The sequence below is a fragment of the Brevundimonas sp. genome, from assembly GCF_035561115.1.
Classification (GTDB): Bacteria; Pseudomonadota; Alphaproteobacteria; order Caulobacterales; family Caulobacteraceae; genus Brevundimonas.
Map to the genome: position 1 here is coordinate 1 of NZ_DATMYH010000003.1, position 50085 is coordinate 50085.

Annotated in this window: 50 protein-coding genes; 15 read left to right on the top strand and 35 right to left on the bottom strand. The window is 68.9% G+C overall.

Annotation, left to right across the window (positions count from 1 at the left end; genetic code table 11):
• The 14 genes from VN378_RS00090 to lipA form a co-directional block, all read right to left on the bottom strand.
• Positions 1–281 (bottom strand): biotin/lipoyl-containing protein (locus tag VN378_RS00090; protein WP_325739771.1); only part of this gene is annotated, 281 nt, incomplete at its 3' end.
• Between the two features lie 37 nt (positions 282–318).
• Positions 319–621: a DUF5076 domain-containing protein gene (locus VN378_RS00095; protein WP_325739773.1), complete on the bottom strand. Its 303-nt coding sequence runs from the start codon at positions 619–621 to the stop codon at positions 319–321.
• Positions 618–2009: a pyruvate dehydrogenase complex E1 component subunit beta gene (locus tag VN378_RS00100; RefSeq protein WP_325739775.1), complete on the bottom strand. Its 1392-nt coding sequence runs from the start codon at positions 2007–2009 to the stop codon at positions 618–620. The genes VN378_RS00095 and VN378_RS00100 overlap by 4 nt, the downstream gene beginning before the upstream one ends.
• On the bottom strand, positions 2006–3031 hold the full coding sequence (gene pdhA / locus VN378_RS00105; RefSeq protein ID WP_325739777.1) for a pyruvate dehydrogenase (acetyl-transferring) E1 component subunit alpha: 1026 nt from the start codon (positions 3029–3031) through the stop codon (positions 2006–2008). The genes VN378_RS00100 and pdhA overlap by 4 nt, the downstream gene beginning before the upstream one ends.
• Before the next feature lie 112 nt (positions 3032–3143).
• Entirely contained in the window at positions 3144–3461 is a 318-nt protein-coding gene (locus tag VN378_RS00110; protein ID WP_414642195.1) for an FtsB family cell division protein, read from the bottom strand.
• Between the two features lie 174 nt (positions 3462–3635).
• Positions 3636–3920 (bottom strand): nuclear transport factor 2 family protein, encoded by a 285-nt coding sequence (locus VN378_RS00115; RefSeq protein WP_325739782.1) that lies wholly within the window; start codon positions 3918–3920, stop codon positions 3636–3638.
• Positions 3921–4081: 161 nt separating this feature from the next.
• The gene (gene eno / locus VN378_RS00120) at positions 4082–5362 is read right to left on the bottom strand and encodes a phosphopyruvate hydratase (protein WP_300466950.1); all 1281 of its coding nucleotides are present in this window, start codon (positions 5360–5362) and stop codon (positions 4082–4084) included.
• An 82-nt stretch (positions 5363–5444) separates the two neighbouring features.
• The gene (locus VN378_RS00125; RefSeq protein ID WP_325739785.1) at positions 5445–6032 is read right to left on the bottom strand and encodes a hypothetical protein; all 588 of its coding nucleotides are present in this window, start codon (positions 6030–6032) and stop codon (positions 5445–5447) included.
• A 109-nt stretch (positions 6033–6141) separates the two neighbouring features.
• Positions 6142–6324: a 50S ribosomal protein L32 gene (rpmF, locus tag VN378_RS00130; protein WP_055830178.1), complete on the bottom strand. Its 183-nt coding sequence runs from the start codon at positions 6322–6324 to the stop codon at positions 6142–6144.
• A 129-nt stretch (positions 6325–6453) separates the two neighbouring features.
• A complete protein-coding gene (locus tag VN378_RS00135; RefSeq protein WP_325739787.1) occupies positions 6454–6984 on the bottom strand; it encodes a GNAT family N-acetyltransferase in 531 nt (176 codons plus the stop codon).
• Complete coding sequence (locus tag VN378_RS00140) at positions 6977–8089, bottom strand: NAD(P)/FAD-dependent oxidoreductase (RefSeq protein ID WP_325739789.1); 1113 nt, start codon at positions 8087–8089, stop codon at positions 6977–6979. Before VN378_RS00140 ends, VN378_RS00135 begins: the two co-directional genes overlap by 8 nt.
• Positions 8086–8541, bottom strand: coding sequence for a type II toxin-antitoxin system RatA family toxin (locus tag VN378_RS00145; protein WP_325739791.1), 456 nt, complete (start codon positions 8539–8541; stop codon positions 8086–8088). Before VN378_RS00145 ends, VN378_RS00140 begins: the two co-directional genes overlap by 4 nt.
• Before the next feature lie 6 nt (positions 8542–8547).
• Complete coding sequence (locus tag VN378_RS00150; protein WP_325739793.1) at positions 8548–8850, bottom strand: hypothetical protein; 303 nt, start codon at positions 8848–8850, stop codon at positions 8548–8550.
• Complete coding sequence (lipA, locus tag VN378_RS00155) at positions 8850–9812, bottom strand: lipoyl synthase (RefSeq protein WP_325739795.1); 963 nt, start codon at positions 9810–9812, stop codon at positions 8850–8852. The genes VN378_RS00150 and lipA overlap by 1 nt, the downstream gene beginning before the upstream one ends.
• A gap of 168 nt (positions 9813–9980) precedes the next feature.
• Between lipA and VN378_RS00160 the strand changes: the two genes are divergently transcribed.
• Positions 9981–11540, top strand: a complete 1560-nt coding sequence (locus tag VN378_RS00160; RefSeq protein ID WP_325739797.1) for an AMP-binding protein — start codon at positions 9981–9983, stop codon at positions 11538–11540.
• Between the two features lie 63 nt (positions 11541–11603).
• Entirely contained in the window at positions 11604–12005 is a 402-nt protein-coding gene (locus VN378_RS00165) for a DoxX family protein (protein WP_325739799.1), read from the top strand.
• Here the strand turns inward: VN378_RS00165 and ygiD are convergent.
• Positions 11996–12757, bottom strand: a complete 762-nt coding sequence (gene ygiD / locus VN378_RS00170; protein ID WP_325739801.1) for a 4,5-DOPA dioxygenase extradiol — start codon at positions 12755–12757, stop codon at positions 11996–11998. The genes VN378_RS00165 and ygiD overlap by 10 nt on opposite strands.
• Positions 12758–12964: 207 nt before the next feature.
• Between ygiD and VN378_RS00175 the strand changes: the two genes are divergently transcribed.
• The gene (locus VN378_RS00175) at positions 12965–13342 is read left to right on the top strand and encodes a VOC family protein (protein WP_325739803.1); all 378 of its coding nucleotides are present in this window, start codon (positions 12965–12967) and stop codon (positions 13340–13342) included.
• Here VN378_RS00175 and VN378_RS00180 read toward each other — a convergent pair.
• On the bottom strand, positions 13332–13796 hold the full coding sequence (locus VN378_RS00180) for a hypothetical protein (protein WP_325739805.1): 465 nt from the start codon (positions 13794–13796) through the stop codon (positions 13332–13334). The genes VN378_RS00175 and VN378_RS00180 overlap by 11 nt on opposite strands.
• On the bottom strand, positions 13793–14668 hold the full coding sequence (locus VN378_RS00185) for a D-alanyl-D-alanine carboxypeptidase family protein (RefSeq protein ID WP_325739807.1): 876 nt from the start codon (positions 14666–14668) through the stop codon (positions 13793–13795). The genes VN378_RS00180 and VN378_RS00185 overlap by 4 nt, the downstream gene beginning before the upstream one ends.
• Before the next feature lie 219 nt (positions 14669–14887).
• On the opposite strand from VN378_RS00185, the gene VN378_RS00190 reads away from it, so the two are divergent.
• The gene (locus VN378_RS00190; protein ID WP_325739809.1) at positions 14888–16273 is read left to right on the top strand and encodes an MFS transporter; all 1386 of its coding nucleotides are present in this window, start codon (positions 14888–14890) and stop codon (positions 16271–16273) included.
• A complete protein-coding gene (gene mazG, locus VN378_RS00195; RefSeq protein ID WP_325739811.1) occupies positions 16270–17067 on the top strand; it encodes a nucleoside triphosphate pyrophosphohydrolase in 798 nt (265 codons plus the stop codon). The genes VN378_RS00190 and mazG overlap by 4 nt, the downstream gene beginning before the upstream one ends.
• A gap of 4 nt (positions 17068–17071) precedes the next feature.
• On the opposite strand, the gene VN378_RS00200 is transcribed toward mazG, so the two are convergent.
• The 7 genes from VN378_RS00200 to dusB form a co-directional block, all read right to left on the bottom strand.
• The gene (locus tag VN378_RS00200) at positions 17072–17620 is read right to left on the bottom strand and encodes a hypothetical protein (RefSeq protein ID WP_325739813.1); all 549 of its coding nucleotides are present in this window, start codon (positions 17618–17620) and stop codon (positions 17072–17074) included.
• A gap of 12 nt (positions 17621–17632) precedes the next feature.
• Entirely contained in the window at positions 17633–18946 is a 1314-nt protein-coding gene (gene hflX, locus VN378_RS00205) for a GTPase HflX (protein ID WP_325739815.1), read from the bottom strand.
• Between the two features lie 172 nt (positions 18947–19118).
• Positions 19119–19364 (bottom strand): RNA chaperone Hfq, encoded by a 246-nt coding sequence (hfq, locus tag VN378_RS00210; RefSeq protein ID WP_055830158.1) that lies wholly within the window; start codon positions 19362–19364, stop codon positions 19119–19121.
• 110 nt (positions 19365–19474) lie between these two features.
• The gene (locus tag VN378_RS00215) at positions 19475–20338 is read right to left on the bottom strand and encodes a D-amino-acid transaminase (protein ID WP_325739818.1); all 864 of its coding nucleotides are present in this window, start codon (positions 20336–20338) and stop codon (positions 19475–19477) included.
• Positions 20335–21750 (bottom strand): sigma-54 dependent transcriptional regulator, encoded by a 1416-nt coding sequence (locus VN378_RS00220; protein WP_325739820.1) that lies wholly within the window; start codon positions 21748–21750, stop codon positions 20335–20337. The genes VN378_RS00215 and VN378_RS00220 overlap by 4 nt, the downstream gene beginning before the upstream one ends.
• A gap of 9 nt (positions 21751–21759) precedes the next feature.
• Positions 21760–24057 carry a PAS domain-containing sensor histidine kinase gene (locus VN378_RS00225; RefSeq protein WP_325739822.1) on the bottom strand — a complete coding sequence of 766 codons (2298 nt, stop codon included), beginning with the start codon at positions 24055–24057 and terminating at the stop codon, positions 21760–21762.
• Positions 24054–25106 (bottom strand): tRNA dihydrouridine synthase DusB, encoded by a 1053-nt coding sequence (gene dusB / locus VN378_RS00230; protein ID WP_325739824.1) that lies wholly within the window; start codon positions 25104–25106, stop codon positions 24054–24056. The genes VN378_RS00225 and dusB overlap by 4 nt, the downstream gene beginning before the upstream one ends.
• Before the next feature lie 64 nt (positions 25107–25170).
• On the opposite strand from dusB, the gene VN378_RS00235 reads away from it, so the two are divergent.
• Positions 25171–26337 carry a bifunctional 2-C-methyl-D-erythritol 4-phosphate cytidylyltransferase/2-C-methyl-D-erythritol 2,4-cyclodiphosphate synthase gene (locus tag VN378_RS00235; RefSeq protein WP_325739825.1) on the top strand — a complete coding sequence of 389 codons (1167 nt, stop codon included), beginning with the start codon at positions 25171–25173 and terminating at the stop codon, positions 26335–26337.
• Here the strand turns inward: VN378_RS00235 and VN378_RS00240 are convergent.
• A complete protein-coding gene (locus VN378_RS00240) occupies positions 26334–28646 on the bottom strand; it encodes a fused MFS/spermidine synthase (RefSeq protein ID WP_325739826.1) in 2313 nt (770 codons plus the stop codon). The two genes, VN378_RS00235 and VN378_RS00240, sit on opposite strands and share 4 nt — an antisense overlap.
• An 84-nt stretch (positions 28647–28730) precedes the next feature.
• On the opposite strand from VN378_RS00240, the gene VN378_RS00245 reads away from it, so the two are divergent.
• Together VN378_RS00245 and VN378_RS00250 are read left to right on the top strand one after the other, a co-directional pair.
• Positions 28731–29222, top strand: coding sequence for a CinA family protein (locus tag VN378_RS00245; protein ID WP_325739827.1), 492 nt, complete (start codon positions 28731–28733; stop codon positions 29220–29222).
• Positions 29219–29449, top strand: a complete 231-nt coding sequence (locus VN378_RS00250; protein ID WP_325739828.1) for a sulfurtransferase TusA family protein — start codon at positions 29219–29221, stop codon at positions 29447–29449. The genes VN378_RS00245 and VN378_RS00250 overlap by 4 nt, the downstream gene beginning before the upstream one ends.
• Here the strand turns inward: VN378_RS00250 and VN378_RS00255 are convergent.
• The gene (locus VN378_RS00255; protein WP_325739830.1) at positions 29412–30371 is read right to left on the bottom strand and encodes a YihY/virulence factor BrkB family protein; all 960 of its coding nucleotides are present in this window, start codon (positions 30369–30371) and stop codon (positions 29412–29414) included. The genes VN378_RS00250 and VN378_RS00255 overlap by 38 nt on opposite strands.
• 169 nt (positions 30372–30540) lie before the next feature.
• Here VN378_RS00255 and VN378_RS00260 point away from each other — a divergent pair, with 169 nt between their 5' ends.
• Genes VN378_RS00260 through VN378_RS00270 form a run of 3 tightly spaced genes read left to right on the top strand, consistent with a single transcriptional unit; the run spans position 30541 to position 33242 of the window.
• Complete coding sequence (locus VN378_RS00260; RefSeq protein WP_325739831.1) at positions 30541–31854, top strand: diguanylate cyclase domain-containing protein; 1314 nt, start codon at positions 30541–30543, stop codon at positions 31852–31854.
• A gap of 27 nt (positions 31855–31881) precedes the next feature.
• Complete coding sequence (locus tag VN378_RS00265) at positions 31882–32493, top strand: winged helix-turn-helix domain-containing protein (protein WP_325739833.1); 612 nt, start codon at positions 31882–31884, stop codon at positions 32491–32493.
• A gap of 5 nt (positions 32494–32498) precedes the next feature.
• Positions 32499–33242, top strand: coding sequence for a hypothetical protein (locus VN378_RS00270; protein ID WP_325739835.1), 744 nt, complete (start codon positions 32499–32501; stop codon positions 33240–33242).
• Positions 33243–33249: 7 nt separating this feature from the next.
• On the opposite strand, the gene VN378_RS00275 is transcribed toward VN378_RS00270, so the two are convergent.
• Genes VN378_RS00275 through VN378_RS00285 form a run of 3 tightly spaced genes read right to left on the bottom strand, consistent with a single transcriptional unit; the run spans position 33250 to position 37527 of the window.
• Positions 33250–33738, bottom strand: a complete 489-nt coding sequence (locus VN378_RS00275; RefSeq protein ID WP_325739837.1) for a GNAT family N-acetyltransferase — start codon at positions 33736–33738, stop codon at positions 33250–33252.
• A gap of 1 nt (position 33739) precedes the next feature.
• Positions 33740–37207 (bottom strand): transcription-repair coupling factor, encoded by a 3468-nt coding sequence (mfd, locus tag VN378_RS00280; protein WP_325739839.1) that lies wholly within the window; start codon positions 37205–37207, stop codon positions 33740–33742.
• The gene (locus VN378_RS00285; protein WP_325739841.1) at positions 37207–37527 is read right to left on the bottom strand and encodes a succinate dehydrogenase assembly factor 2; all 321 of its coding nucleotides are present in this window, start codon (positions 37525–37527) and stop codon (positions 37207–37209) included. The genes mfd and VN378_RS00285 overlap by 1 nt, the downstream gene beginning before the upstream one ends.
• A gap of 83 nt (positions 37528–37610) precedes the next feature.
• On the opposite strand from VN378_RS00285, the gene recG reads away from it, so the two are divergent.
• Positions 37611–39698, top strand: coding sequence for an ATP-dependent DNA helicase RecG (recG, locus tag VN378_RS00290; protein WP_325739843.1), 2088 nt, complete (start codon positions 37611–37613; stop codon positions 39696–39698).
• Here recG and VN378_RS00295 read toward each other — a convergent pair.
• The 4 genes from VN378_RS00295 to kdsA are packed head-to-tail and all read right to left on the bottom strand — an operon-like array spanning position 39695 to position 44132.
• The gene (locus VN378_RS00295; protein ID WP_325739845.1) at positions 39695–40801 is read right to left on the bottom strand and encodes a DUF3089 domain-containing protein; all 1107 of its coding nucleotides are present in this window, start codon (positions 40799–40801) and stop codon (positions 39695–39697) included. The genes recG and VN378_RS00295 overlap by 4 nt on opposite strands.
• Positions 40798–41799, bottom strand: a complete 1002-nt coding sequence (rfaD, locus tag VN378_RS00300) for an ADP-glyceromanno-heptose 6-epimerase (RefSeq protein ID WP_325739847.1) — start codon at positions 41797–41799, stop codon at positions 40798–40800. Before rfaD ends, VN378_RS00295 begins: the two co-directional genes overlap by 4 nt.
• On the bottom strand, positions 41796–43250 hold the full coding sequence (rfaE2, locus tag VN378_RS00305; RefSeq protein ID WP_325739849.1) for a D-glycero-beta-D-manno-heptose 1-phosphate adenylyltransferase: 1455 nt from the start codon (positions 43248–43250) through the stop codon (positions 41796–41798). Before rfaE2 ends, rfaD begins: the two co-directional genes overlap by 4 nt.
• A gap of 18 nt (positions 43251–43268) precedes the next feature.
• The gene (kdsA, locus tag VN378_RS00310; RefSeq protein ID WP_325739851.1) at positions 43269–44132 is read right to left on the bottom strand and encodes a 3-deoxy-8-phosphooctulonate synthase; all 864 of its coding nucleotides are present in this window, start codon (positions 44130–44132) and stop codon (positions 43269–43271) included.
• Between the two features lie 286 nt (positions 44133–44418).
• Between kdsA and VN378_RS00315 the strand changes: the two genes are divergently transcribed.
• The gene (locus VN378_RS00315; protein ID WP_325739853.1) at positions 44419–45639 is read left to right on the top strand and encodes a cyclopropane-fatty-acyl-phospholipid synthase family protein; all 1221 of its coding nucleotides are present in this window, start codon (positions 44419–44421) and stop codon (positions 45637–45639) included.
• Between the two features lie 20 nt (positions 45640–45659).
• Positions 45660–46496, top strand: a complete 837-nt coding sequence (locus VN378_RS00320; protein WP_325739855.1) for a sulfurtransferase — start codon at positions 45660–45662, stop codon at positions 46494–46496.
• A gap of 7 nt (positions 46497–46503) precedes the next feature.
• On the opposite strand, the gene VN378_RS00325 is transcribed toward VN378_RS00320, so the two are convergent.
• Together VN378_RS00325 and VN378_RS00330 are read right to left on the bottom strand one after the other, a co-directional pair.
• On the bottom strand, positions 46504–47814 hold the full coding sequence (locus VN378_RS00325) for a dicarboxylate/amino acid:cation symporter (RefSeq protein ID WP_325739857.1): 1311 nt from the start codon (positions 47812–47814) through the stop codon (positions 46504–46506).
• A gap of 28 nt (positions 47815–47842) precedes the next feature.
• Positions 47843–48922 carry an amino acid ABC transporter substrate-binding protein gene (locus tag VN378_RS00330; RefSeq protein WP_325739859.1) on the bottom strand — a complete coding sequence of 360 codons (1080 nt, stop codon included), beginning with the start codon at positions 48920–48922 and terminating at the stop codon, positions 47843–47845.
• Positions 48923–49046: 124 nt separating this feature from the next.
• On the opposite strand from VN378_RS00330, the gene metC reads away from it, so the two are divergent.
• Positions 49047–50085 (top strand): cystathionine beta-lyase (metC, locus tag VN378_RS00335; RefSeq protein WP_325739861.1); only part of this gene is annotated, 1039 nt, incomplete at its 3' end.

Sequence of the window (50085 nt, forward strand, 5' to 3'; positions counted from 1 at the left end):
GAGGGGGACCGCGAAGCGGTGGAGGGGCTGGCGGCGGCTCCATCATCCCCGGCCAGCCGGGCGATCGGCGTATTGACCTTCACCCCTTCCGTGCCTTCGGCCACGAGGATGTCGGTGACCTCGCCCTCGTCGACGGCTTCGACCTCCATGGTCGCCTTGTCGGTCTCGATCTCGGCGATCACGTCGCCGGCCTTGACCACGTCGCCGACCTTGACGTGCCACTTGGCCAGCACGCCCTCTTCCATGGTGGGCGACAGGGCAGGCATCAGGATGTCGGTCATGGCCTCTATGCCTCGATCGTCTTGGGGGTGGGCGTCGTCATTTTTTCGATGTCTGCGCGGCCTGTTCGGCGGCGAGCGCGTGAGCCGTCGTCCAGCCGTCGCAGACGTCGGCGAACGCCTGGTCGCGGTCCAGGCCCCTGGTCTCGGCATAGGCGTTGGCGAAATTCCAGGCCGCCTCGGCCAGGACCGCTCCCATGTGCCGGGGATCGTGCAGGGCCGGCCGGATGTTCATCTGGGCCGCGTGGCCGCCCCACCAGATCCGCGCCAGCTCGGTCACGCCGTTCTGGTCGAACTGGGCGAGGTTGTCCGGGATCGGCAGGGCCTTGGATTCGACCGTCATGCCATCACCTGCTTCACGGCGGCCACGATCTTGTCCACGCCCGGCAGCGACAGGGCTTCCAGATTGGCGGCGTAGGGCAGTGGCACGTCTTCCTGGTGCACCCGCAGCGGCGGCGCATCCAGATAGTCGAAGGCGTGCTCGATGACCCGGGCCACGACCTCGGCGCCGACGCCCATCGGACCCCAGCCCTCCTCGGCCGAGACCAGGCGGCTGGTCTTCTTCACGCTCTCGACGATGGTTTCGTGGTCGAGGGGGCGCAGGGTTCGCAGGTCGACGACCTCGCAGGATATGCCCTCCCCGGCCAACTGTTCGGCGGCCTGAAGCGCGAAGCCGACCATGCGGCTGTGGGCGGTGATGGTGACGTCAGTCCCCTCGCGGCGAACTTTCGCCTTGCCGATCGGGACCAGCCAGTCCTCGACCTCGGGCACGTCGAACTCCAGCCCGTACATCATCTCATGCTCGAGGAAGACGACAGGGTTGGGATCGCGGATGGCCGACTTCATCAGACCCTTGGCGTCGGCGGCGTCATAGGGCGCGATCACCTTCAGGCCGGGCACCTGGGCGTACCAGGCCGAATAGTCCTGGCTGTGCTGGGCGCCGACCCGGCTGGCGGCGCCGTTGGGGCCGCGGAAGACGATGCTGGCGCGGATCTGGCCGCCCGACATGTACAGCGTCTTGGCCGCCGAATTGATGATGTGATCGATGGCCTGCATGGCGAAGTTGAAGGTCATGAACTCGACGATCGGCTTCAGCCCCGCCATGGCCGCGCCGACGCCGAGGCCGGCGAAGCCGTGCTCGGTGATCGGGGTGTCGACCACCCGCTTGTCGCCGAACTCCTGCAGCAGTTCGCGGCTGACCTTGTAGGCGCCCTGGTATTGGGCGACCTCCTCGCCGATCAGGAAGACCTTCTCGTCGCGGCGCATCTCTTCGGCCATGGCGTCGCGCAGGGCGTCGCGGATGGTGGTCTTGACCAGCTTGGCGCCGGCGGGGATTTCCGGGTCGCGGAGTTCGGCTTTCGGAGCCACCTTGCCCCCCTCTCCGGCTTCGCCGGTACTCCCCCCGGTGGGGGGAGACTGCGCGGAAGATTGTCCCCCCTCCGGGGGGACCGAAGCAGCCGCAGGCTGGTTCGAGGGGGGCGAAGCCGCCCCGCCCTCACCCGCCAACCGCGCGATCGGCGTATTGACCTTCACGTTCTCCGACCCTTCGGCCACAAGAATTTCAGCGACCTCGCCCTCATCGACGGCCTCGACCTCCATGGTCGCCTTGTCGGTCTCGATCTCGGCGATGACATCGCCGGCCTTGACCGTGTCACCGGCCTTGATGTGCCATTTGGTCAGCGTGCCCTCTTCCATCGTGGGGGACAGGGCCGGCATCAGAATGTCGGTCACGCTGAGGCCTCCACATAGACGTCGGTGTAGAGCTCGGACGGGTCCGGCTCCGGGCTTTCCTGGGCGAACTGGACCGCTTCGGCGACGATGGTCTTGATCTCGGCGTCGATGGCCTTGAGGTCGTCCTCGGTGGCGCCGGCCTGATCCAGCAGCATCTTCACATGGTCGATCGGGTCGCGGGTCTTCTTGACCTCGTCGACCTCTTCCTTGGCGCGGTATTTGGCGGGATCGCTCATGGAATGGCCACGATAGCGATAGGTCTTCATCTCAAGGATGAAGGGGCCGCCGCCTTCACGGGCGCGTTTGACCGCCCGGGCCACGGCGTCGCGGACGGCCAGAACGTCCATGCCGTCGACCTGTTCGCCGGGGATGCCGAAGCTGGAGCCGCGCTCGCTCAGCTGGGTCGTCGACGACGAGCGTTCGATGCTCGTGCCCATGGCGTACTGGTTGTTCTCGATGATGTAGATGGCCGGCAGCTTCCACAGCTGGGCCATGTTGAAGCTCTCATAGACCTGGCCCTGGTTGGCCGCGCCGTCGCCGAAATAGATAAAGGCCACGCTGTCGTCGCCGCGATAGCGACCAGCGAAGGCCAGGCCCGTCCCCAGCGCCACCTGCGCGCCCACGATGCCGTGGCCGCCGTAGAAGCCGGTGGCGGTGTCGAACATATGCATCGACCCGCCCTTGCCCTTGGACGAGCCGCCGATGCGGCCGGTCAGCTCGGCCATCACCTCTTTGGGGTCCATGCCGGCGCACAGCATATGGCCGTGATCGCGATAGCCGGTGATGATCTTGTCGTGGCCTTGGCGCACGCTTTCCTGCACGCCGACGGCCACAGCCTCCTGGCCGATATACAGGTGGCAGAAGCCGCCGATCAGACCCATGCCGTACAACTGGCCCGCGCGCTCCTCGAAACGGCGGATCAGGACCATCTCGCGATAGAAGCGAAGCAGGTCCTCCTTTGACGCCGTCGGCGCATTGGGAATCTTTTTGGACGCAGTCTTTGCGGCGGGGGCTTTCGCCATCCGTCATCTCCCGGCTGGGCCCACACGGCAGGGCCTCTTGTCGTTACGGTAAGGGGCTTTAGCAGCCTTCGTTCCCGAAAGGCAAAGCCGCCTCAGACGATGTAACGAAAGTTCACGCCGCCGGCGTGGAGGCCCCGGTCGCGACCGGCGTCGAGACCCGGATGACGTAGTCGCGCGGGTCGGCGAAGCCGAGGACGGCGCGGGCGCGCTCCTCCAGCAGGTCGCGGGACAGGCTGTCGGTGCGCAGGTAGCGGACCCGTACCTCGAGGTCGCGTCGCTGTTCCATGATCCCGGCCAGTTGCGCCTCGCGCCGCACCATCAGGGAATCGCGCTCATGCCCGCTCAGCAGGCCGCGCTGCCCCGTCAGGGCCTGAACGCCCAGATAGACGATCAGCAACAACAGAATGGCGGAAGGGAAATACGGCTTCATCCGTTCGGGCACTGGGAACGCTCCTTCTGAGCGTGGACTCAAGATTGATGGAGTCTGATCGAAAATGCCTAACGAACCGTAGCTTGGCAGTGGGGCTGCGCTGAAAACACGAACATCCCGAAACGGATTCGGCGACGGCAGCCGGGGCCACCGTCGCCGAAACTTGATCAGGCCCTATTGCTCGCCGGAGGTCGACGTCGGCGTCAGGGGCAGCGAAGCCTGGGCGAAGGCGTACCGCCAGCCGGTTTCGGTGCGGATATAGGTGTCGCTGAACCAGAGCGTACGGTCGAACGGCCCGCCCGAATTCACCCCCTTGAGCCAGAGCTTGGCGGTGACGACCGCGGTGTCGCCATACAGCCGGACCATCTGGGTGCCTGGCTCTTCGTCCTGCTGTTCGTAAGTGGTCCGCCGTTCGTTGGCGAACAGCGCCTCGCGGCTGATGGCCCCCTGTTCGCCCATACCGCTCTTGCCAATCCGGTCGCGTGCATCCCCGAAACCTCATCACGGCCAGGACACGCCGTGACGCATGGCCTACCGAATCCGCCGGTTTTCGTCTCGCCTGGATGGCCGTTGGTCGCACACCATCCCGCAAGAAGGCGAAGACAGCGCCCGGAAGCCGCCTACCGGTTCAGCAACATGCCGTCGCCGAAATAGGCGCCCTGGTCGCCCAGCATCTCCTCGATGCGGAGCAACTGGTTGTATTTGGCCGTGCGGTCCGAGCGGGCGAGGGAGCCGGTCTTGATCTGTCCGCAGTTGGTGGCCACGGCCAGGTCGGCGATGGTCGAATCCTCGGTCTCACCCGAGCGGTGGCTCATCACAGCGGTGTAGCCGGCGCGGTGGGCCATATCCACAGCATCAAGAGTTTCTGACAAGGTTCCGATCTGGTTCACTTTCACCAGGATGGAGTTGGCCAGACCCTCGCCGATGCCGGCGGCCAGACGAGCCGGGTTGGTGACGAACAGATCGTCGCCGACGATCTGGCAGCGGTCGCCCAGACGCTCGGTCAGCATCCGCCAGCCGTCGAAATCATCCTCGGCGCAGCCGTCCTCGATCGAGACGATCGGGAAGCGTTCGCACAGGTCGGCCAGATAGTTGACCATGGCGTCGGCCTCGAGGGTCTTGCCCTCCCCGGCCATGACGTATTTGCCGTCCTTGAAGAATTCCGTGGCCGCGACATCGAGCCCGAGATGGAAGTCCTCGCCGGCCAGATAGCCTGCGGCCTGTCCGGCCCGGGTGATGAAGCTCAGGGCCTCCTCGGCCGAGGCGAGGTTGGGAGCGAAGCCGCCCTCGTCGCCGACGTTGGTGTTGTGGCCGGCGTCCTTCAGCTGCTGGCGCAGGGCGTGGAAGATTTCCGAACCCATGCGCAGGGCTTCCGAGAAGCTCTCGGCGCCCGTGGGCAGGATCATGAACTCCTGGATGTCGATCGGATTGTCGGCGTGGGCTCCGCCGTTGATGATGTTCATCATCGGGGTCGGCAGGATGCGGGCCGAGACGCCGCCCAGATAACGGTGCAGCGGCAGGCCCGACGAGATGGCGCTGGCCTTGGCGCAGGCCAGGCTGACGCCGAGGATGGCGTTGGCGCCCAGCCGGCCCTTGTTCTCGGTGCCGTCGAGGGCGATCAAGGCCTCGTCGATGCGGCGCTGGTCCTCGGCGTCCATGCCGGACAGGGCGTCGAAGATCTCGCCGTTGACGTTGTCAACGGCCTTGCCGACGCCCTTGCCGCCCCACAGGTCCTTGTCGCCGTCGCGCAGTTCGACCGCCTCATGGGCGCCCGTGGAAGCGCCCGAGGGCACGGCGGCGCGGCCGAAGCTGCCGTCGTCGAGGATGACATCCACCTCGACCGTCGGATTGCCGCGGCTGTCGAGAATCTGGCGGGCGACGATGTCGGCGATATCGGTCATGGGGGCGCTCTGCTGTCAGGGAGTTCGGCGGGGTTTAACGCAGCCCCCGCCGAATCGCCAACCTGCCAGATTCAAAGGGGGATCAGGCGCAGCCCTCGACGTACTGAATGCTGGGTCCGCCGCCGGCGATGGACGTCACGCTCCCGTCCGCGCCGATCTCGTATTTCAGGCCGCGGGCGGAGGGTCCCTGGTGATCGGCGGTCGACCAGACTGTGACGTACTCCGCCGGGGCGGCCTGGTATTTGTGGGGAACAACCTCAGCGGCGGCGCCGTAGACGCGTTTCACCTCAGCCGCGGGATCGCCGACGTTCAGGGCCCTGTCAGTCTCGATCGCCGCATTCCGGCTGACCCAGACGCTGGTCAGGACCCCGTTCTCGATCATGACCAGAAGCCCCTCGGGCGCCCGCGCCGGCCGGAACATGTCGCAGACCTCGGGCTCGGGCCCGCCCACGGCCTCAGGATTGGCGTCGGGGCCCAGGGCGGCCTCGACCTCGGCGCGCGTCATTCCGATCCGCAGTGGTCCGTATCCCGCCGAGCTCAGCTTGTCCGCGGCGGATACGGGCGTTCCGGGGTCCACCTGCTGCGGCGCGGGCGCGGGCTCTTCGGGCGGGGCGTTGCAGGCGGCGAGCGACAGAAGCGCGACCGAACCGAGGGCGATGAGGCGGATCATGGGGTGTCTCCAGCGTGGGGCGCCGGACAGAACGCACGAAAACGGCGCGCGAGTCATCGCGCGCCGCAATAAATCTCGTCCGGGCCCGAAGGCCGGCCCTTCGAAAGACCTAGTCTTCCTTGGGCGTCAGAACCTGACGGCCGCGATAGGTGCCGGTCTTCAGGTCGATGTGGTGCGAACGGCGCAGCTCGCCCGTGTCCTTGTCCTCGGTATAGGGGTTGGTCCCCAGCGAGTCGTGGGCGCGGCGCATATTGCGACGCGAGGGCGATACTTTGCGCTTCGGAACGGCCATGTCCGTCTCAATCTTCTTAGTCGGCGCTGCAGGAGCGCGAAAACAACAGCGGCGGCCCGAAAGAGCCGCCAGCGAGGGCGGGCTTATGCATGAAGCCGCGGGCGATTTCAAGGCGTGTCGCGGCGCGGCTCAATCCAGGGCGCGTTCCATGACCAGGAAGTACAGATCGTCCCGCAGCGGCAGGCCGAAACGGGGATTGCCATAGGGGAACGGCAGGGTGTCCCCCGTCAGGCGATAGCCCAGCCGCTGATACCATCCGATCAGGGTCTCGCGCTGCGGGAAAACCGAGATTCGCACGCGCCGGGCGCCGAAACGGTCGGCGAGCGCGGCATGGGCGGCCTCGACCAGCCGACGACCCAGACCCCCGCCCTGCAGGGTCGGGCTGACCGACAGCATGCCGAAATAGCCCGTTCCCTCGTCGCGGTCCGCGATCAGGACGCAGCCGACCAGTTCGTCGCCGCGCCAGGCGGACAGCAGGGCCTGTTTCGGATCGGCGAGGATGTCGGCGAGATCCTCTGGATCGGTGCGTTGGCCGTCCAGCAGGTCCGCTTCCGTGGTCCAGCCGGCGCGCGAGGCCTCGCCGCGATAGGCGCTCTCGATCAGGCGGTGCAGGGCCGGAATGTCCGCCAGGGCGGCGTCGCGGATGGCGATCTCAGTCATGACCCAGCATTTCGCTGACGGCCTCGCCGATCGCAAGCGAACTGGTCAGGCCCGGGCTTTCGATGCCGAACAGGGCGACCAGACCGTCGATCCCGTGGTCGTCGCGGCCGCGCAGCTGGAAATCCGGCTGCGGCTCGCCCGGCCCGTGCAGCTTGGGCCGGATGCCCGCGTAGTCCGCCGTCAGGGCGCCGTCCGGCAGGCCCGGCCAGAACCGGCGGACATAGCGCTCGAACTCCGCCGCCTTTGACAGATCGACCGAATAATCCTCGGTCTCGACATAGACCAGGTCGGGCCCGAACACGGCCTGTCCGCCCAGATCCTTGCGGTAGTGGGTGCCCAGCGCGCCTGGAATGGGCGGCGGATAGATCAGCCGCTCGAACGGCGCCTTGCTGGTCAGGCGGAAATAGACGCCCTTGCCGAAATGGCCTGCGGGGATTCGGCCGGCCGGAAAACCGGCGATGCGCCCCGCCGCATCCTGCGCGCCCAGACCCGGCGCAGTGACCAGCAGGCGTGTGGTCAGGGTTGCGCCGCCCTCCCCGCCCGCCGTGATCGTAAAGCCTCCGCCCGCCAGCGCCTCGGCCCGTTCGAACGGCGTCGAGACGACGACCGAGCCGCCCGCGTCCTCGATCTCGCCCTGCAGGGCCAGCATATAGCCGTGGCTGTCGAAGACGCCGCTCTCGGGCGACAGGATGGCGGAATGGGCGTTCAGGCCGGGTTCCAGCGCCCGCGCCCGCGCCCCGGTCAAATGATCCAGTCCCTCGACGCCATTGGCGGTGGCCTGCTCGAAGATAGCCTCGATCCGTCCGACCTCGGCCTCTTCGGTCGCCACGACCAGCTTGCCGCATTTGCGGTAGTCGACCTTGTGGCTTTCGAGGAAGGCGTAGAGCAGCCGGCGGCCCTCGACGCAGAGCCGCGCCTTCAGCGAGCCTGTCGGATAGTAGAGGCCGCCGTGGATGACCTCGGAATTGCGCGACGACACGCCCTGGCCGATGTGCGGTTCCTTCTCCAGGACCAGCACCGACAGGCCCCGTTTCGCCAGCGCCCGGCCGCAGGCGAGGCCGACCGCGCCGGCGCCGACCACGGTGGCGTCGAAATCGAAGCTCACGCCTTCGACCCGTAGAGCGCCGCCGCCCGCTGTTCGAAACAGTGCATCAGCTTGCTGACCGCCCGGTCGAAATTGGCGTGCAGCATGGCGTCGAGAATGCGCGACTTGAATGCGAAGTCGATGAAGAACTCAACGCGCGTGCCGGCCTGATCGGGGAAGAATTCCCAGCGGTTCTTAAGGTGTTTGAACGGCCCACGGATCAGGCCGACCTCGACCATGTCGCGGTTCTGATCATGCCGCACCCAGGTCGAAAACCGCTCCTTGAGGAAGGAGAAGCCCACCGCCGCCTCGGCGTCGACCAGACTGACGCCCGGGACCTCCTCGCGCGGGCTCCAGGTCCGCATGGCGGTCACCCAGGGCACGAACTCGGGATAGACGCGAACATCGGCGACCAGAGCGGCCAGCTGGGCGGGCGTGTAGGGCAGGATTTTGGTGACGCGGTGGACGGCCATCAGGCGTCAAACGTACGCGAGCATGAGCGGGACCAACTGGAGAAGCACTGTCCAACCTGCCGCACGCTTCAAATCCTTTGCCTGGAGAATAATGGTCGCGACCAGGGCAACGACTACGAACCCCATCAGAAGGTAATAGGGCAGCGCGGTGTCGGGCGTGACAACCGGAATGGCCCCGTCCGGCGTCGCGCGGTGCTCGGGTACGCTCGCCCACATCGAGCCAAACCAGAGGATTGGCAAGTTCAGGACCGCGAGTATGAGGGCAAGGGGAACGGTGACGCGGCTTCGGTCGACGGGCCGAGCGCTCATCACCGCCCGGTCTGCGCCAGCCGCGCCGCCCTCAGCCGGGCGAAGTCGTCGCCCGCATGGTGCGAACTGCGGGTCAGGGGCGACGAGGACACCATCAGGAAGCCCTTGGCGCGGGCGATGGCCTCATAGGCCTTGAACTCTTCCGGGGTGACGAACCGGTCGATGGCGGCGTGTTTCCGGGTCGGCTGCAGGTACTGGCCGATGGTGATGAAGTCGACGCCGGCGGACCGCATGTCGTCCATCACCTGCATGACCTCTTCGCGGGTCTCGCCCAGGCCGACCATGATGCCGGACTTGGTGAACTGGTTCGGGTCGCGCTCCTTGACCATCTGCAGCAGACGCAGGCTGTGGAAGTAGCGGGCTCCGGGCCGGATCTTCAGATACAGCCGCGGCACCGTTTCGAGGTTGTGGTTGAACACGTCCGGCGTGGCGTCGATCACCACCTCCGCCGCTCCGTCCTTGCGCAGGAAGTCGGGCGTCAGAATCTCGATCGTGGTGTTCGGGGCCTGGAGGCGGATCTGGCGCACCACCTCGGCGAAATGGGCCGCGCCGCCGTCGGACAGGTCGTCCCGATCCACGCTGGTGATGACGACGTGGTTCAGGCCCATTTCATGGACGGCCAGGCCGACCTTGGCCGGTTCCTGCGGGTCCAGCGGCTGGGGCAGGCCCGTCTTGACGTTGCAGAAGGCGCAGGCCCGCGTGCAGGTGTCGCCCATGATCATCAGGGTGGCGTGCTTCTGGCTCCAGCACTCGCCGATGTTCGGGCAGGCGGCCTCTTCGCAGACCGTGACGAGGCCCTTGTCCTTCACGATGGCCCGGGTCGCATTGTACTGGCCCGATCCGGGCGCCTTGACGCGCAGCCAGTCGGGCTTCTTGAGCACGGCCGTTTCCGGTCGGTTCTGCTTTTCCGGGTGACGCAGTTCGGCCGGCGTCTTCGTCAGGGTGTCGATCAGCGTGACCAAGGCGTCGCGGGCTCCGGGCTGTGCGAAACCGCTATGTCGTCCTTCCGCGCGGCGAAGGCAAGGCGGCCCCGGGGCTCACGCAGGGTAACGTATCTTTTCAACGGAGCTTCGCCGCCCTAGTTTGCGCATTCAGCATAACGGGCCGGGACCAACCGGGCCCCACGGAGGATGGTTTTGCGCGTACCCCTGGATATAAAGGCCGGCGAGCAGACCATTTTCGACGCCCTGATCGCGGCCCGCGAGAAGTACGGCGACAAGGAAATTCTGGAGGACCAGGATCGCAAGCCCCTCACCTACACCGGCCTGATCCGCGCCGCCTTCGTACTGGGCCGCAAGATCGCCGCCATGACCGAACCCGCCGAGCGCGTGGGCATCCTGCTGCCGTCCAGCATGGGGGTGGTGGTCACCTACTACGGCCTGCACGCCCATGGGCGCGTGCCGGTGATGCTGAATTTCACCTCGGGCGAGGCCAACATCAAGGCGGCGATCAGGGCCGCGGGCGTGAAGAAGGTCCTGACCGCCAAACGCTTCATCACCCAGGCCAGGCTGGACGATCTGGTCGAGGACCTGGGCACGGTCGCCGAGATCGTCTGGCTGGACGACGTGCGCAAGACGATCGGCATCCAGGACAAGGTCTACGGCCTGATGGCCGGGATGATGCCCAAACGGTTCCGGACGAAGACCGAGCCGTCGTCGCCGGGCGTGGTTCTGTTCACCTCGGGAAGCTTCGGCGCGCCCAAGGGCGTGGTGCTGAGCCAGTGGAACCTGGTCGCCAACTGCCGCCAGGTGGCCCAGCACATCGACCTGCTGCCCGAATGGGTGATGTTCAATCCCCTGCCGACCTTCCACTGTTTCGGCCTGACCGGCGGCGTCCTGCTGCCGATCCTGCACGGGATGAAGGCGTTCCAGTATCCGTCGCCGCTGCACGCCAAACAGATCGTCGAACTGCTGCCCGAGGTGAAGGCCTCGATCCTGTTCGCCACCGACACCTTCCTGAACCAGTACGCGCGGGTGGCCGCCGCCGATGACTTCGCCACCCTGCAGTTCGTCGTCGCCGGCGCCGAACGCGTCCGCGACGAGACCCACCACCTGTTCAACACCCGCTTCCACGGCCTCAAGCTGCTGGAAGGCTACGGCGCGACCGAAGCGGCGCCGGTCGTGGCGGTGAACCATCCCGACCGCAACCGTCCCGGCACCGTCGGCCAGATGATGCCGGGCCTGGAATGGCGGATCGATCCCGTCGAGGGCATTCCCGAAGGTGGCCGCCTGTATCTGCGCGGCCCCAATGTCATGAAGGGCTATCTGGCGTCTGACGACCCGCTGTCGATCGACCCGCTGCCCGGCGGCTGGCATGATACGGGCGATATCGTCGATATCGACAAGGACGGCTATGTCTCCATCCTCGGCCGGGTGAAGCGGTTCGCCAAGATCGGGGGCGAGATGGTGTCGCTGACCGCGGTCGAGGGGCTGGCCAGCGCGGTCTGGCCCGACGCGCGCCACGCGGTGGTCTCCATTCCCGACAGCCGCAAGGGCGAGAAGCTGGTGCTGGTCACCGACCGCAAGGACGCCGACGTCTCGCGCCTGGCCGAATGGGCCCGCAGCCACGGCGCGCCCGAACTGGCCGTGCCCAAGAAGATCATGCGCGTGGGCGAGGTCCCGGTCCTGGGCACCGGCAAGACCGACTACGTCCGCATCCAGCAGATGGCCGAGGTGGACAAGGCCGCCTGAACTTCGCCGTTGAACTGGAACAGACTCTGTTTCAGTCTGTAGGTATCAGAAGGAGGGTTTCCCATGTTCGATTCTGTCTCGCGTTATCAGCCGCAGCTTCTCAGTGTTCTTCGCATTGTTTCCGGCCTGCTTTTGCTGGAGCACGGCACGGCCAAGGTTCTGGGCTTTCCCGCGGTCGAGGGCCTGCCGCCGCCCGGTCTGAGCCTGGCGGGTCTTTCGGGCCCATTCGAGCTGGCGCTGGGCCTGCTGCTGGCGCTGGGATTGTTCACCCGTCCCGCCGCCTTCCTCGCCGCCGGTTTCTGCGCCGTCGGCTACTGGGTTGTGCACGGAACGCAGAACCTGTTCCCCATCCTGAACGGCGGCGAGACGATCGCGCTCTACTGCTTCGTCTTCCTGTATCTGATGGCCGCCGGTCCGGGGCCCTGGAGCGTCGACGCTGCGATGCGCAAGAAGCCCTACGCCTGACCGATCCACACGCCCGTCATCGAGATGGATCCCCCCTCGATGACATCGTTGAAGAAGCTGACGTCGTCGCCCGGCAGGCGCTGGGCGGCGACGTACAGCAGCGGCAGGTAGTGCTCATCGGTCGGCACGCTCAGTTGCGCGTCCTCCGCCAGACCGACCCAGTCGATCAGCGCCGCGTCGTCACCGCGCATCAAGGCCGACTTCACCGCCTCGTTGAAGCTCGAGGCCCACGGATAGGCGTCGCCGCCGGTCCGTTTCCAGGTCCGCAGATTGTGGACGAAGTCGCCCGAGCCGGCGATCACCACATCCTCATCGCGCAGGACCGAGAGCTTGCGGCCCAGGTCGAAATGCCCCTGCGCGTCGAGCTGGCGGTTGAGGGACAGCTGCACCACCGGCACGTCGGCCCCGGGCCAGACGTGGGTCAGCACCGACCAGGTCCCGTGGTCCAGTCCCCACTGCGTCGTCGGCCTCGCGCCGGTCAACTCGGAAACGCGGGCCGCCAGTTCCGGCGAACCCGGGGCCGGATACTGCATCGCATGCAGTTCATCAGGGAAACCGCCGAAATCATGGATGGTTTCGGGCCGCGCCTGGGCCGTCACGCCCAGCCCGTTGGTCTCCCAGTGGGCGGAGACCATGACCACGGCTTTCGGCTTGCCGATCGCCGCCCCGACTGCTCGCCAGGCGTCCGCACAGGAACCGCCCAGCGCGTTCATCGGCGAGCCGTGACCAAAGAAGATTGCAGGACGGCGCATCAGCCGGTCGTCCCGGGGCGGCTGCGGGTTGGGCGACGGGGAACGGAAATCCGAAGCATGACGCTCTCCATGAACACGCGCACTGTTCCGTAACAGTCTCTGTGCTCAACGTGGTTCTCATACGATGAGCCGCAAGGGCCGCGGCGGAATCTTGCACACGCCCGACCGTCTCCCCAGATGCGGAAAGCTTGGCCGGGAGTTGGAAGCATGTTCGATCATTTGTCCCTGGGCGTTCGCGATCTGGACGCGGCCCGTCGGTTCTACGCCGCCTTCCTGGGGCCGCTGGGCCATGGCGAGACCACGGCGACCGAGGCGGAGCTGGCGTTCGGTCCGGGTGGCGAGACCAGCCAATTCTACCTCTATCCCGTCAGCGGCGACCGAATCTCCGGCCTGGGGAGTCATGTCGCCTTCACCGCCCACAGCCGGGCCGCCGTCGACGCCGCCTGCGCCGCCGCCCTTTCCAATGGCGCGACGGTTCTGCGGCCGGCGGGCGAACATCCGGACATTGCGCCGGACTACTACGGCGCCGTGCTGCTGGATCCCGACGGCAACAAGCTGGAGATCGTCGCCGGCCTTATGATTTAGGCCGGTTGATCGGACAGACGCGATCGTAGAAGGCCAGGTCGGCCGGCGTCTTCTGGCCGCGCATCCGGCGGAATCGGTGCTCGACCACCATCGCCTGCTGCTCGATGTTCAGATCGCCCCAGGCGCAGTCCATGCCGGTCGGGTATTCATACGCCGACGGCTTGTCCCCGGCCCTCAGCTTGCCGGTCAGCAGGTTCACCCCCTGCTGGGCCTGCCAGACATGGGTCAGTTCGTGGATGAAGGTCGCCTGCAGCCCCAACGGCGTCGCGGCGATGTCCGCCGGGAGGGTCCTGCGCGGCCAGACGATCCAGTCCCACCTGAACCACCGTCCTGCGACGAAGGCCCGGTCGAACGGACCGGGCGACTGCAGAAAGCGGATGGGATCGAGGTCCAGGGCGGCGCCGAACGCTTCGCGCGCCAGCCCCCGCTCGCCGGCTGTCAGAAGGCGGATCATTGCCCGGCGTAGCCGCCGGTCGGACTGATCCACTCCCAGTGCCAGGGTTCATAGACATAGGGGGTGAAGCCGAACCGCCTCGCGTTCCGGACCAGCCAGCGGTAGGTCGGAGTCCGCGTCATGTGCAGCCGGCTGGCCGCCGAGGTGTTGTCGACTCCCAGCCCGGCCAGTTGTCCGACATAGAGGTCCACCGCCGTCCCCGTCCGATGCGGGGAACACACCGCCCGCCTCAAACCATCGCAATTGCCCGACGCGGCGCAGCGGGCGGCGTCAGCCTCGGGGTCGCGGAAGCCGGAAAAGATTTGCAGCAGCTCCGGGTTGGTCGCGACCTCCGGCACCTCGGCCCGGGCGGCGGCGACCAGACGGCGATAGGCGTCCAGCACGTCGCGCCGCAACAGCCGGGTCAGGCGGTCGGCGTGTTCTTCCGATTCGACCAGATAGCCCAGCTGGTAAAGCGGCGGCGGATCGGGGCACGGCTCCTCGCGCACCCGCGACATGACGAAGGGCCGCCGCTCCTGCCACAGACCGCGGAAGGTCTGGAAGGTCGCGGCGTCGAACCAGCCGGTCGCCGGCAGGCCGTGCCCGAACTGGAACTCCGCCAGGCGCCGCGCGAACACCGGAGAGCCCGGCGCGCAGCCGGTTCCCAGCTCGTGCTGGACCAGCGGCAGATAGGTCTCCCACCCGTATTCGGTCGGTCCGAACGGCGCCCATTCCATCCGCTGCCAGGACTGGCTGTTGGCGAGGGCCGGCCCCGCCCATTCGACGGACTCCGCGTCGCAGACCTCGGCCTGCTGCGCCATGGCCCGGGCCGGTGCGAGCGCTGCAGCGGCGCCCAGGACGAGCAGGCTCAGGATTACGCGGAACGTGCCCATAGGCCAAGGAAGCCCCAGCTCGCGGGCCACGGCAAGAGGTCACGTCGGAACGGCGATCGGGGACCGATACAATTCGCCGAAGACAACCGTTACAATCGGCGTCGCGATACCTCGACAGGCACGACATCATGCGACTCCCTTCCGGGTCATGCGTCGCGCCTCAAAAACCGGCATGGTGAAGCCGCGGCCGACTCAGGGGCCGACGCCCATGGACTCGTCATGACAGACGTCGCCCCAGCTGCTCCCGCCCGCCGCTCCAACGCCGTTCTGGCGGCCTTCTCGGGCCCCTGCCTTCCGTTGGCGGCCTTCGGGGTGGCGCTGCCCGTGACCCTGCCGGAGTTCTACGCCACCTATGTGGGGCTGGAGCTGGGCGTGGTCGCCGCCGTCTTCATGGCGGTCAGGCTGATCGACATCGTCTTCGACCCCTTCATCGGCTGGGGCATGGACCGCACCAAGACGAAATGGGGCCGCTACCGCCCGTGGATGGCGATCTCGACCCCGATCCTGATGCTGTCGGCGTTGATGATGTTCGTGGTGGTCCAGCCGGGCGCCGGCGCGGCCTACCTCTTCGGCTGGCTGCTGGTGCTCTATCTCGGTTTCTCGATCGGGACCCTCGGCCAGCTCGGCTGGGCCTCGGTGCTGGCGCCGCAATACGACCAGCGCAGCCGCGTCTACGGCTGGTGGCAGGTGTTCAACATCATCGGCGTGATCCTGATCCTGATCCTGCCGACGGTGGTGGTGAAGACCGGCCTCGGCGACTACGCCGCCGGCGTGCGCATCATGGGCTGGGCCATCATGATCGCCCTGCCCGTCACCATCGGCCTGGCCATGTTCGTCGTGCCCGAGCCGGTCAACGCCGGCGCCGCCCCGCACGGCGGGCCGAGGGCCTACCTCGGGCTGTTCGCCAAGAAGACGGTGCGCAAACTGCTGTTCGCCGACCTGCTGCTGGGCGTGGCGCCGGGCATCACCGGCTCGCTGCTGTTCTTCTTCTTCGGCCAGATCAAGGGCTACGACCACACCCAGGCGTCGCTGTTCATGCTGTTCTATTTCGTCGCCGGACTGGTCGGGGCGCCGTTCTGGGCCTGGCTGGCGACCAGGATCGGCAAGGACAGGGCCCTGGCCACCGCCAGCCTGATCTTCGCGGTCTTCTACATCGGCGCGACCCTGGTCCCGGGCGGCAATTTCGCCCTGACGGCGGTCGCCATGTTCATCGCCGGTCTGCCCTATGCCGCCGGCCTGTTCCTGCTGCGGGCGATGATGGCCGACGCGGGCGACGAGGTGCGGCTGGAGACGGGCGTGGACCGCACCGGCCTGATGTTCTCCATCCTGTCGGCCACGACCAAGATCGGTCATGTCGTGGCCCTGATCCCCTATCTGGTCCTGCAGGCCGTCGGCTTCCGCGCCATTCCGGGCGTCGGGGGCAACAGCGAGATGTCGCTGCTGACGCTGCAGATCCTGTTCATCCTCGTGCCCGGCCTGCTGCTGGCCGCCGCGGCCCTGGTGCTGAAGGGCTATCCCCTGACCCCCGCGCGCCATGACGAGATCCGCAAGGCGCTGGAGGCCCGCGACGGCGCGGCGACCGATCCGGCCGCGGAGCCCGCATGACGCCCATCGACCGACTGACCGCCATCATGGCCCGGCTGCGCGACCCCGTCGGCGGCTGTCCGTGGGACGTGGAGCAGACCTTCGCCACCATCGCCCCCTACACGTTGGAGGAAGCCTATGAGGTCGCCGACGCCATCGAGCGCGGCGACATGGACGAGCTCAAGTCCGAGCTCGGAGACCTGCTGTTCCAGGTCGTCTTCCACGCCCGCATGGCCGAGGAACAGGGGTTGTTCGCCTTCGACGACGTGGCTGAGGCCATCGCCGACAAGCTGGAACGCCGCCACCCGCACGTCTTCGGTCCCAACGGCCCAAGTGAGGCCGCGAAGCCGGATGGCGCGGCCCAGAAGGCGCGCTGGGAGGACATCAAGGCCGCCGAACGCGTGGCGAAAGCCCAGCACGGCGTGCTGGACGACGTTCCCGTCGGCCTGCCCGCCCTCGCCCGCGCCGCCAAACTGACCAGACGCGCCGCCCGCGTCGGCTTCGACTGGCCCTCGACCGACGAGGTCTTCGACAAGCTGGACGAGGAGGTCGCCGAACTGCGGGTGGAGATCGCCGCCGGGGATATGGACAAGGCCCGCGACGAGGTCGGCGACCTGCTGTTCGTGGTCGCCAACCTGGCGCGGAAGCTGGGGGTCGAGCCCGAGGACGCGCTGCGCGGGGCTAATGCGAAATTCGTGCGGCGATTCGGGTTTATCGAGGCGGAACTGGCGAAGGACGGACGCTCGCCGGAGCAGAGCGATCTGGCGGAGATGGACGGACTGTGGGACGCGGCGAAGGCGGCGGAGCGAGGGTGAATGCCTACTTACCGACGATCTCGTCTTCGTCGGAATCCAACGACCGAAGCACCTGACCGATTCGATCGCTCAGCTCATCGAGCGCCTTCTGCATGGCTACGAACGCTTGGAAGGACTCAGCTTCGCTGGGAGCCATCACGGCGGTCACACACGCACCCTTGAATACCTCCGTGCGCTCACGGACAACATCATCGTGAACCCTAATATAGGTTGTGCTTATGGCTGCCTGTGTTGCTCGAAAGCCTTCGTTCACGTCCTCTGTCAGTTTAATCGCGCCCCACGTGCCGGTCGCGCGGGCACCCATCACCTGTTGGTAGTGAGAGGACCCGCAAAAGCGAGCCAGCTTTGATATTTGGTCCAGAAGGTCGACTAGCGCTTCTCGTTGAAAATCTATGCGACGAAGGCCGATTGCTTCGCGGCGGTTGAACTCCCTTGCCTCTCGTTCGCGCTTTCCCTGCCGACGATCCTTTAAGGCATCTGCGGCCATGGCAAAAATGAAGCCCAGAGCTAGCGTAAGCGCCGGAAACCAAGTGTTGACCGGGACATTTTCCATTGCCTGAACCTCCTACCCGAACTGCCGCTCGAACCGCCCCAGCGCCGCAGGGTGCAGCCGCACCACCACATGCGTCCGGCCCTCGTCGTCCGTCTCGCGGCCGGTGACGCGGCCGTTCTCGTACAGCCAGGCCAGCGCCTCGCCCTGTGACGGATCCAGCACCAGTTCCGTCTCCGGATCGTCGTCGATCAGACCGGCGATGGTCTCGCGCAGGGTCTCGATCCCCTCCCCGGTCCAGGCCGAGACCGCGACCGCCTTGCCGTCGCGGGACAGTCGCTCGGCCTGACCCAGCACGGCCTCGCGGACGTCGTCGGCCAGCAGGTCGGTCTTGTTCCAGACCTCAAGGATGCGGCGCGTCTTGCCCTCCGGCGTCTCGATCTGTTTCAGCACCGCCTCCACGTCCTTCGCCTGGGCCCCGCTGTCGGGTGAGGCGATGTCGCGGACGTGCAGGATCAGGTCGGCCTCGCCCACCTCCTCCAGCGTCGCCCGGAAGCTCTCGACCAGTTCGTGCGGCAGGTCGGAGATGAAGCCGACGGTGTCGGCCACGATCGCCGGCCGGCCCTGCGGCAGGCGGATGGTGCGCTGGGTGGTGTCGAGGGTGGCGAACAGCAGGTCCTTCGCCACGACGTCCGAGCCGGTCAGCCGGTTGAAAAGCGTCGACTTGCCGGCGTTGGTATAGCCGACCAGGGCCACCGACGGGAACGGGACCTTCTGGCGCTGTTTGCGGTGCAGGCCGCGCGTGCGGCGCACCTCCTCAAGCTCGCCCTTCAGCTTGACGATCCGGTCGGCGATCATGCGCCGGTCCAGTTCGATCTGGGTCTCGCCGGGGCCGCCCATCGTTCCCGAACCGCCGCGCTGACGCTCCAGGTGGGTCCAGGTCCGGACCAGCCGCGACTTCTCATAGTCCAGCCGCGCGAGCTCGACCTGCAGCCGGCCTTCCTTGGTCCGCGCGCGACGGCCGAAGATTTCCAGGATCAGGCCGGTGCGGTCGATGACCTTGCAGTCCCAGGCCTTCTCCAGATTGCGCTGCTGCACCGGGGACAGGTCGTCGTCGACGACCACGGCCTCGGCCTCGGCCGCGCGCACCAGGGCGGCCAGCTCCTCGACCTTGCCGGTCCCGAACAGGGTGGCGGGCGTCGGCTTGCGGATGCGCACGATCTCCTCGGCGCGCACGTCGAGGTCCAGCGCCCGGGCGAGGCCGACGGCCTCTTCCAGACGCTCCACGGACTGGCGCGAGCTTTCGTTCGCGCCGGCGCCCGATCGTTCAGGGTGGATGACGACGGCCCGGATCAGCGGGACGGCGTGGTCGATGTGTCTGGACGTCAAGTTTGTTGTGCTGCTTTCAAAGGCGTCATCCTCGGGCTTGACCCGAGGATCGGATGTTGTGGTGCTGATCGACAGATAGGAAGTCGCCGGCCCTCGGGCCATCCCTGACGGACAGACGCACCACGCCCGACCCTCGGGTCAAGCCCGAGGGTGACGGCCAGAAAAGGCGCGCTCAGTCCTCGTCGGCTTCCGGCTCGTACAGCTGCACGGGCGCGGACGGCATGATGGTCGAGATGGCGTGTTTGTAGACCAGCTGCGACTGGCCATCGCGGCGCAGCAGCACACAGAAGTTGTCGAACCAGGTCACGATGCCCTGCAGCTTGACCCCGTTGACCAGGAATATGGTCAGCGGCGTCTTGGTCTTGCGGACGCTGTTGAGGAAGGTGTCCTGAAGGTTCTTGGACTTGTCTTGCGACATGGCAGGTTCAGCCTGTTCTTGCTTGTTCTCCGGCCGAGGGGGAGCGGCGCGGGGCTGGATCGGATGTCCGGCCCCTCACCTTAGACGCCGCCCCTGCGGGGCCGCAACGCCTAGATCGCGTCGCGGATCGCCTGATCCAGATACAGGGTCCGCAGCCGGGTCGCGATCGGGCCCGGCTTGCCATTGCCGATCTTCGTCCCGTCGATCGACACGGCCGGCATGACGAAGCCGCTGGCGGAGGTATAGAAGGCCTCCTTCGCACGCTTGGCCTCGTCGACGCTGAAGGCCCGTTCCTCGAATTCCAGCCCCTCTTCCGCGATCAGCTTGAGCACCGCCGCGCGGGTGATGCCGCGCAGGATGTTGGACTGGGCGTCCCGCGTTCTCAGCTTGCCGTTCTCGTCGACGATCCAGGCGTTGGTGGACGAGCCCTCGGTGACCAGACCCATCTCATCGACCATCCATGCCTCGGCCGCGCCCTTCTCCTTCGCCGCCTGCTTGGCCAGGACGTTGGGAAGCAGGCCGACGGTCTTGATGTCGCAGCGGCCCCAGCGGATGTCGGGATGGGTGACCACGGCCACCCCCTTCTTCGCCGCCGCATTGCCTTTCGACAGCGGCAACGAGCGGGCGGTGACGACCACGCTGGGCGCCGTGCCCTCGGGCGGGAACGGATGGTCGCGGCGCGCCGTGCCGCGTGTCACCTGCAGATAGACCAGCCCCTCGCGCACCCGGTTGCGGCGCACCGTCTCGTTCAGCACCCGGGCCAGAGCTTCACGCGTCATCGGGATCGGAATGCGTAGTTCATTCAGGCTGCGGTGCAGGCGGGTCATATGGCCGTCGAAATCGGCCATACGGCCGTCGAACACCGACCAGACCTCGTAGACGCCGTCGGCGAACTGGAAGCCGCGATCCTCGACATGGATCACGGCCTGGCCGTGCGGCTGGTACTGGCCGTTGACGTAGGCGACGCGGCTCATTCCTCGATGACCTCTTCGATGTCTTCCTCGCCGCCCCGCGACGGCGATACGCCCAGCGACTTGAGTTTTCTGTGCAGGGCCGACCGTTCCATGCCGATGAAGGCCGCCGTGCGCGAGATGTTTCCGCCGAACCGCATGATCTGCGCCGCCAGATATTCGCGCTCGAACACTTCGCGCGCCTCCCGCAGCGGCAGGGCGATGATGCGTTCACCGCCGAGGGTGCCGGTGGAATTGGCGTTGGTCGCCTCCTGCGGCAGCATGTCGGCGCTGATCGGTTCGTTGATGTCGCCCGTGGCCAGGATCAGCAGCCGCTCGACGTTGTTGCGCAGCTGGCGGACATTGCCCGGCCAGGGATGGACCTGCAGCACGGCGATGGCGTCGTCGCCCAGCCGCCGCCGGGGCAGCCCCTGCGACGACGACAGGGTGTCGATGAAATAGTCGATCAGCTCCTGGATGTCCTCGCGCCGCTCGGACAGGGCCGGCACCCGGATGGGCACCACGTTCAGCCGGTGGAACAGGTCCTCGCGGAACCGGCCCTCGGCGATCTCCTGCTTCAGGTCGCGCGAGGTCGAGGTGACCACGCGGATGTCGACCTGCACGTCCTGTTCGCCGCCGACGCGGCGAAAACGCTGCTCGACCAGGACGCGCAGCACCCGGCTCTGGCTCTCGCGCGGCATGTCGCCGACGTCGTCGAGATACAGGGTGCCGTTATGGGCCCGTTCGAACACGCCGATCTTGCGCGGACGGCCGTCGACGCCCTCTTCGCCGAACAGTTCAAGGTCCAGCCGCTCGGGAGTCATGCCCGCGGCGGCGATGGCCACGAACTCGCCCCTGGCCCGCGCGCTGGCTTCGTGGATCTGGCGCGCGACCAGTTCCTTGCCCGAGCCCGGCGGGCCCGAAATCAGAACCCGGCTGTTGGCCGGCGCCACCTTGGCGATGGTGCTGCGCAGGGCCTGGGCCGCGGCCGACCGGCCAATGAAGCCCGTGGGCGCCGCCACCTGGGCGCGCAGCCTGCGGTTCTCCCGCTTCAGCGAAGTGGCCTCCAGCGCGCGCTGCACCACGACCACCAGCCGGTCGGACTTGAACGGCTTTTCGATGAAGTCATAGGCGCCGCGTTGCAGCGCCGTGACCGCCGTCTCGATATTGCCGTGGCCCGAGATCATGACCACCGGCAGGTCGGGATCCAGCTCCTTGATGACGTCCAGCAGCTCGAGCCCGTCCAGACCGCCGCCCTGCATCCAGATGTCCAGCAGCGCCAGCGACGGCTTGCGCGCCCGGATCGCGGCCAGGGCCTCGTCCGAGTTCGAGGCCACGCGCACGGCGTGGCCCTCGTCCTCGAGCAGGCCCGAGACCAGTTCGCGGATGTCGGCCTCGTCGTCGACGACCAGAATATCGGCTCCCGTGGATCGCATATCGCCTCGCTATTCGGCGGCCGGAATGGCGGGGGATCGGGACGCCTTCGCGTCCTTCGCCCCGGCCGCGCCGGTCGATTTGGGTTGGGATTTGAGGGGGAAGATCAGGCACACGCGGGCGCCCGAAAGGGTTTCCGCATCGGCCAGCTTCAGCTCGCCGCCGTGCTCCTCGCAGATGCGCTTGACGATCGCCAGGCCCAGGCCGGTGCCCTTCTCGCGGGTCGTCACATAGGGTTCGGTCAGCCGGTCGCGGTCCTTGGCGGGCAGGCCCATGCCGTCGTCCTCGATGACGAAGGTCGCGGTGTCGTCCTCGACCGTCAGCCGCGCTGAAATGCCGGGACCCTTGTCGTCGGTCTCGCGCGGCGCGATCGCGCGGCGCGCCGCCACGGCCTCTCCGGCGTTCTTGAGGATGTTGGTCAGGGCTTGGCCGATCATGGGGCGATCGGCGTGCAGCACCGCCTTGGGCAGGGGCTCCAGCAGCTCGACGCCGATGTCGGCCGCCGCCACGCGCTGGGCGAAGACCGCCTCGCGCAGCAGTTCGGCCGGATCGGCGGCGGTGAAGCGCGGCGCCGGCATGCGGGCGAAGGCCGAGAACTCGTCCACCATCCGTCCGATGTCGCCGACCTGGCGGATGATGGTCTCGGTGCAGCGATCGAACACCTCGACATCGTCCACCACCTGGCTGCGATAGCGCCGCCGCAGCCGCTCGGCCGACAGCTGGATCGGCGTCAGGGGGTTCTTGATCTCATGCGCGATCCGCCGCGCCACGTCGCGCCAGGCGGCGTTCCGCTGGGCGGTCACAAGCCGGGTGATGTCGTCGAAGGTCAGCACCATCTCGCCGCCGACCCCGCCCTCGATACGCACGCGCAGCCGGCGGGTCTCGCCTTCCAGCGTGACGTCGATCTCTTCCTCGATATGGGCCTCGGCCCGACCCGCCAGTTCGCTGAGCTCGGGCGAGACCTCGCCCAGCGGGCGGCCAATGATGTCGGCGTCGCGGATGGCCAGAAGCTCCACGGCGCTGTCGTTGATGGCCGAGACGCGGCGCTGTCGGTCCAGGCCGATCACGCCCGCGGACACGCCGGACAGCACGGTCTCGATGAACCGGCTGCGGCCCGTCGCCTCCTCGCTGGCGGCCCTCAGCGCCGCCTGCTGCGCTTCCAGATCGCCGGTCATGCGGTTGAAGGCCGCCGACAGGGTCTTGATCTCGCCCGGACCGTCCTCGCCGTCGACCCGCGCCGTCAGGTCGCCGGCCGCGACCCGGTCGGCCGCCTCGACCAGCCGCCCGATCGGCGCCGAGATGGCGCTGGCCGCCCCCATGCCCAGCCAGATGGCGCCCACCAGCACCAGCAGGGCCGTCTCGACGTAGCTCAGGGCGAAGGCGGCCTGGATGCGTTGCCGGCTCTGCTGCGCCTCGCGATAGGCGATGATCGATTCCTCGCCGTTGCGCATCTGGGCGATCAGCCCGTCCTTGAGGGGTCTGACCAGATACAGATAGGCGTCGCCGTACTCCGGCAGAGCGATCAGGGACCGCACGGCGTCCGGGTTCTCCGTCACCTGCTGCGGCGGCTGCCCGCCCTCGGCCGCAGCTTCCAGCACGTCGCGCGGCGGCGCGACATAGGGCGGCGCGTCGGGCGCCTCGCCGCTGGCCAGGACTTCGCCCTCGGGACCGAGAACATAGATGGCCGGATAGCCGAACAGCTCGGCGATCTGGGTCAGGGCGTCGGAAAACTGGATGCGGTTCTCGAACAGCGGTCGGGCCCCGACCAGCTGGTCCGATATGACCCGCAGATCGCCGTCCATTTCGGCAGACACATCCTTTAGGTAAGCCTTGCCGATCAGGGCCCCGTTCTTGACCGCCGACTGGACATTATCGCTGAACCACTGGTCCACGCCGCGGTTGACCAGCACGCCGAACACCAGGGCGATCAGAACCGCCGGCACCAGGGCAACCAGAGAGAACAGGGTCACGAACCGCAAGTGCAGGCGCGCCCCCGCGTCGGTGCGGCGCCGGAACAGGGACAGCGCCCGCCGCCCCACCACCACGGCCAGTCCGCCGATCAGAAACAGATTGGCGCCCAGGATGACCAGCACGGCCTGGCTGGCGCTCGCCCGCGCGCCCTCGCCGCTGCTGCCCGGGGCCACTGCGACCAGCCAGATGGCGGCGATCGTGATCAGGAAGGCGAGGGTGTAGGCGACAAGGAAGACGTTGCGCCGCCGCTCCTCCGACCAGCCGGCGAACCAGCGAACCGCGCCGCGTCGCTCAGCGGCGGGTCCGGGTTCTGCGTCGGAGAGCGGCGTTTCCGTCATGTAGCGCCAGCTTCCGCCAACTGTGGCTGAATATCAACAACCGAGTTGCCGGAATGCGTCACCGGTCGCCAGAGCGCGGCCAGGTCGCGCTCGACGGATTCGGGAGTCTCCAGCCTGCAGAGGCGGGATTTCGCGGCCCGCCGCTCGGCCGCACTCTCGGGCCAGGGCGCCTGTTCGACGTACCAGCCCAGATGTTTGCGGAACATCTTCAGCCCCAGCGGCAGGCCGTAGAAGGCGACCGAAGCCCTCAGGTGTTCGATCACGATGTCCAGCCGCTCTTCCCGCTCCGGCTCCAGCAGCACCGTCCCGTCGGCCAGCGCCCGCTCCATGTGCGCCGCCAGCCAGGGGCGTCCGTACACGCCGCGGCCCAGCATCAGGGCGTCAGCGCCCGACTGCCGCAGCGCCTCGCGCGCATCGTCGGCGGTCACGATGTCGCCGTTGACGATGACGGGGATGCTTACAGCGGCCTTGACCTCGCCCACCGCCATCCAGTCCGCCTGGCCCGTATAGAACTGCGCCCGGGTTCTTCCGTGGACGGTGACGGCCCGGACGCCGATCTCCTCGGCCCGCTTCGCCAACAGAGGGGCGTTGCGATGCGCGTCGTCCCAGCCCAGGCGCATCTTGACCGTGACCGGCCGGCTGGTCGCCTCGACCGCCGCCTGCATCAGCCGGCAGGCGAGGTCGGGGGTGCGCATCAGGGCCGAGCCGCAGGCCGAGCCCGTGACCTCCTTGGCCGGGCAACCGAAATTCAGATCGATGATGTCGGCGCCGGCCGCCTCGGCCATGCGCGCGCCCTCGGCCATGGTCGCCGGGTCGCGGCCCACCAGCTGGATCACGGTCAGGGGCAGGCCCTCGCCCACGGCCGCGCGCCGCACCACGTCCGGACGGCCCCGCGCCAGTTCGGCCGAAGCCACCATCTCGGTCGCGACATAGGCCGCGCCCAGCCGCGAGGCCAGCCGCCGGAACGGAAGGTCGGTGATCCCGGTCATGGGCGCGGTCAGCACCCGTCCGGGCACCCACACGTCGCCGATCTGTATCCCTGCAGCCATCGGACCCTTTCCGCGCCGTCGCGGCCCCTCGTCAAGCGCAACCGCGGCGATTAGAAGGCCGGGGATGACGCATCCCGCTCCGGTCCCGGCCGCGCCCGCCTTCGCCGCCATCGTGGTCGCCGCCGGCTCCGGCTCCCGCGCCGGAGGGGCCAAGCAGTGGCGGTTGCTGGCCGGCAAGCCGGTCGTCCGCTGGTCGGTCGAGGCCCTGCTGAAGGCCGGCGCCCAGGATCTGGTGGTCGTGGTCTCCGCTGGCGCGGAAGCCGAGGCGCAGACCGCCCTCGCCGGTCTTTCGGGCTGGCGGCTGGCCACGGGCGGCGACACCCGCGCAGCTTCGGTCCGAAGCGGCCTGCAGGCCCTCGGCGGCCCCGGCGACCGTCCCGTCCTGATCCACGACGCCGCCCGGCCGCTGCTCGGCGCCGACGTCATCCATCGCCTCATCGACTCTCTCGACCATGCCGACGGCGCCCTGCCCGCCCTGCCCGTCGCCGACAGCCTGCGCCGCGCGGCGGGCGGACTTGTCGCAGGCGCGGTCGAGCGCGACGGCCTGTGGCGCGCCCAGACTCCGCAAGCCTTCCGCTATCAGGCCATCGTCGACGCCTGTGCCGCCTGGCCCGACGCCGAACCCGCCACCGACGAGGCCGCCGTGCTGGAGCGCGCCGGCGGCCGCGTCCGCATCGTCGAGGGCGACGCGCGGCTGATGAAACTGACCTTCCCCGAGGATTTCGCCATGGCCGAAGCGCTCATTCCCCGCCAGATCCGGGTGGGTCAGGGCTTCGACGCCCACCGCTGGGGGCCCGGGACCTCGGTCTGGCTGTGCGGCGTGGAAATCCCCCACGACCAGACGCTGATCGGCCATTCCGACGCCGACGCCGGACTGCACGCCCTGACCGACGCCATCCTCGGGGCCATGGGCGACGGCGACATCGGCGACCATTTCCCGCCCACCGATCCGCAATGGAAGGGCGCCGCTTCGGACCGCTTCCTGGTCCACGCCGTGGAACGGCTGACCGCGCGGGGCGGCCGGCTCGTCAACGTCGATGTGACCCTGATCTGCGAACGGCCCAAGGTGAAGCCGCACCGTCAGGCCATGCGCGAGCGCCTCGCCGGCATCCTGTCGCTTCCGCTCGATGCGGTCAGCGTCAAGGCCACCACGACCGAGGCCATGGGTTTCACCGGCCGGGGCGAAGGCCTGGCCGCCCAGGCCCTGGCGACGATCGAGCTGCCCGCCTAGAGCGGCCGTTCCGCCGGCGGGAACATGCTCCGCCACAGCGAGCCGAACAGGTTGACGTAGTCGTCCGTCCATGGCCGGACCGTCGTCGGCAGAGGCTGCTTCCAGCGCGCATCGGCGCGGAAGTCCGCCAGTCCCTCGGGCGTCGGCGACAGGATCAGGGCCTCGGTCGAGGCCTCGGCCATCTCCGGGGTCGCATCCCCCTCATAGTAGATCTGGTGCAGGCTCGGCCTGCCCAGGGCCTGGGCGGCCGCGACGGCCGGAAGGGTGATGTCGAGGTTGCGGTTCGACAGATGCAGCACCACCACGCCGTCCGGCTTGAGCAGCTTGAGATAGCCGGCGATGGCCTCGGCCGTCAGCAGGTGGGTCGGCACGGCGTCGGACGAGAAGGCGTCGATGATCAGCAGGTCGTACGATCCCGCCGGCTGCTTCGCCAGGGTCAGGCGCGCGTCCCCCAGAACGGTGTCGATCGGTCCCGCGGCGCAGTGCGAGATGTAGGTAAACCAGGCCGGGTCCCGCGACAGCCGGTCGACCATCGGATCGATCTCGAAGAAGGTCATCGAATCCTCGGCCCGACGGTAGGTCGCCATGGCGCCCGAGCCCTGGCCGACGACGCCGATCCGGGCCGGACCCCGCCGTTCGACCATCTCGGCCGCCTGACCGATGGGGGTGGCGGGGGCGTAGTACAGCGTCGGCACGCAGTCGAAGCGCGGATCCCGCGCCTGGGCCCCGTGCAGGGTCGTGCCGTGCATCAGCACATGAACGTCGCCGCCCAGCCGCGGATCGGGCGAATTGGCCACGCGCATGACGCCGAAGAAGCTGCGCCCCGACCAGCTCCAGTCATAGCCGCGCGCGATCCACTGCGACGACAGGGTGATCATCAGCAGGATGGCGGTGAAGGCCAGCGCCCGGTCGCGCAGGAGGAAGGCGCAGATGGCCGCCGGCAACAGGATGATCATGGCCAGCTGGCCCATCTGGAACGGCGAGGTGGCGTAGAAGGCCGCCCGCGCCCCGTCGTTGCTGTTCAGCCACAGCGACAGCAGCACGGGCGAGGCCGCCACGACGGCGGCGGCCAGGAGGATGCCCGTTTGGGTCGCGTTCAGCGGCCCCCTGCCCCACGGCCGGGCCAGGCCGACCAGCACCAGGACCAGCGGATACTCCCAGACCATGTTGAAGATGACCGGCGCGACCAGGGCGGTGAAGGCGCCGCCGACCACGCCGCCCAGCGACATCAGCAGATAGAATTCCGTCAGCCGGTCCGGCGCCGGCCGCCGCGCCGCCAGCAGCTGGTGGCACATCAGGGCGGCGAAGAAGAAGGCGATCAGGTGGATGGCGAAGGCCATGCTCCAGTTCGACGAGCGGAAGGCCACGGTCAGCACGCAGACCGCCCCGATCGCCGCCTGCACCGGCAGGGTCGTCGTCAACGGGATCCACGGCCTGTTCTGGAAGGCGATGACGAAGGTCAGCAGATACAGGGCCAGCGGCGCCACCCACAGGAAGGGCGCCGAGGCCACGTCCGTCGACAGGTGCGAGGTCACCCCCAGCATCAGGCTGGACGGCGCGGCGGCCAGCAGCACCAGAACGACCTTCTCGCGCAGCGTCATGGGCGGACTGGCCGCCAGCCGGGCGGGCTCGGCCGTGCGGTCCAGCCGGCGGCGCCAGACCACGAGGGCGAGGGCGACGATCATCAGCATGAAGGCGGCGTAGCCGCCGCTCCAGCCCCACCGCTGGCCCGAAAGGGTCGCAAGCGGCTCGATCAGGGCCGGATAGGACAGCAGCGCCAGGAAGCTGCCGAGGTTCGAGGCGGCGTACAGCACATAGGGATTTTTCCCGTCGGCGTAGCCGGCGCGCACCCGCGCGTACCAGGCCTGCAGCAGCGGAGCCGTCGCCGACAGGACGGCGAACGGCGCGCCCACCGACAGGGCCAGGGTCGCCAGCAGCCAGCCGACGGGCGCCGATGGGTCGGGGTCTCCCAGCCAGCCGTTGACTCGCAGCGGCAGAAACAGCCCGGCCAGCACCAGCAGGCCCAGATGGATCGCCACCTGGGTCCTGATCGATCCGACCTTCTGCAGGACGTGGGCGTAGGCGTAGCCGGCCAGCAGGGCGGTCTGGAAGAAGACCATCGCCGTGTTCCACACCGCCGGCGATCCGCCCAGCATGGGCAGGACCAGCTTGGTCACCATCGGCTGGACCACGAACACCAGCGAGGCCGAGGTGAAGATGGCGAGGGCGAACAGCATCGGCGTCAGCCGATCGGCCGGCTTGTCCGGCGCGCCCGCCTCGATCGCCGTGTCCCCGGTGGTGTCGCTCATGCCCGCCCCGTATGCTGGCGCCGTCAGCGGGCGCCTTGCCCCACCCTGGACCGACTCGCCGCCCCTTCGGAAGGCCCCTGCCCGATGTTCCCCGATGATATTGACGCACTGGCCCGGCGGGTGGTCGAAGCGGCCATCGCGCGGAGCCTGTTGATCGCCCTGGCCGAAAGCTGCACCGGCGGCCTGGTCGCGGGCGCCCTGACCGCCATCCCCGGTTCCTCGGCGGCGGTCGAACGCGGCTTCGTGACCTACAGCAACGCCGCCAAGAGCGAGATGCTGGGCGTCCCCGCCGGCCTGATCGAGGCCCACGGCGCGGTCTCCGAACCTGTCGCCCGCGCCATGGCCGAGGGCGCCGTCCGCCGCTCGGCCGCCGCCGTCTCGGTCGCGATCACCGGGATCGCGGGCCCGGGCGGCGGCTCCGACGGGAAGCCGGTGGGCCTTGTCCACTTCGCCGCATCGGGCCCGTCCGGCCTGATCCACGCCGAGCATCGTTTCGGCGACCTCGGTCGCGAGGCCATCCGCCTCGAAGGCGTGCGCGTCGCCCTGCGCCTGCTGCTCGACCGGATCGGCGCATGATCGTCGACGCCCGCGGCCATCGCTGCCCGACCCCCAGTCTGAAGCTTCAGAAGGCGATGCGCGCGGCGCCCGCCGGCGCGCGGCTGACCCTGCTCGCGACGGACCCCATGGCCCGCATCGACGTGCCCCATCTGATGAGCGGAACGGGCGGCCGCGTCGTCTCGGTCGAGGAGGCGGAGGGCGTGCTGACTATCGTCGTCGAGACGCCCGCCGTTCCGACAGATTGACCACGCTCTCCGGCAGGGGCGCGTCCGGTTCGATCTCGGGGGCGCCGATCGAGCGGGCGGCGATCTCCATCTCGGTGGCGAAGGCGCCGCCGTAGAAGATGGCGTTGACGTTCCACGACAGCCAGATCAGCAGCACCACCACCGCGCCGACCGAGCCGTAGGTCGCGCCCAGCGGCGCGATCTGCTCGACATAGATGGCGCACAGCCATGACGAGACCGTCGACATCACCGTCGCCACCAGCCCTCCGACGATCGACGGCGCCCAGGCCACCGGCGTCCGGTGAGACATGGCGTAGCGGTAGAGCATGGTCAGGCCGATCGCGAGACCGAGGGCGGGCCACAGTCCGTCCAGCGCGATGCCGGACGGCGGCGGCGTTCCCTCCGCGATCGGGCCGGCGTGTTCCAGCAGTCGCGAGGTGACCACGGCGCCCGAGACCACGGTGAACAGCAAGAAGGCGGCCAGGGCGACGAAGAAGGCCAGCAGGTTGAACTTGAAGAAGCCGTGCGGCTCCTTCTCGTCATGGATCAGGTTCAGCCCGGCCAGCAGGGCCTTGAAACCACGATGCGCGGCGTATCCGCCGATGACCACGGCGAAGAAGCTCTGCGCGGAAACCGTCCGCGCCGAGGCATTGGCCAGCCGCTCGATCTCGGCCCGGAAGATGGCGCGCGCCGCCGCCGGCATGACGTCGGCCAGGGCCGCCGCCTGTTCGCTGACCTGGGCGATCGACAGCACGGCCTTGTAAAAGCCGATCAGGATGGCGATCGCCGGAAACACCGCCAGCAGGGCGAAGAACGACACCCCGCCGGTGTACAGCATCACGTCGCGGCCCCAGCTGCGCGTGAACGCCTTGACCGCCAGCCGGCCCCACAGCATGGGCGTGGCCCAGCGCGCAGCGGTTTCAATATCCGATTTGGCTTGCAAGCCGGTCCCCACAACCGTTGAAGCGCGCACTTCTACCGCAATTCGCGCCGGGTGAAAGCGGGCGCCAGGGATAGAGGCCGCGGACCCGTTGCTTACAGGCGCCGACGGTCGCTATGGTCCGCCGCCATGAAACCGCGCCCGGGGCTGGACGCGGTTGGAGACACCGCCCTTGGGTTCCGATCCGCGCATTCTGGTCGTCGCACCCGACGATGACCTGGTCGGTCCGCTGTGTCAGGGGCTGGACGCCCTTGGCTGGCGCACGGTCACCGCGCGTTCGCTGGCGGGCGCCGTGCAGACGCTGATCGACTGGCCGCTGGAGGCGGTGCTCCTGGACGCCCGCCTGCCCAACGCGGCCGAGGGCGTCACCGCCCTGCGCCAGACCGTGTCGCCCCGCCGCCTGCCCGTCCTCGCCATCGGCGCCGAGGCCGCGTCCTGGGAGCCGGGTTCAGCCGACATCGCCATGTCGAATCCGCCCCACGCCGCCCAGGCGGCCCTGCGTCTGGAAAACCTGATTCGCTCGGCCATCGCCGAGGAGGAGGTCAGCCTGCGCGAGGCCACCTTCGCCGCCCGCGGCCAGCCCCTGCCCCTCGTCGACGCCGACGCGACCCCGCTCCGGGTGCTGGCGGCGGGCAAGCCGGACCGGCATTTCCTCGCCCTGTCCAACGCCCTGACCGAACGGGGCTGCGAGGTCGTGGCCGCGCCGACGCCCTATACCGCCTTCGACTACCTGCACGAAAAGCCGTTTGACGCGGCCGTCCTGTGGGGGGCCGAGGACCACACTCCGGCCCTGTCGATCGCCTCTGGCATGAAGCGGAATACGCGCCTGTATCATATCCCCGCCGTGCTCTATCTGCGCGGCGCCGGCGAGATCAACCTGGCCGAGCTCTACAACCGCGGCTTCGCCGACGTCGCAGCCGCCGACACGCCGGAGGACGAGACCGCCGAGCGGATCGCCGCCCTGGCCCGCGCCCACCGTCGTCACGTCGCCATCCGCAAGGCGCTGGAAAGCGCCCGCGGCTCCGGCCTGACCGATCCCGCCACAGGCCTGTTCACGCCCCAGCTGTTCGCCAGCCACCTGGCCCGCGTCGCCGAGGGCGCCCGGCTGCGCCGCCGCCCGCTCTCCGTCGCCGTGCTGCGCGTCTCCGAAACCGAGGCGGTCGTCGAGGCCCGCAAGGGCGGCTGGCTGGATCGGGCCCTGCCCCAGATCGGAGCCATGGTCTCGCGCCTGATCCGCACCGAGGACACGGCGGCGCGGCTGTCGCCCGACGTCTTCGCCCTCGCCCTGCCCGCGACGCACGGACCGTCGGGACGGATCGCCGCCGACCGGATCGCCGCCGTCATCGGCTGCACCGCCTTTGACGCCGGTCCCGATCGTTCCCCGTTCGTGGTCGAGTTCGAGGTCGGGGTGGCCGAAATCGCGCCGGGAGAATCCCCCGCCGCCGTGCTGGAGCGCGCCTCCGGGGATGTCCGGTCCCAGGCCTGACGCCCATTTGACAATATGATTTGTCTAATGCAGGTTCGCGTCATGACGGCGCGACCTTCAGCCCTGCTCGACGACGTGGACACCGCCCTGCTGGCGCTGGCCCCGATCCGCCGGCGCATCCTCGCCGCCCTGACCGAACCGGCCTCCGCCGCGGGCCTGTCGGAAAAACTGGGCCTGCCACGCCAGAACATCGGCCACCATCTTCGCGCGCTTGAGGCCGCGGGCCTGATCCAGCTGGCGGAGGAGCGGCGCAGGCGCGGCTTCACCGAACGCCTGTTCGTCGCCGCCCAAAGCTACGTCTTCGACCCGGCCATGATGCAGCCCCCGCCCGACCCCGACGCGGTCGAGGCCCAGGACCGCCACGCCGCCGACCATCTGATCTCCACCGCCTCGACCATCGTCCGCGACGTCGCCCGCATGCGCCAGGACGCGGCTGCGGAAGGCTCGCGCCTGCTGACCCTGACGGTCGAGGCGGACGTCACCTTCGCCGCACCCGCCGATTTCGACGCCTTCACCGAAGAGGTCAGCGCCGCCGTCGCGAGTCTGGCCCGCAAATATTCGGCCTCTTCGGGTCGCCGTTACCGCCTCACCGCCGCCGCATACCCGGCGACGCCCAAAGTCGCTCCAGCCAGGAACTGACCGTCATGACCGAAGCCGCCAAACCCATGGAAGACCACGTTCTCGTCGAGGTCACCGTGCCCGCCCCCGCCGACGCGGTCTGGGCCGCCCTGCGCGATCCGCAGCAGATCAGGAACTGGTTCGGCTGGGACGCCGACACCCTGAAGGACGAGATCGACTTCATCTTCGTCACCCACGCCGAGGCCGACGAAGCGCGCCGGACCGTCACCTTCGTCGGCGTCAACGACCGCTATGAGGTCGAGGCGCGGGGCGCTGCCAGCCTTGTCCGCGTGGTCCGTTCCGCCCCCGCGGGCGAGTGGACCGACGTGTTCGACGGCATGATCGAGGGCTGGATTTCCTTCACGCAGCAACTGGCCTTCGCCTTCGCCCGCCACCCCGGCCAGACGCGCCGCACCATCTTCTTCTCCGGCCCGCCGCGCGCCGACGGGCTGGGCCGGTCGGCGCTGGGTCTCGACGCCGCTCCGGCGCCCGGCGAGTCTTATGCGATGCCGCTGGGCCCCGACGCGGACGCCGCCGGCCGGGTCTGGTTCACGGCGCGCCACCAGATCGGCGTCACCGTCGACGCATGGGGCGACGGCCTGCTGGTCGTGCTGGACAGCCCGCCGAAGGAAGACAAGCGCCCGCGCGGCTCGACCATGCTGACCCTGACGACCTACGGCCTGTCTGACGCAGCCTTCGCCGATCTGGAAAGCCGCTGGAAGACCTGGTGGGATCAGCGCTTCGAGAACGCCGCCCCGCACGAGAGCTAGGCCGCCGTCAGAGCCCCCGGTACATGATGTGCAGGCCGACCAGTCCCTCGCGGGGATGGTCGAACGCCTCCGGCGCCGTGCCGATGACCTCGAAACCCAGGGCCGTCCACAGGGCCACAGCAGCCTTGTTGGCCTCGACGACCGCGTTGAACTGCATGGCGCGATAGCCGTCCTCCCTCGCCCGGGCCAGGACCGCCTCGCCCAGCGCGCGGCCGACGCCTCGGCCCCGGGCCTCCGCCGCCACCATGAAACTGGCGTTGGCCACGTGGGACCCCGGACCCATCTGGTTCGGCCCGAGCTTCGCCGTGCCCACGACCCGTCCGTCGTCGTCCACGGCCACCAGCGTCACGCCCGGGGACGACTGCATCCACAGGGTTTGGCCGAACGTCTCGTCGAGGTCGCGCGGATAGGTGTAGGTGTCGCCGGCCCGCACCACGGCCTCGACGATCGGCCAGATCGCCGGCCAGTCCGCGCCTGTCGCCTCCCGGATACGCACCTCAGCCCGCCCCCGCCACCCGCGCCAGATCGGCGGTGATGCGTTCGGCGACCTTCAGCCGTTCCGCGGCCGTGTCCCATTCGCCCTTGACCACGATCTTCTGGTCGGGCCGCAGCTTCCAGAAGGCGTGGTTCTTCTGGATCAGCCCGACCAGCCCCATCGGATTGGGGAATTCGTTGTTCCGCAGCGTCAGCACCGCCCCCTTGGGCCCGATGTCGATGCGTTCGATACAGGCGGTCTTGCAGTTGGCCTTGATGCCGACGATGCGCAGCAGCTGTTTCGCCTCGTCCGGCAGCGGCCCGAACCGGTCGATCAGTTCGGCGGCCAGAGCCTCGCGCGTTTCGCTGTTCTCGGCGTCCGAGAGACGGCGATAGAGGCTCAGACGCACGTTCAGGTCCGGGACATAATCCTCTGGAATCAATACGGCCGCGCCGACGTTGATGGCCGGAGACCAGCCGCGGTCGACGGCGCCCCCGCCCTCGCCCGACTGGCGCAGTTCAGCCACCGCATCTTCCAGCATCTGCTGGTACAGCTCGACCCCGACCTCGCGGATATGGCCTGACTGTTCGTCGCCCAGCAGATTGCCGCCGCCGCGCTGGTCCAGATCGTGGCTGGCCAGCTGGAAGCCGGCGCCGAGGTTGTCCAGCGACTGCAGCACCTGCAGCCGCCGCTCGGACGACAGGCTCATCGGCTTGTCCGGCGGGGTGGTCAGATAGGCGAAGGCGCGCGCCTTGGCCCGGCCGATGCGGCCGCGGATCTGGTGCAGCTGGGCGAGGCCGAACATGTCGGCCTTGTGCACGATCAGGGTGTTGGCCGTCGGCACGTCCAGGCCGCTCTCGACGATGGTGGTCGACAGCAGCAGGTCGTAGCTGCCGTCGTAGAAGGCGCTCATCACGTCTTCCAGCTGGGTCGGCGACATCTGGCCGTGGCCGACCACGAATTTGATCTCGGGGACCTGCTCGCGCAGGAATTTCTCGATGTCCGGCAGATCGCTGAGGCGCGGCACGACATAATAGGCCTGCCCGCCGCGGTATTTCTCGCGCAGCAGCGCCTCGCGCACCAGCACCGGATCCCACGGCGTCACATAGGTCCGCACCGCCAGACGATCGACCGGCGGGGTGGCGATGATCGACATCTCGCGAATGCCTGACAGGGCCATCTGCAGCGTCCGGGGGATCGGCGTGGCCGTCAGGGTCAGCAGGTGAACGTCGGCCCGCAGGGACTTCAGCTTCTCCTTGTGCTTGACCCCGAAATGCTGCTCTTCATCAACGATAACAAGGCCCAGGTCCTTGAACCCGACCTGTTCGCTCAAGACCGCATGGGTGCCGACGACAATCTCGAACGAGCCGTCCTTCAGCCCCGCCCGCGTCTCGGCGGCGTCCTTCGCCGTCACCATCCGCGACAGGTGCCGCACCTTGACGGGCCAGCCCGCGAACCGCTCGCTGAAGGTCTTGAAATGCTGCCGCGCCAGCAGGGTCGTCGGACAGACGATGGCCACCTGCTGGCCCGTCATGGCGACCACGAAGGCGGCGCGCAGCGCCACCTCGGTCTTGCCGAAGCCGACGTCGCCACAGATCAGCCGGTCCATCGGCGTGCCCTTGCCGAGATCCTCCAGCACGTCGCCGATGGCGTTCAGCTGGTCGTCCGTCTCCTCGTACGGGAAGCGGGCGCAGAACTCGTCGAACAGGCCGTGCGGCGGAACGATCGGGTCTGAACTGCGCAGCGACCGCTTGGCCGCCAGGGCGATCAGCCCCTCGGCCATGTCGCGCAGACGGGCCTTGGCCTTCGCCTTGCGCGCCTGCCAGCCCGCCCCGCCCAGCCGGTCCAGCTGCGCCCCGTCGGAGTCGCTGCCGTAGCGGGTCAGCAGGTCGATGTTCTCGACCGGCAGATACAGCTTGCTGTCGCCGGCGTAGACCAGCTCCAGGCAATCGTGCGGCGCCTGCTGGATGTCCAGCGTCTTCAGCCCCTCATAGCGGCCGATGCCATGATCCAGATGGACGACCAGATCGCCGGTCGTCAGCGCCGAGGCCTCGGCCAGGAAGTTCGACGCCCGGCGTTTCTTGCGCGGCCGCGCCAGCCGGTCGCCGAGGATGTCGGTTTCGGAAATGACAGCCACGGCGTCGGTTTCGAACCCGTGCTCGACCGGCAGGACCCCGCGCAGATACAGGTCCTTCGGCGCCTTCTGGACATCGGCCCAGTCGCGCACGGCGACCACATGCTCCAGCCCGTGGTCGGCCAGCATGGCGGCCAGACGTTCGGACGAGCCCTCGGTCCAGGAGGCGAACAGCACCCGTTTCCCGGCCGCCTTCACCGCCTCGGCGTGACGCGCCACGGCCTCGAACAGATTGACGCTGTCCTGCGCCCGCTCGGCCGCGAAGCTGCGCCCCAGCCGCCCGCCGGCGTCCTCGCCCGGTCCATGGAAAGGCGACATCCGCCGCACCCACCGCCCGGCCAGGGCGTTGTTCCAGTCGCCCTCGTCCAGATACAGCCGCTCGGGCGGCAGGGCGCGATAGGCTGATCCTCCGCTCCCCGCCTTCCGGCTGATCGCCGCGTCGCGCCGCGCCTCGTAAGCGTCCCGCGTCAGGGTCAAGCGCTCGGCCCGCGCCGCCTCGACCTGGTTGTCCAGGAACACCCTGGCGTCGTCGGGCAGATAGTCGAACAGCGTCTCCAGCCGGTCGTAGAGCAGCGGCAGCCAGTGCTCCATGCCCTGCCGCCGCGCGCCTTCGCTGATGGCGGAATACAGCGGATCGTCGCCCGCCGCCCCGAACAGGCTCAGATAGCCGGTGCGGAAGCGCGAGATGCTGTCGGGGTCCAGCAGCGCTTCGGACACCGGCGCCAGTGAGACCTCGCGCCTCTGTCCCGTCGACCGCTGCGTCGCCGGGTCGAAGGTGCGGATCGATTCCAGCTCCGAACCGAACATGTCCAGACGCACCGGCTCCTCGAAGCCCGGCGGATAGACATCGATCACCCCGCCCCGCACCGCGAACTCGCCGCGCTCTGACACGGTGGAGGCGCGCATATAGCCGTTGGCCCCGAAATAGCGCTCCAGCGCCGCCGTATCGAGGTCGAGGCCGACCGTCGTCTCGAACCCGGCGCCGGACGTCACCTCGCGCGGCGGCGTCCGCTGGATCGCGGCGCCGACCGTGGTCACGACCAGCGTCGGACGGCGGTCGCCGGGCTGCCGCTGCGCCAGTTTCGTCAGCGCCGCCATCCGCTCGGCCGACACGGACGACGAGGGGCTCAGCCGGTCGTAGGGGAGGCAGTCCCAGGCCGGAAACTCGATGACCTCGATGTCTTGGGCGAAGAAGCCGAAGGCCTGAACGAACTCGCCCATGCGGGCGTAGTCGCGCGCCACGAAAACACCGACGCCGCCCTCGGCCCGCAGCCGCTCAGCGACCGTCAGAGCGTCCAGCCCTTCCGGCGCGCCGCCCAGTTCCTGATCGTCCCGTTTGGGAACCGCAGCGTCCATCAGCCGGCGCCCTCGGCCACGGCGGCGGCGACGTGGTCGCGCATGAAATCGCGGATCTTGCCCATCACGGCCGTGTCGTGCGCCGGGGGCGTCGGCTCGCTGCCGATGATCCAGGCGTACAGTCGGTGATCGTCGTCTTCGGCCAGCAGAGCCTCCAGGGAATTCAGTTCGTCGTCGTTCAGCGTCGGGCCGACCTGGTCCGCGAACGGACCCAGCACCAGGTCAGCCTCGCGGAATCCGCGCCGCCAGGCCCGGAACACGATCCGGCCCAGCCGCTCGCGGGCGGAAGCCTCTTCGGGACGCGCGTCTATATCGGCCACAAGCTTCCTTGCCCGGTCAGTCGGTAAACAGGACGGGTCAGATAGCGTTCCCCCCGCCGTTTCGCCAGCTATGCTGTCGCACGATGCGGCCCGAGATTCTCTTTCCCCTGTTCGCCGAGGCGTCCACCCTGAAAGGCGTGGGCCCCAAGGTGCTGCCGCTGGTCCGGAAACTGGCGGGGCCGCTGGTGCGCGACGTCCTGTTCCTGTCGCCCTCGGGCCTGATCGTGCGCCGCCCGATGACCGCCGTGGACGCCGCCGAGGGCCAGGTCGGGATATTCGAGGTCACCGTCGACCGCCTGATCGTCCCGCCGAAGCCCGGCGCGCCGATCAAGGTGCGGGCGACCGACGCCACCGGCTTCGTCCACCTGATCTGGTTCGGCGGCTCGGCCCAGCACATCGACCGCCTGCTGCCCCGGGGCCAGACGCGGCTCGTGACCGGCAAGGTCGAGCGCTTCAACAACGAGGTGCAGATCGTCCACCCGGACATCTTCATCCCCGAACAGGCCGGCGACATCCCGGCCATCGAGCCCGTCTACCCCGCGACCCAGGGTCTGTCCTCCCGCGTCATTCGCAAACTGGTCCAGGCCGCCATGCAGCAAGCGCCCGATCTGCCCGAATGGCAGGACCCCGCCTGGCTGGTGAAAACCCGCTGGCCCGGCTGGCGCGCCGCCCTGGAACGCCTGCACGCCCCCGAGGCCGAGCCCGATCTGGAGCCCGACGCGCCGGCCCGCCAGCGTCTGGCCTATGACGAACTGTTCGCCCACCAGCTGGCCCTGGCCCGGCGCCGGCGCGCCCGCCAGATCACGCCCGCGCCGGTGATCCATCCGGGGGAGGCCTCGGCCCGCCTTCTGGACTCGCTGCCCTTCCAGCTGACCGGCGCCCAGCATCAGGCCATCGCCGAAATCCGCCGCGACATCGCCTCGGGCGAACAGATGGGCCGGCTGCTGCAGGGCGACGTCGGCTCGGGCAAGACCGCCGTCGCCGCACTCGCATTGGCCGACGCCGCCGCCTCGGGCTTCCAGTCCGCCCTGATGGCGCCGACCGAAATCCTCGCCCGCCAGCATTTCCAGCGCATCGCCCCCATGATGGAGGCGGCCGGCGTCACCGCCGTCCTCCTGACCGGCCGCGATACCCCCGCAGAGCGCCGGGCCCGCCTCGCCGCCCTCGCGTCAGGAGAGGCCCAGGTCGCCATCGGCACCCACGCCCTGTTCCAGGACGCCGTCCGCTTCGACCGGCTGGCGCTGGCGGTCATCGACGAACAGCACCGCTTCGGCGTCAACGAGCGCCAGCGGCTCCAGGCCAAGGGCGACCCGCGCACCGGCGGCGTCCATCTGCTGACCATGTCGGCCACCCCCATCCCGCGCACCCTGGAGCTGACCCAGTACGGCGAACTGGAGGTGTCGCGCCTGATGGAGAAGCCGCCGGGCCGCACCCCGGTCACCACCGCCGTCCTGCCGCTGGCCCGCATCGGCGAAGTGGCGAAACGGCTCAAGGCGGCGATCGACAGCGGCGCCCAGGCCTACTGGATCTGCCCGCTGGTGGCCGAGAGCGAGGCGTCCGACCTCGCCGCCGCCGAGGCCCGCGCCGCCGACCTGCGCCGCATCCTCAAGGTCGAGGTCGGCCTCGCCCACGGCCAGATGCCGGGGCCCGAACGCGAGGCGGTCATGGCCGACTTCGCCGACGGCCGCCTGCCCCTGCTGGTCGCCACCACCGTGGTCGAGGTCGGCGTCGACGTGCCCAACGCCACCATCATGGTCATCGAACACGCCGACCGCTTCGGCCTGGCCCAGCTGCACCAGTTGCGCGGCCGGGTCGGCCGCGGGGCCAAGGCCAGCGCCTGCATCCTGCTGTACGGCGGCGGCGACGACGGCCTCGGCGAGACGGCGAGGACGCGGCTGGAGACCCTGCGCCGCACCGAGGACGGCTTCGAGATCGCCGAGGAGGATTTCCGCCTGCGCGGCGGCGGCGACCCGCTCGGGCTCAAACAGAGCGGCTTCCCCGCCTATCGCTTCGCCGACCCGATCCGGCACCGCTCGCTGCTGCTGGCCGCCGCCGATGACGCCCGGCTGGTGCTGGGCCGCGATCCCGATCTGACCAGCCCCCGGGGCGAGGCGGTCCGGGTGCTGGAGGCCCTGTTCGACTGGCGCAACGACCGTCCGGGGATCGACTAGGCCGCTGAACGCGCCCGCCACGCCGTCAGACGCGCCTGAACATCGGCTTCAATATCGCCATAGAACAGGTTGTAAGGGCGGGATTTTCTTCGATCCGTCCAGCTGCCGGTCTCGCGGAAGGACTCCGTCGTCGGCTCCGTGTGACGCAGCAGGCCGCCGCGGCACTGGGCGGCGATTTCGCGGGCCATCAGGGCCGGCCGGGCGCCCCATTCCAGCCCCGTGGCGTTGGTCGCCCCCTTGTGCAGCCGCGCCTCGACGGGAGCCGTGTCGGTCGAGCCGGTCACCGGATTGACGCATAGCGCCGGCCGGCCGTCCAGATCGATCAGACGCCCCCGCGCGTCCCAGACCAGCGCCCGCCGCAGCCGCCGCCGCGCCGCCCCGTCATTGCCCTCGCCCACCGGGGACCAGCCGACCACGCAGCCGACCTGATCGCGCCGGGCGCAGGCGGGGACCTGGGGCGACAGGCCGTCCGCCGCGGCGACCACGTCGATCAGATAGGCCGCGACCAGCCGTCGGCGCAGATCGGAATCCGGCGCCACGCGCTCGCGCACCAGCCGTTCGACGATGTCGCCGCCCTGCTCCACCCCGGCCAGCACGATGGGCCCTGCCGGATGCCCCGAAAGCCAGACGTCGAAGGCCGCCCGAACATCCCCATAGGCGAACGCCCGCGCCTCGCGCGCGTCCTCGCGCAGCGTCAGCCGGGTGTAGAGGCTGCCTTGCCGGTATCGCGGCGCGCTTATGGCGCCGGCCCGCGCGAACGGCCCGGCGTAGTTGGGCAGAACCACCCGGCTCAGCCAGGCGTCCGCGTCCCGGTCCCCGATCGGGCCGTTCCACTCGCGGCCGCCGTCATAGGTGGTCGAATGGACGAAGAAGACGGCCGCCGGCCCGGCGTCCGGCGTCCGCGTTTCCCGCAAGGCCCAGGCCGCGGGCGTCGCATAGTCCGGCGCGGGCGGCGGCGTATAGGTCTGGAACGGCACCTGCGGGTCCAGCCCGGCCCGGAGGATGTCTCCGCGCCACACCGCCACGGCGGCGGTCAGCACGAAGATGATCGCCAGGCCTGTCCAGCCGACCCACTGCCGAAAGGTCAGGCCGCCGCCCCTCATCGATACGGATCCGCCGTGGCCAGGAAGTCCTGCACATAGCGGCGCACGCCCTCTTCCAGCGGCGTCGACTGCCCGCCGAAGCCGGCGGCGCGCACCCGCTCCATCCGGGCCTCGGTGAAATACTGATACTTGTCGCGGATGCTTTCCGGCGTATCAACGTATTCGATCCGCGGTGTCTTGCCCGCAGCCGCGAAGGTTGCGTTGGCCAGGTCGAGAAACGACCGCGCCTGCCCCGATCCGGCGTTGAACACGCCCGACACCTCGGGCGTCTCCAGCAGCCATTCGACCATGTCGACCACGTCGTCGACGAAGACGAAGTCGCGCATCTGGCCGCCGTCGGCGTAGTTGGGATTGTGCGAACGGAACAGGGTCACCGGCTGGTCGGCCTGAACCTTCGGCCAGATCTGGGCCACGACCGACTTCATCCCGCCCTTGTGGTACTCGTTGGGTCCATAGACGTTGAAGAATTTGAGCCCCGCCCACTGGGTCGGCGCCGTCCGCATCTGAGCCTGACGCGCTGCATACTGGTCGAACAGATATTTCGAATAGCCATAGGCATTTAGCGGTCTGAGTGCAGACAAAGACCGAAGATCGTCATGGTCCTCGAACCCCAGTCCTCCGTCGCCATAGGTCGCCGCCGACGAGGCGTAGATCAGCCGGGCGTCGCGCAGGGCGCACCAGGCCCACAGGTCCCGCGACAGGCTGAAATTGGTGTGCAGGATCAGGTCCGCGTCCGGCTCGGTCGTCGAGGAAATGGCCCCCATATGCACCACGGCCTCGATGCGTTCGGCGTTCCGCTCCAGGCCTTCGAACAGCTCTTCCGGCGCCCAGAAGTCGGCGATGGCGTGTTTGGCCAGGTTCTTCCACTTGCCGAGATCGGCCGTCTCCAGACGGTCGCAGACGACGATGTCGCGCCGCCCCTCGTCGCACAGGCGCGCGACGATGTTCGAGCCGATGAAGCCGGCTCCGCCTGTCACCACGATCATGCGCCGGATCATGCTTCGCCCTTCAGTTTCTCGACCGTCTTCGTGGTCGAATAGCCGTCCTCGAACGTCGCCAGCTTCACCTCGCCGCCCCAGCTCTCGACCAGATCGCCGCCGACCACGCCCTCGCGGGTGTAGTCTGCCCCCTTGATCAGTACGTCCGGCCGAAGCCGTTCGATCAGGGCCAACGGCGTCGGATCGTCGAAGGCGGTCACGCGATCCACGGACTGAAGGCCTCCGATGACCACGGCCCGGCTGTCCAGATCGTTGATCGGCCGCCCTTCGCCCTTGAGCCGCCGCACGGAGGCGTCCGTGTTCAGCGCCACCACCAGCCGGTCGCACCAGCCGCGCGCCTGGGCCAGATAGGCGACATGGCCGCGATGCAGGATGTCGAAACAGCCGTTGGTGAAGCCGACCTTCAGCCCCTGCCGCTTCCAGCCTTCGACCACATGCGCCAGTTCCTCCAGCGGCATGACCTTGGCGTGGGCGCCCGCGGCGTGCTGGCTCATCTCGGCGTCGATCAGCTCGGCCGGCGTGACCACCGCGGTGCCGGCCTTGCCGACCACCACGCCCGAGGCGAGGATGGCGAACTCCACCGCCGTCTCCAGCGACGCGCCCGCGCCGAGGGCCAGCCCCAGCGCCGCCAGGCCGGTGTCGCCGGCGCCCGAGACATCGAACACCTCGCGCGCCCGGCCGGGGAAATGTTTCGCCGCCTCGCCGCGCCGCATCAGGCTCATGCCCTTGCCGGCCCGCGTGACCACCACCGCCTTGGCGGTCGTGGCGTGCAGCAGGGCCTTCAGCGCCGCCTCGACCTCGGCGTCGCTCTCGACCGGCAGGCCGGTGGCGGCGGCCAGTTCGCTGGCGTTGGGCTTGATCAGATCGACCGCGCCATAGCGGGCGAAGTCGCGGCCTTTGGGATCCACCACCACCGGCGCGCCGCTCTTCTGCGCCGCCGACAATGCCTGGGCGATCACCAGATCGCTGACCACGCCCTTGGAGTAGTCCGATAACAAATAGACGGAAGCGCCTGTGAATGCGTCACTTTCATCTCCCATCAACGCCGCCGCCTCCTCGTCCAGCCGCAGCAACTGCTGGCCGGCGGCGACGAAGCGCGTCTTGACGATGGTGGCCACCCCGGCGCGGCGTTCGACGGCGTCCTCGATGCCCGGCTCGCCCGCGATCAGTGCCGCCAGTTCGTCGCCGGCCGCATCCTGCCCCGCCACGGCGCCCAGCCGCGCGACCCCGCCCAACGCGGCGACATTGCGGGCAACATTGCCCACGCCGCCCGGCATGGCGATGGTCCGGCGCATCCGCAGCACGGGGATCGGCGCCTCCGGCGAGATCCGGCTGACCTCGCCATAGACATAGCGGTCCAGCATCAGGTCGCCGACGCAGGCGACCTTGAGCCCGCGCACGCGCTCCAGCAGCGCCTGCAATTCACCGAGATCGAGCGTGCGTTCAGCCATCCCTCTGGCCTATCGGATTCAGGCGGCCTTCGCCATCCGCGCCTTGGTCAGGTCGTCATAGGCGATGAGGTCGGCGCAAAGGGCCTCGAACTGGTCCAGCGGCACCATGTTCGGTCCGTCCGACGGCGCATTGTCGGGGTCCTGGTGCGTTTCCATGAAGACCGCGTCCACGCCCACGGCGACGGCCGCTCGCGCCAGCACCGGCACGAACTCGCGCTGGCCGCCCGAGGAGGTCCCCTGCCCGCCCGGCTGCTGCACGCTGTGGGTCGCGTCGAACACCACCGGACAGCCGATCTCGCGCAGGATCGGCAGGGCCCGCATGTCCGACACCAGGGTGTTGTAGCCGAAGCTGGCCCCCCGCTCGCAGGCCATCACGTTGGGATTGCCCGCCCCGACCACCTTGGCGATGACGTTCTTCATATCCCAGGGCGCCAGGAACTGGCCCTTCTTGACGTTGATGACCTTGCCCGTCGCCGCGGCGGCCAGCAGCAGGTCGGTCTGGCGGCTCAGGAAGGCCGGAATCTGCAGCACGTCCACGACCTCGGCGGCGATCCGGCAATGCTCCTCGGTGTGCACGTCGGTCAGCACCGGCAGGCCGGTGACCTCGCGGATCTCGGCGAAGATCGGCAGCGAACCTTCCAGACCGAACCCCCGCGCGGCGGTGGCGCTGGTGCGGTTCGCCTTGTCGAAACTGGTCTTGTAGATGACGCCGACGTTCAGCCGCTCGCCGATCTCCTTCAGCGCGTGAGCCATCTCCAGCGCGTGCTGGCGGCTTTCCAGCTGGCACGGGCCGGCGATGAAGACGATGCGCTGACCGCCGCCGATGCTGACGGGGCGCTTCAGGCCTTCCTTGATGTCGATGACGGCGTTGGGTCTGGACAAGGCGGGTTTCCCGGATTTGCGACTGGCGGCGCGCGGTCGATGCCGCACGCTTGCGGCGATCAGGTGGCGTCGGACGGAGAGGTTCGCAAGCTATCACGGCGCCCGCCCGCATGGCCACCGAAGGCGACGCGACTGTCGGAAACGGCCGGATGCTTGCGAAGCGGCGACGGTTCCCCGATCTTCCGTTCGACCTTGGGGAGCATGGGACGATGCAGACAAACGGTCAGGCCGCCAGAGTCGGCAAACGGATTGACGCCGATCCGGCTTCTATCGGACAGTCGCAGCCATGACGTCGGTCACCGCCGAGCGCCCGGAGGCCCAGACCCGCACCCCCCGCGGGTTCGCCCTGCTGCTGCGCCTTCTGGCCTCCAACTGGACCTTCGGCCGGCTGACCGTCCGGCTCCCGAACGGCGAAACCCACCGGCTGGAGGGCTCCGAACCCGGCCTGTCGACCACCCTCGACGTCAAGGATTACCGCTTCGCCCGCCGTGTCCTGGCCTCCGGGGATATCGGGTTCGCCGAGGGCTATATGGCCGGCGAATGGGACAGCCCGCAGCTGGCCGCCCTGCTGGAGTCCTTCGCCCACAACCACGACCACATCCGCCGCCTGATCCAGGGCCACCCGGCGATGAAGGCGGTCCACTGGCTGTCCCACCGGATGAACCGCAACAGCCGCTCCGGCGCCCGCAAGAACATCCACGCCCACTACGACCTCGGCAACGCCTTCTATGCGTCGTGGCTTGACTCAACGATGACCTATTCCTCGGCCCGGTTCGCGCGGGCCGGCATGGCGCTGGAGGCGGCCCAGCGCGAGAAATACGCCTCCCTCGCCCGGCTGATGGACCTGCAGTCCGGCCAGTCGGTGCTCGAGATCGGCTGCGGCTGGGGCGGTTTCGCCGAGTTCGCGGCGAAGGAGATCGGCGCCCGGGTCTCGGGCGTCACCATCTCCCGGGAACAGTACGACTTCGCCCGCCAGCGCATGTTCAACGCGGGCCTCTCCGACCGCGTCGACATCCAGCTGATCGACTATCGCGACGTTGAGGGGACCTTCGACCGTGTCGCCTCCATCGAGATGTTCGAGGCCGTGGGCATGGAATACTGGCCGGCCTATTTCGACAGGATTCACGACGTGCTGAAGCCCGGCGGCAAGGCGGGCCTGCAGATCATCACCATCGATGACGCCCTGTTCGGCGGCTACAACAAGCGCACCGACTTCATCCAGAAATACATCTTCCCGGGCGGCATGCTCCCGTCCGAGGAAGCGCTGAAGCCCGTCATCGACCGCGCCGGTCTGGCCTGGCGCGCCGTCGAGCGGTTCGGCCGGGACTACGCCGACACCCTTAGGCTCTGGGACGAACGCTTCCAGGGCGCGTGGGGCGAGATCAGCCGCATGAAGGGGTTCGACGAGCGGTTCCGGCGGCTGTGGCGCTTCTATCTCGCCTATTGCGAGGCCGGCTTCCGCTCGGCCCGGACCGACGTCATACAGCTGGTGCTCGCGCGCGGCTGACCGGCGCGCCGGACGACGCCATGAACGATCCCTCGCCCCTGATTTCGACCCAAGACCTCGCCGCCCGGCTGGGCGAACCGGGCCTGCGCCTCATCGACGCCAGCTGGCATCTGGACGGTCGCGACGGCCGGCCCGATTTCGCGGCCGCCCGGCTGCCCGGCGCCGTCTTCTTCGATCTCGACGCCAGCTCCGGGCCTGACAGCCCGCTGCCGCACATGCTGCCCACGCCCGCCGCCTTCGCCGCCCGCATGGGGAGCCTCGGGATTTCGGATCGGGACGCGATCGTCGTCTACGACACCGTCGGCATCCGCTCGTCGGCCCGGGCCTGGTGGATGTTCCGCGTCATGGGCGCAGCGAACGTCCGTGTGCTGGACGGGGGCCTGCCGAAATGGCGGGCGGAAGGCCGTCCGGTGGAGAGGGGGCCGGCCGCCGCCCCGGTCGTCGCCGTCTTCTCGCCACGGCTCGACGCCGGAGCCGTCGCCGGCCTTGCCGATGTTCGCACCGCGCTGAAAACCGGAAATCAGGTGCTGGACGCCCGCTCCGCCGGCCGTTTCCACGGCCGCGAACCCGAACCCCGCGCCGGCCTGCGGTCCGGCCATATGCCCGGCGCGCTGAACCTGCCCTTTCCGGTCCTGCTGGAGGCCGACGGGACGATGAAACGCGGGCCGGCGCTGGCGCAGGCCTTCCGGACCGCCGGCGTCGATCCGGATCGTCCCGCGATCACCAGTTGCGGCTCCGGCGTCACCGCCGCCATCCTGTCGCTGGGACTGGCCGTGCTGGGCAAGCCGTCCCGCCTCTATGACGGCAGCTGGGCCGAATGGGGCGGCCGGTCGGATACCGAAGTAGCCGCCCCCTAGGCGGGCATCAGGCCGGCGGCGCGACCGGCTCCGGTCCCGCGATCTCGGCCGGCACATCGGCCTCGCCGCGCGACACCACCGTCGCCGCCACCAGATCGCCGGTGACGTTCAGCGTGGTGCGGCACATGTCGAGGAAGCGGTCGACGCCCAGGATCAGGCCGATGCCCTCGGCCGGCACCCCGACCATGGTCAGGATCAGGGCGATGACGGGCAGCGACCCCGCCGGCACGCCCGCCGTGCCGATGCCGCCCAGGATGCAGACCAGCATCACCACCAGCTGCTGCTGCAGGTTCAGGTCGACGCCGAAGAACTGGGCCAGGAACAGGACCGTGACCCCCTCGAACAGGGCCGTGCCGTTCTGGTTGGCCGTCGCCCCTACCGTCAGCACGAAGCGCGAGATGCGCCGCGGCAGCTTCAGCTTCTCTTCCGCCGCCTTGATGGCGATCGGCAGGGTGGCGTTGGACGAGGCGGTGGAAAAGGCCACCACGAAGGGCTCGCGCACCCCGTTGGCGAATTTCAGCGGGTTCATGCCCCCGAAGATCCAGACCAGCAGCGGATAGACGATGAACATGTGGATCGCCATCGCCCCGATGGCGACGCCGGCGTAGGCGCCCAGCCGCACCAGCAGGTCCCAGCCGAACACCGCCGACAGGTTGAACATCAGGGCCGCGATCGCGAACGGAGCCAGTTTGATGACCAGGTTGATCAGCTTCATCATCACCTCCAGCAGCCCCTGCAGGGCGGTCTGGAGGGCGTCGGTGGCCGGGCTCCTGGCCATGACCATGCCGATGCCGAAGATCAGGGCGAAGATCATCACCGGCAGGATCTGGTTCTCGGCCGCCGCCGTGAAGACGTTGGACGGGATCATGTCGAGGAAGAACTGGCCCGCCTCGATGCTCTTGGGCGCATTGCCGACGATGGCCGAGGCGCCGTCGGCGCCCTGGGCCAGCAGTTGTTGCGCCAGCACCGGATCGACCCCGTCGCCCGGTCGGAACAGATTGACCATGCCCAGGCCGATGCCGACGGCGATGGCCGAAACCACGACGGTGAAGACCAGGGTCTTGAAGCCGACGCGGCCCAGGGACTTCAGATCTCCCATCTCGGCCACGCCGACCGCCAGCGCTGCGAACAGCAGCGGCAGGACCAGCATGAACAGCAGGCGCAGGAAGATCTGGCCGACCGCCTGGATGATCTCCATCACCGCCGGGATCACCGTCTGGCCCGTCAGATTGACGTACAGTCCGCCCCCCAGGCCGACTGCGAAGCCCAGCAGCATCCACAGATAGAGCGGCACGCCGCCCTTTTTCGTCGTTTCCATGCGTCCCCCCGGCCCGCGGCCGATGTCGTTATCGGATCGGCAGGGCGTAGATCAGTCCGCCCGGCGTTGCGTTCCATTGTGCGTTAAGCCCGCGCGTCAGGTCGAGCGATGATTCCGCCCCGACATTCCGCGCGAAGATTTCCCCATAATTTCCCTCGGCTTCGATCGCCAACCTCGCCCAATCCCTGCGCAATCCCATCAAGGGTCCGAAGTCGCCCTCGGTCCCCAGAAGGCGACGGATGCGGGGATCGCGCGAATCCTCGGCCAACTGATCGACGTTCTCCCGGGTCACCCCCAATTCCTCCGCGAGGATCACCGCGTTCAGGGTCCAGCGGACGATCGACGTCCAGGCCTCGTCGCCGCGCTTGACCGCCGGCCCCAGCGGTTCCTTGGAGATGACGTCCGGCAGGACCGCGTGCTGTTCGGGGTTCGACAGGGTGGTGCGGGCCGCCGCCAGCGCCGAAATGTCCGCGCTCAGGGCGTCGCAGTCCTCGCGCCCGTACGCCGCCCGGGCCGCCTCCTCATTGGCGGCGATCACGGGCGTGTACTCCAGCCCCCGCGAGCGGAACCAGTCGGCGACATTCAGTTCCGAGGTCGAGGCCCGCTGCACGCAGATCCGCGCCCCGTTCAGCTCCGCCGCGCTGGCCAGATCCAGCGAGCGCCGCACGAGGAAACCCTGGCCGTCGTAGTAGTTGATGCCGGCGAACCGGACCCCTTCCTGCGCCTCCCGCGACAGGGTCCACGACGTCGAGCGCCACAACACGTCGACGCGTCCGCTGCGCAGGGCCTCGAACCTCTGGCTGCTGGTCAGGGGCACGAAGCGCACTGCATCCGCGTCGCCCAGCACCGCCGCCGCCAGGGCGCGGCAGAAATCGGCGTCGAAGCCCCGCCACTGTCCCCGGTTGTCCGTATAGGCGAAGCCGACCAGCCCCTCATGCACGCCGCAATTCAGCCGGCCGCGCCGCTTGATCGCGGCCAGGGTCGGGCTGGCGAAGGTCGGGGCCGCAGTATTCGTCTGGACGCCGGCGTCCTCGCCCGCGTCGCTCCCGGCTTCGCGGTCGCCCCGCCCACAGGCGAGCAGCGTCAGGGCTGCGGCTGCGATCGCCACGCCCGCTGTCCAGCGTCCTGCCAAACCTGCCCTCATTCGCGCCTCGCTGAAGTCGTCAGACCTTGCGCCCCGCCTCGCTTTAGAGGCTTTTGCAGACTGAACCGCAAGCCTTCCCACGGCCCGAATGCCCGACCGCAGTGACCGCACCCGACTGATCGCTTCCGCCACCCGGCGGGGCCGTGGCCGCCGCCCCGTCGCTCCGCCGGTCGAGCGGGCCTCGACCCTGCTGAACGACGCGCCGGGCGCTATGCGGGACGAAACGTCCGGTCCCGTCTACGGCATCGAGGACCTGACCGCCGCCCGCGAACTGCGCGCGGCCCTGGCCGACCTCGAAGGCGCCGCCGACGCCTGGCTGGTCCCCTCCGGACTCGCCGCCGTCACCGTACCCCTGACGGCGTTGGCGCGCCCCGGCGACGAGATCGTTACGACGGACGCGGTTTACGGCCCGACCCGCCGCTTCCTGATGCGGCACCTGAAGGCGCGTGGCGTAACGACCGTCTTCCATGATCCCGCAGCCTCGACCGATGCCGTTCTCGCCTGCCTGACCGACCGCACCCGCATCCTGCTGATCGAATCGCCCGGCTCCCTGACGTTCGAGATGCTGGACGTTCCCGCCCTCGCGGCCGCCTGCCGCGCGCGCGGCGTCCGCACCGTCATGGACAATACCTGGGCCGCCGGTCTCGCCTTCCGCCCGCTCGCGCACGGGGTCGACGTCAGCGTACAGGCCGTGACCAAATACGTCGGCGGCCACTCCGACCTGCTGATGGGCTCCATCGCCGTCGCCGGGACCGACGTCGGCCGCGCGATCTATGAAACCATCGAGGATCTCGGCTGGCGGGTCTCCGCCGACGACGCCTGGCTGGCCCTGCGTGGTATCCGCACCCTCCCGCTCCGCTACGAGGAACAGGCCCGGTCTGCGATGACCGTCGCGACCTGGCTCCAGTCCCGCCCCGAGGTGGCCCGCGTCCTCTACCCCGCCCTGCCCGGCTCGGTCGGCCACGCCCTCTGGGGCCGCGACTACACCGGCGCCGCCTCCCTGTTCGGCGTCGTCATGCAAGGCGGCGACGAGGCCGCCGCCCACGCCCTGATGTCGGCGCTGGAACTGTTCGGCCTCGGCTACTCCTGGGGCGGGTTCGAAAGCCTGATCACCCACGAGACCGGCC

Bases quoted from the DNA above. Each gene is read 5' to 3' on its own strand.
- VN378_RS00095 (WP_325739773.1), bottom strand. From the start codon at position 621: ATGACGGTCGAATCCAAGGCCCTGCCGATCCCGGACAACCTCGCCCAG.
- pdhA (WP_325739777.1), bottom strand. From the start codon at position 3,031: ATGGCGAAAGCCCCCGCCGCAAAGACTGCGTCCAAAAAGATTCCCAAT.
- VN378_RS00110 (WP_414642195.1), bottom strand. From the start codon at position 3,461: ATGAAGCCGTATTTCCCTTCCGCCATTCTGTTGTTGCTGATCGTCTAT.
- VN378_RS00115 (WP_325739782.1), bottom strand. From the start codon at position 3,920: ATGGGCGAACAGGGGGCCATCAGCCGCGAGGCGCTGTTCGCCAACGAA.
- eno (WP_300466950.1), bottom strand. From the start codon at position 5,362: ATGACCGATATCGCCGACATCGTCGCCCGCCAGATTCTCGACAGCCGC.
- VN378_RS00125 (WP_325739785.1), bottom strand. From the start codon at position 6,032: ATGATCCGCCTCATCGCCCTCGGTTCGGTCGCGCTTCTGTCGCTCGCC.
- rpmF (WP_055830178.1), bottom strand. From the start codon at position 6,324: ATGGCCGTTCCGAAGCGCAAAGTATCGCCCTCGCGTCGCAATATGCGC.
- VN378_RS00135 (WP_325739787.1), bottom strand. From the start codon at position 6,984: ATGACTGAGATCGCCATCCGCGACGCCGCCCTGGCGGACATTCCGGCC.
- VN378_RS00145 (WP_325739791.1), bottom strand. From the start codon at position 8,541: ATGGCCGTCCACCGCGTCACCAAAATCCTGCCCTACACGCCCGCCCAG.
- VN378_RS00150 (WP_325739793.1), bottom strand. From the start codon at position 8,850: ATGAGCGCTCGGCCCGTCGACCGAAGCCGCGTCACCGTTCCCCTTGCC.
- VN378_RS00160 (WP_325739797.1), top strand. From the start codon at position 9,981: ATGGTTTTGCGCGTACCCCTGGATATAAAGGCCGGCGAGCAGACCATT.
- VN378_RS00165 (WP_325739799.1), top strand. From the start codon at position 11,604: ATGTTCGATTCTGTCTCGCGTTATCAGCCGCAGCTTCTCAGTGTTCTT.
- ygiD (WP_325739801.1), bottom strand. From the start codon at position 12,757: ATGCGCCGTCCTGCAATCTTCTTTGGTCACGGCTCGCCGATGAACGCG.
- VN378_RS00175 (WP_325739803.1), top strand. From the start codon at position 12,965: ATGTTCGATCATTTGTCCCTGGGCGTTCGCGATCTGGACGCGGCCCGT.
- VN378_RS00180 (WP_325739805.1), bottom strand. From the start codon at position 13,796: ATGATCCGCCTTCTGACAGCCGGCGAGCGGGGGCTGGCGCGCGAAGCG.
- VN378_RS00185 (WP_325739807.1), bottom strand. From the start codon at position 14,668: ATGGGCACGTTCCGCGTAATCCTGAGCCTGCTCGTCCTGGGCGCCGCT.
- VN378_RS00190 (WP_325739809.1), top strand. From the start codon at position 14,888: ATGACAGACGTCGCCCCAGCTGCTCCCGCCCGCCGCTCCAACGCCGTT.
- mazG (WP_325739811.1), top strand. From the start codon at position 16,270: ATGACGCCCATCGACCGACTGACCGCCATCATGGCCCGGCTGCGCGAC.
- VN378_RS00200 (WP_325739813.1), bottom strand. From the start codon at position 17,620: ATGGAAAATGTCCCGGTCAACACTTGGTTTCCGGCGCTTACGCTAGCT.
- hfq (WP_055830158.1), bottom strand. From the start codon at position 19,364: ATGTCGCAAGACAAGTCCAAGAACCTTCAGGACACCTTCCTCAACAGC.
- VN378_RS00215 (WP_325739818.1), bottom strand. From the start codon at position 20,338: ATGAGCCGCGTCGCCTACGTCAACGGCCAGTACCAGCCGCACGGCCAG.
- VN378_RS00220 (WP_325739820.1), bottom strand. From the start codon at position 21,750: ATGCGATCCACGGGAGCCGATATTCTGGTCGTCGACGACGAGGCCGAC.
- VN378_RS00225 (WP_325739822.1), bottom strand. From the start codon at position 24,057: ATGACGGAAACGCCGCTCTCCGACGCAGAACCCGGACCCGCCGCTGAG.
- dusB (WP_325739824.1), bottom strand. From the start codon at position 25,106: ATGGCTGCAGGGATACAGATCGGCGACGTGTGGGTGCCCGGACGGGTG.
- VN378_RS00235 (WP_325739825.1), top strand. From the start codon at position 25,171: ATGACGCATCCCGCTCCGGTCCCGGCCGCGCCCGCCTTCGCCGCCATC.
- VN378_RS00240 (WP_325739826.1), bottom strand. From the start codon at position 28,646: ATGAGCGACACCACCGGGGACACGGCGATCGAGGCGGGCGCGCCGGAC.
- VN378_RS00245 (WP_325739827.1), top strand. From the start codon at position 28,731: ATGTTCCCCGATGATATTGACGCACTGGCCCGGCGGGTGGTCGAAGCG.
- VN378_RS00250 (WP_325739828.1), top strand. From the start codon at position 29,219: ATGATCGTCGACGCCCGCGGCCATCGCTGCCCGACCCCCAGTCTGAAG.
- VN378_RS00265 (WP_325739833.1), top strand. From the start codon at position 31,882: ATGCAGGTTCGCGTCATGACGGCGCGACCTTCAGCCCTGCTCGACGAC.
- VN378_RS00270 (WP_325739835.1), top strand. From the start codon at position 32,499: ATGACCGAAGCCGCCAAACCCATGGAAGACCACGTTCTCGTCGAGGTC.
- mfd (WP_325739839.1), bottom strand. From the start codon at position 37,207: ATGGACGCTGCGGTTCCCAAACGGGACGATCAGGAACTGGGCGGCGCG.
- recG (WP_325739843.1), top strand. From the start codon at position 37,611: ATGCGGCCCGAGATTCTCTTTCCCCTGTTCGCCGAGGCGTCCACCCTG.
- VN378_RS00295 (WP_325739845.1), bottom strand. From the start codon at position 40,801: ATGAGGGGCGGCGGCCTGACCTTTCGGCAGTGGGTCGGCTGGACAGGC.
- rfaD (WP_325739847.1), bottom strand. From the start codon at position 41,799: ATGATCCGGCGCATGATCGTGGTGACAGGCGGAGCCGGCTTCATCGGC.
- rfaE2 (WP_325739849.1), bottom strand. From the start codon at position 43,250: ATGGCTGAACGCACGCTCGATCTCGGTGAATTGCAGGCGCTGCTGGAG.
- VN378_RS00315 (WP_325739853.1), top strand. From the start codon at position 44,419: ATGACGTCGGTCACCGCCGAGCGCCCGGAGGCCCAGACCCGCACCCCC.
- VN378_RS00320 (WP_325739855.1), top strand. From the start codon at position 45,660: ATGAACGATCCCTCGCCCCTGATTTCGACCCAAGACCTCGCCGCCCGG.
- VN378_RS00325 (WP_325739857.1), bottom strand. From the start codon at position 47,814: ATGGAAACGACGAAAAAGGGCGGCGTGCCGCTCTATCTGTGGATGCTG.